The sequence below is a fragment of the Streptomyces sp. CNT360 genome, from assembly GCF_000424785.1.
The window spans coordinates 400,426-458,096 of the sequence record NZ_AUKO01000001.1 but is presented as its reverse complement, the minus strand read 5'-3'; the positions used below and the strand labels follow the sequence as shown (position 1 = coordinate 458,096).

The 57,671-nt window shown below is 73.4% G+C and carries 46 protein-coding genes and 1 pseudogene (1 of these 47 running past the window's edge); 24 read left to right on the top strand and 23 right to left on the bottom strand.

Annotation, left to right across the window (positions count from 1 at the left end):
• Positions 1-668: the 3' portion of an SDR family oxidoreductase gene (locus H297_RS0101940; protein ID WP_027735669.1), read on the top strand. The gene continues 268 nt to the left of window position 1, outside the view; 668 of the gene's 936 nt are visible here — the last part of the coding sequence; the start codon falls outside the window, past its left edge; its stop codon occupies positions 666-668.
• A gap of 656 nt (positions 669-1,324) precedes the next feature.
• Here the strand turns inward: H297_RS0101940 and H297_RS0101935 are convergent.
• Both H297_RS0101935 and H297_RS43125 read right to left on the bottom strand, forming a co-directional pair.
• On the bottom strand, positions 1,325-2,152 hold the full coding sequence (locus H297_RS0101935) for a hypothetical protein (protein WP_027735668.1): 828 nt from the start codon (positions 2,150-2,152) through the stop codon (positions 1,325-1,327).
• A 114-nt stretch (positions 2,153-2,266) separates the two neighbouring features.
• Complete coding sequence (locus H297_RS43125; protein WP_051351415.1) at positions 2,267-2,980, bottom strand: hypothetical protein; 714 nt, start codon at positions 2,978-2,980, stop codon at positions 2,267-2,269.
• Positions 2,981-3,503: 523 nt separating this feature from the next.
• On the opposite strand from H297_RS43125, the gene H297_RS43545 reads away from it, so the two are divergent.
• Both H297_RS43545 and H297_RS43540 read left to right on the top strand, forming a co-directional pair.
• Positions 3,504-4,196, top strand: a complete 693-nt coding sequence (locus H297_RS43545; protein ID WP_064744771.1) for a LysR substrate-binding domain-containing protein — start codon at positions 3,504-3,506, stop codon at positions 4,194-4,196.
• A complete protein-coding gene (locus H297_RS43540; protein ID WP_486589371.1) occupies positions 4,109-4,639 on the top strand; it encodes a LysR substrate-binding domain-containing protein in 531 nt (176 codons plus the stop codon). The genes H297_RS43545 and H297_RS43540 overlap by 88 nt, the downstream gene beginning before the upstream one ends.
• Here the strand turns inward: H297_RS43540 and H297_RS0101915 are convergent.
• The 3 genes from H297_RS0101915 to H297_RS0101905 form a co-directional block, all read right to left on the bottom strand.
• The gene (locus H297_RS0101915; RefSeq protein WP_027735666.1) at positions 4,606-5,769 is read right to left on the bottom strand and encodes an acetyl-CoA C-acetyltransferase; all 1,164 of its coding nucleotides are present in this window, start codon (positions 5,767-5,769) and stop codon (positions 4,606-4,608) included. The genes H297_RS43540 and H297_RS0101915 overlap by 34 nt on opposite strands.
• 44 nt (positions 5,770-5,813) lie before the next feature.
• Complete coding sequence (locus H297_RS0101910) at positions 5,814-6,413, bottom strand: TetR-type transcription factor C-terminal domain-containing protein (protein ID WP_027735665.1); 600 nt, start codon at positions 6,411-6,413, stop codon at positions 5,814-5,816.
• A gap of 62 nt (positions 6,414-6,475) precedes the next feature.
• Complete coding sequence (locus H297_RS0101905; protein WP_051351414.1) at positions 6,476-7,276, bottom strand: SDR family oxidoreductase; 801 nt, start codon at positions 7,274-7,276, stop codon at positions 6,476-6,478.
• A 193-nt stretch (positions 7,277-7,469) separates the two neighbouring features.
• On the opposite strand from H297_RS0101905, the gene H297_RS0101900 reads away from it, so the two are divergent.
• From H297_RS0101900 to H297_RS0101890, 3 genes are read left to right on the top strand one after another with little or no spacing between them, the layout of a single operon-like run.
• Positions 7,470-8,375, top strand: a complete 906-nt coding sequence (locus H297_RS0101900; RefSeq protein ID WP_051351413.1) for an enoyl-CoA hydratase — start codon at positions 7,470-7,472, stop codon at positions 8,373-8,375.
• 2 nt (positions 8,376-8,377) lie between these two features.
• Entirely contained in the window at positions 8,378-9,580 is a 1,203-nt protein-coding gene (locus H297_RS0101895) for an acyl-CoA dehydrogenase family protein (RefSeq protein ID WP_027735662.1), read from the top strand.
• Positions 9,581-9,585: 5 nt separating this feature from the next.
• Positions 9,586-10,548 carry an acyl-CoA dehydrogenase family protein gene (locus tag H297_RS0101890; protein WP_027735661.1) on the top strand — a complete coding sequence of 321 codons (963 nt, stop codon included), beginning with the start codon at positions 9,586-9,588 and terminating at the stop codon, positions 10,546-10,548.
• Between the two features lie 426 nt (positions 10,549-10,974).
• Here the strand turns inward: H297_RS0101890 and H297_RS33975 are convergent, their stop codons facing one another.
• Positions 10,975-11,712, bottom strand: coding sequence for an MSCRAMM family adhesin (locus H297_RS33975; RefSeq protein WP_064744770.1), 738 nt, complete (start codon positions 11,710-11,712; stop codon positions 10,975-10,977).
• Positions 11,713-11,921: 209 nt separating this feature from the next.
• On the opposite strand from H297_RS33975, the gene H297_RS0101880 reads away from it, so the two are divergent.
• Positions 11,922-12,467 (top strand): GNAT family N-acetyltransferase, encoded by a 546-nt coding sequence (locus tag H297_RS0101880; protein ID WP_027735660.1) that lies wholly within the window; start codon positions 11,922-11,924, stop codon positions 12,465-12,467.
• Here H297_RS0101880 and H297_RS33970 read toward each other — a convergent pair.
• On the bottom strand, positions 12,464-13,771 hold the full coding sequence (locus H297_RS33970; protein WP_078513663.1) for a histidine kinase: 1,308 nt from the start codon (positions 13,769-13,771) through the stop codon (positions 12,464-12,466). The genes H297_RS0101880 and H297_RS33970 overlap by 4 nt on opposite strands.
• A gap of 178 nt (positions 13,772-13,949) precedes the next feature.
• Between H297_RS33970 and H297_RS0101870 the strand changes: the two genes are divergently transcribed.
• The 11 genes from H297_RS0101870 (at position 13,950) to fxsT (ending at position 29,816) form a co-directional block, all read left to right on the top strand.
• Entirely contained in the window at positions 13,950-14,156 is a 207-nt protein-coding gene (locus H297_RS0101870; RefSeq protein ID WP_027735659.1) for a hypothetical protein, read from the top strand.
• 53 nt (positions 14,157-14,209) lie between these two features.
• The gene (locus H297_RS0101865) at positions 14,210-14,686 is read left to right on the top strand and encodes a pyridoxamine 5'-phosphate oxidase family protein (RefSeq protein WP_486589370.1); all 477 of its coding nucleotides are present in this window, start codon (positions 14,210-14,212) and stop codon (positions 14,684-14,686) included.
• A gap of 82 nt (positions 14,687-14,768) precedes the next feature.
• Positions 14,769-14,954, top strand: a complete 186-nt coding sequence (locus H297_RS0101860; protein WP_027735657.1) for a DUF6104 family protein — start codon at positions 14,769-14,771, stop codon at positions 14,952-14,954.
• Between the two features lie 199 nt (positions 14,955-15,153).
• A complete protein-coding gene (locus H297_RS33965; protein WP_051351411.1) occupies positions 15,154-16,041 on the top strand; it encodes a hypothetical protein in 888 nt (295 codons plus the stop codon).
• Between the two features lies 1 nt (position 16,042).
• Positions 16,043-17,257, top strand: a complete 1,215-nt coding sequence (locus tag H297_RS33960; RefSeq protein ID WP_078513662.1) for a PadR family transcriptional regulator — start codon at positions 16,043-16,045, stop codon at positions 17,255-17,257.
• Positions 17,258-17,363: 106 nt separating this feature from the next.
• On the top strand, positions 17,364-17,900 hold the full coding sequence (locus H297_RS43940) for a CU044_2847 family protein (RefSeq protein WP_064744769.1): 537 nt from the start codon (positions 17,364-17,366) through the stop codon (positions 17,898-17,900).
• A 187-nt stretch (positions 17,901-18,087) separates the two neighbouring features.
• Positions 18,088-20,370, top strand: coding sequence for a S1 family peptidase (locus tag H297_RS0101840; protein ID WP_027735656.1), 2,283 nt, complete (start codon positions 18,088-18,090; stop codon positions 20,368-20,370).
• The gene (locus tag H297_RS0101835) at positions 20,367-21,431 is read left to right on the top strand and encodes an AAA family ATPase (RefSeq protein ID WP_027735655.1); all 1,065 of its coding nucleotides are present in this window, start codon (positions 20,367-20,369) and stop codon (positions 21,429-21,431) included. Before H297_RS0101840 ends, H297_RS0101835 begins: the two co-directional genes overlap by 4 nt.
• Positions 21,432-21,438: 7 nt before the next feature.
• Entirely contained in the window at positions 21,439-24,906 is a 3,468-nt protein-coding gene (locus tag H297_RS0101830; RefSeq protein ID WP_027735654.1) for an SAV_2336 N-terminal domain-related protein, read from the top strand.
• Between the two features lie 512 nt (positions 24,907-25,418).
• The gene (locus H297_RS0101825) at positions 25,419-26,735 is read left to right on the top strand and encodes an aKG-HExxH-type peptide beta-hydroxylase (protein WP_486589369.1); all 1,317 of its coding nucleotides are present in this window, start codon (positions 25,419-25,421) and stop codon (positions 26,733-26,735) included.
• Positions 26,736-26,795: 60 nt separating this feature from the next.
• Entirely contained in the window at positions 26,796-29,816 is a 3,021-nt protein-coding gene (gene fxsT, locus H297_RS0101820; protein WP_027735652.1) for an FxSxx-COOH system tetratricopeptide repeat protein, read from the top strand.
• A gap of 97 nt (positions 29,817-29,913) precedes the next feature.
• Here fxsT and H297_RS0101815 read toward each other — a convergent pair whose 3' ends face one another.
• The 4 genes from H297_RS0101815 to H297_RS0101800 all read right to left on the bottom strand — a co-directional run bounded on the left by H297_RS0101815 (position 29,914) and on the right by H297_RS0101800 (position 36,958).
• Entirely contained in the window at positions 29,914-33,798 is a 3,885-nt protein-coding gene (locus tag H297_RS0101815; protein WP_027735651.1) for a multifunctional oxoglutarate decarboxylase/oxoglutarate dehydrogenase thiamine pyrophosphate-binding subunit/dihydrolipoyllysine-residue succinyltransferase subunit, read from the bottom strand.
• A 225-nt stretch (positions 33,799-34,023) separates the two neighbouring features.
• Positions 34,024-35,157: an ATP-binding protein gene (locus H297_RS33950; RefSeq protein ID WP_051351410.1), complete on the bottom strand. Its 1,134-nt coding sequence runs from the start codon at positions 35,155-35,157 to the stop codon at positions 34,024-34,026.
• 211 nt (positions 35,158-35,368) lie between these two features.
• Positions 35,369-36,163: a response regulator transcription factor gene (locus H297_RS0101805; protein ID WP_027735650.1), complete on the bottom strand. Its 795-nt coding sequence runs from the start codon at positions 36,161-36,163 to the stop codon at positions 35,369-35,371.
• A 69-nt stretch (positions 36,164-36,232) separates the two neighbouring features.
• On the bottom strand, positions 36,233-36,958 hold the full coding sequence (locus H297_RS0101800; RefSeq protein ID WP_051351409.1) for a spermidine synthase: 726 nt from the start codon (positions 36,956-36,958) through the stop codon (positions 36,233-36,235).
• 313 nt (positions 36,959-37,271) lie between these two features.
• On the opposite strand from H297_RS0101800, the gene lon reads away from it, so the two are divergent.
• Positions 37,272-39,734, top strand: coding sequence for an endopeptidase La (gene lon, locus H297_RS0101795; protein WP_027735648.1), 2,463 nt, complete (start codon positions 37,272-37,274; stop codon positions 39,732-39,734).
• Between the two features lie 108 nt (positions 39,735-39,842).
• On the opposite strand, the gene H297_RS0101790 is transcribed toward lon, so the two are convergent.
• Positions 39,843-40,778 (bottom strand): lysozyme, encoded by a 936-nt coding sequence (locus H297_RS0101790; protein ID WP_027735647.1) that lies wholly within the window; start codon positions 40,776-40,778, stop codon positions 39,843-39,845.
• 236 nt (positions 40,779-41,014) lie between these two features.
• Here H297_RS0101790 and H297_RS33945 point away from each other — a divergent pair, with 236 nt between their 5' ends.
• Positions 41,015-41,635: a MarR family winged helix-turn-helix transcriptional regulator gene (locus H297_RS33945; protein WP_486589368.1), complete on the top strand. Its 621-nt coding sequence runs from the start codon at positions 41,015-41,017 to the stop codon at positions 41,633-41,635.
• 207 nt (positions 41,636-41,842) lie between these two features.
• Here H297_RS33945 and H297_RS43935 read toward each other — a convergent pair whose 3' ends face one another.
• Positions 41,843-42,493: a roadblock/LC7 domain-containing protein gene (locus tag H297_RS43935; RefSeq protein WP_051351408.1), complete on the bottom strand. Its 651-nt coding sequence runs from the start codon at positions 42,491-42,493 to the stop codon at positions 41,843-41,845.
• Positions 42,490-46,116 carry a nitrate- and nitrite sensing domain-containing protein gene (locus H297_RS33935; protein WP_158693626.1) on the bottom strand — a complete coding sequence of 1,209 codons (3,627 nt, stop codon included), beginning with the start codon at positions 46,114-46,116 and terminating at the stop codon, positions 42,490-42,492. The genes H297_RS43935 and H297_RS33935 overlap by 4 nt, the downstream gene beginning before the upstream one ends.
• Positions 46,117-46,552: 436 nt before the next feature.
• On the opposite strand from H297_RS33935, the gene H297_RS0101770 reads away from it, so the two are divergent.
• Positions 46,553-47,380, top strand: a complete 828-nt coding sequence (locus tag H297_RS0101770; RefSeq protein WP_027735646.1) for a protein phosphatase 2C domain-containing protein — start codon at positions 46,553-46,555, stop codon at positions 47,378-47,380.
• 55 nt (positions 47,381-47,435) lie between these two features.
• On the opposite strand, the gene H297_RS33930 is transcribed toward H297_RS0101770, so the two are convergent.
• From H297_RS33930 to H297_RS0101740, 6 genes are all read right to left on the bottom strand, one after another.
• Complete coding sequence (locus tag H297_RS33930) at positions 47,436-48,524, bottom strand: C40 family peptidase (protein WP_486589367.1); 1,089 nt, start codon at positions 48,522-48,524, stop codon at positions 47,436-47,438.
• 686 nt (positions 48,525-49,210) lie between these two features.
• Complete coding sequence (locus H297_RS33925; RefSeq protein ID WP_051351406.1) at positions 49,211-50,113, bottom strand: hypothetical protein; 903 nt, start codon at positions 50,111-50,113, stop codon at positions 49,211-49,213.
• Between the two features lie 219 nt (positions 50,114-50,332).
• Entirely contained in the window at positions 50,333-50,608 is a 276-nt protein-coding gene (locus H297_RS0101755; protein WP_027735645.1) for a hypothetical protein, read from the bottom strand.
• 2 nt (positions 50,609-50,610) lie between these two features.
• The gene (gene soxR / locus H297_RS33920) at positions 50,611-51,249 is read right to left on the bottom strand and encodes a redox-sensitive transcriptional activator SoxR (protein ID WP_078513660.1); all 639 of its coding nucleotides are present in this window, start codon (positions 51,247-51,249) and stop codon (positions 50,611-50,613) included.
• Between the two features lie 63 nt (positions 51,250-51,312).
• Positions 51,313-52,050 (bottom strand): TetR/AcrR family transcriptional regulator, encoded by a 738-nt coding sequence (locus tag H297_RS0101745; RefSeq protein WP_027735644.1) that lies wholly within the window; start codon positions 52,048-52,050, stop codon positions 51,313-51,315.
• Positions 52,051-52,250: 200 nt separating this feature from the next.
• The gene (locus tag H297_RS0101740) at positions 52,251-53,198 is read right to left on the bottom strand and encodes an AurF N-oxygenase family protein (protein WP_027735643.1); all 948 of its coding nucleotides are present in this window, start codon (positions 53,196-53,198) and stop codon (positions 52,251-52,253) included.
• Between the two features lie 194 nt (positions 53,199-53,392).
• On the opposite strand from H297_RS0101740, the pseudogene H297_RS33915 reads away from it, so the two are divergent.
• Positions 53,393-54,501, top strand: a pseudogene (locus tag H297_RS33915) (ferritin-like domain-containing protein).
• A 55-nt stretch (positions 54,502-54,556) separates the two neighbouring features.
• Here H297_RS33915 and H297_RS0101730 read toward each other — a convergent pair.
• The gene (locus H297_RS0101730) at positions 54,557-55,078 is read right to left on the bottom strand and encodes a MarR family transcriptional regulator (protein ID WP_199787123.1); all 522 of its coding nucleotides are present in this window, start codon (positions 55,076-55,078) and stop codon (positions 54,557-54,559) included.
• 150 nt (positions 55,079-55,228) lie between these two features.
• On the opposite strand from H297_RS0101730, the gene H297_RS33910 reads away from it, so the two are divergent.
• Positions 55,229-55,696 carry a carboxymuconolactone decarboxylase family protein gene (locus tag H297_RS33910; RefSeq protein WP_486589366.1) on the top strand — a complete coding sequence of 156 codons (468 nt, stop codon included), beginning with the start codon at positions 55,229-55,231 and terminating at the stop codon, positions 55,694-55,696.
• 51 nt (positions 55,697-55,747) lie between these two features.
• On the opposite strand, the gene H297_RS0101720 is transcribed toward H297_RS33910, so the two are convergent.
• A complete protein-coding gene (locus H297_RS0101720) occupies positions 55,748-56,248 on the bottom strand; it encodes a DUF5949 family protein (RefSeq protein WP_027735641.1) in 501 nt (166 codons plus the stop codon).
• Positions 56,249-56,526: 278 nt separating this feature from the next.
• Here H297_RS0101720 and H297_RS0101715 point away from each other — a divergent pair, with 278 nt between their 5' ends.
• The gene (locus tag H297_RS0101715; RefSeq protein WP_027735640.1) at positions 56,527-57,000 is read left to right on the top strand and encodes a hypothetical protein; all 474 of its coding nucleotides are present in this window, start codon (positions 56,527-56,529) and stop codon (positions 56,998-57,000) included.
• Positions 57,001-57,214: 214 nt separating this feature from the next.
• On the opposite strand, the gene H297_RS0101710 is transcribed toward H297_RS0101715, so the two are convergent.
• Positions 57,215-57,625 carry a rodlin gene (locus H297_RS0101710; RefSeq protein WP_027735639.1) on the bottom strand — a complete coding sequence of 137 codons (411 nt, stop codon included), beginning with the start codon at positions 57,623-57,625 and terminating at the stop codon, positions 57,215-57,217.
• Between the last annotated feature and the right edge of the window lie 46 nt (positions 57,626-57,671).

Here is a 57,671-nt window from a genome sequence, read left to right as displayed (position 1 = left end):
TGATCGGTACCGCGCTGGAGGCGTTCGGCCGCCTCGACACCCTCGTCAACAACGCCGGCTTCCTGCGCGACCGGATGCTGGTCAACCTCGCGGAGGACGACTGGGACGCGGTCGTCCGCGTCCACCTCAAGGGCCACTTCCTGACGATGCGGCACGCGGGCGTGCACTGGCGCGCCGAGTCCAAGGCGGGCCGCACGCCCGAGGCGGCCCGCATCGTCAACACCTCTTCAGGCGCCGGTCTGCTGGGCGCCGTCGGACAGGGCAACTACGCGGCGGCCAAGGCGGGCATCGCCGCCCTGACGCAGGTCGCCGCGGCGGAGTTCGGCCGCTACGGCGTCCAGGTCAACGCCATCGCCCCGGCGGCCCGCACCCGCATGACCGAGCACACCTTCGCCCAGGACATGGCCGCGCCCACCGACGGCGGCTTCGACGCGATGGCCCCCGAGAACGTCTCCCCCCTCGTCGTCTACCTCGGCTCGGCCGCCTGCGCCGGGATCACCGGTCGCGTCTTCGAGGCCGAGGGCGGCCGCGTCACCGTCATGGACGGCTGGCGCCGCACCACCCACGCCGACCACCCCACCCGCTGGAACCCCGCCGACCTGGACACCCCCGTCCGCGACCTGCTGGCACGGGCCCCCGCCCCGCAACCGGTGTACGGGGCGCGGTAGCCGCCGGGGCCGGGCCGGGTGACGCCGTTCGGCCCGGGCAGCGCTGCCCCGATCTGATCTGCCCGAGCCCCCCTCGGTTCCGAGTTGGACACCGCCGCGTTCCGGCCGCCCCTCGCCACTCCGCTCCCGGCCGGTGAGACACCTCGCTGACCAGTGGGGTGCCGCGCTCGTACGTGCGCGGCACCGAGGCTGTCGCCCCGCGCGGAGAGTGCCGTGAGTGGCGCGGGTGCGGTGGACGAGGGGGCGGCCGCGCGCCGGCGTCCCTGCGGGCAGGAGGTGGGCAAGGAACCCCTCGCGCACGTGCGGACCGGCCGGGCTGCCGGCGAGGTGGACGCCGCCTGGCGGCAGATCGGACGGAACGCCGCCGAGATGCATGGCGCGCCGTCCGTGGCGCTCGGCTGCCCATGGAGCTGCGGCTCCGCGTCCGCGCGACCAGGTGTTCGGTACCGGACGCGCGGTGCGGGCGCGCGACTCGACGGTGGAGAACGCCGCGGCGACGCCATGCGTCCCGGCCATGTGAAGCAGCGCCTCTGGCGGGACGTGCACACCGGCCGCAGCCACGTCGCCGACGATCCCGAGGGCGCTTCGGCTTTCGCCGTGCGCGGCGCCCTGGGGGCTGTCGGTGCAGGACCCCATGATCCGAGCCCGGCGAGGGATCAGGCCGGTTCGGGCACCCGCCGCACCTGCGCGGTGCCGCTGGTCAGCAGGTCCTCGTGGCGGACGGCGAAGTCCCCGTTGCGCAGCAGCCCGCCGTAGTGCTGCCCGACCACCTGGCCGGGCAGGAAGGCCCGCAGCCGCTCCGGGATGTCCGGGTCGTGCTGCACGGGCTCCCCCCACAGGTGGGGCGCCTCGTCACTGCCGAAGAGCACCCAGTGGTCGACGGGTACCGAGCCCACCATGCCCGGGGGGCGCCCGGTGTGGGCGTCCAGGGCGGGGGCCGTCAGCACCTCGGGGTCCAGCGGCGTGTACCACAGCAGCAGCGGTTCGGCCCGCGCCGCCTCGGCGTTGTCGAAGCAGCACACGGCCATCGCGTGGCCGGGGTAGCGCTCGGCGTAGAAGCGCATCAGGCCGGGGTCGAGCGGGGGCCGCTTGTGCGCGGGCACCCGGCCGAGGGCGTGCGGCAGCGCGGTGGGGTCGGCGGCCGGCAGCACGGTGTGGATGTCGTGCTCGAAGACCTCGACCCGCGCCGCCTCGTCGCCCATCCAGTCCATCACGGCCGGGCCGCCCGCCACCGCGACGGGCCTCGGGCGGACGGCGGCCACCATCCGCTCCAGTACGTCGGTGGTGCGCCCCACATAAAGGAAGTTGTCCTGTGTCACGCCGCGCGCCGGCAGGTGCAGCAGCATCGCGTTGGGCCCCTGGGCGCGGTTGGCGGCGATGTTCTGGTAGCCGAGTACGTGGACGAGCCCGTGCTCGGCGTGGTGGCGGCGCCCCACGTACAAGGTGGTGCCGGAGAACTCGGCCGGGCCCGGGGACACGCACATGTGGTTGCCCGCCTCATGCCACTCGTGGAGTCGCCGTCGGCCCGGCAGCGGGCCGGCGCGCCGGTCGCCTGTGACCGTACCGAAGGACGGGCGGGCCGCGCGCGCCGCCTCCGCTCAGCCCACGGCCTCCTCCGCGAGCCCGAAGGACAGCGTCATCCCGGCGCCGCCGACGCCGTTGACCACGGTCACCCCGGGCTCCGGGTGACGACGAGCTCGGTGCGGCCGTCCCGCAGCGAGGGACAGCAGCCCTCCCACCGCTCCGTCACCGCGGTGGAGGGCAGGGCCGCGAACCCCGACAGGCAGCGCAGCACCGCCTCGTTGGTGGACTCGTCCTGGAAGGGGGTGCGGGTCATGGCGTAGCTGTGGCGGTCCCCGAGGGTCAGCCGCCCGTCCGCGGTCCGGGACAGCAGGACGTGGATGCCCTTGGGCCCGCTCGAACGGCAGCTCGGCATCGAGCCGGGCGGCAGGCTGCCGGGTGGCGGCCGGCCCGTCGAACGCGGCGTAGTGCAGCAGGGTCGGCCCGCCGCACAGCATCGGCCCCAACTGCCGGCCGCCGGGCTGCACTCGGGTACGCATCAGCTGGAGCTTGCAGCGGACCAGCCCGCTGTCGGCGAAGACCTGCGGGTAGAGCGTCGCGAAGTCGTTGCCGCTGCACACGTACACCCGCTCGGCCCGCCACCTGCCCTCGGTGGTGTCGGTGTGCGGCATGTCGATGCCGCACACCGACGTGCCGAACCGCACCTGGACGCCCCACTCCTCGGCCAGGTACCCGGCCCCCGTGGGGATCGCCGCCCGCGGGTCGACGTCGACCTCGGTGGGGCTCCACATCGCAGCAGGATCGTGTAACGGGCGGGCTTCAGCAGGAAGTAGGCGGCGGTCAGGGTGGGCACCCTCGGGTCCCGCAGCGTCTGCCGGTAGAGGGCGAGCCCGCCCCGAGGCGACGGCCCGGCCACCGAGCGCGCGGTCGCCTCCGGCGTGCTGTCCTCCCCGGACGGCCGCGGGTGCGGCGCCTCGCCCGCCTGCGAGCTGTCCTGCCCCCTCGCGGCCCTGCCGTGCGCCGCAGCCGCGCAGGTGGTGTCCGGCGGGGGCAGGCCCACGTCCTCGGTGAGCGCGTTGTACGCCCCGGTCAGCGCGGGGAACGCCGGGCCGCTGTCGCCCCGGGGCCGCGCTGGTGTTCACGGGTAGCACCGGCCGTGAGGCCCTCAGAACCACCGGAAGCGCTGTACCGCCCATAGCCACGAGCGCCCCGGCCCGACCCCTCCCGGCCGGCGCGTTTCCCCGGTACGCTCGCTGCGCCGCCGGGCGTTCGGGGAAGGCTGCGGAACTCGGCCTCCACCGACTGTGGATCTTCATGAAGGCCGTCGAGCACCAGGGCTTCCCGGCGGCGGCGCGCGAGCTGTACATGAGCCGGCCGTCCGTCTCCAACCAGGTACGGCGGCTCGAACAGTCCCCGCACGTCCCGCTGATCGACCGCTCCGGGGTGCGGGCCACCCCCACCGCCGAGGGCGAGGTGCTGGCCGCGTACGGCAAGCGGGTCTTCCTGCTCGCCGATGAGGCCGTCGCCGCGGTACGCCAGGTCAGCGGCCTGGTGACCGGGCGGCTGCTGGTCGGCGGCTCCACCACGGTCGGTACCTGCCTGCTGCCCGCGCTGACGGCCCGGTACCGAGCCGTCCATCCGGGCATCGAGTGCGACATCTACGTCGGCAACAACGAGGCGGTCCAGGAGCGGCTGCTCAGCGGGGAGATCGGCCTCGCGGTGGTCGCCGGGGTGCCGCACGCCGCGCAGTTGGCGGCCCAGCCGGTGCTGGACGAGCGGCTGGTGCTGATCGCCCCGCCCGGCCACCCGCTGACCGCCGGGCGCGCACCGGTCGCCCCCGGACAGCTGTCGCGCCGGCGTCTCCTGCTGCGCGAGCCCGGTTCGCAGACGCGCGAGCTGCAGGAACAGGACCTCGACGAGTGGGGGCTCGCCGAGGCCCCCGCGGGGGCGTGTGGGGCCCGGAGGCGGTCGAACAGTGCGTGGCCGCGGGGCTGGGGCTCGCCCTGATCTCCGAGCACGCGGTGGAGCATGTCGTGCGGGGCGGCAGGCTCGCCGTCGTACCGGTACGTCCGGCGCCCAGTGCGCGCCCCGTCAGCCTGGTCCGCCGCCGGGACCGGCTGCTGTCCCCGGCCGAGCGGGCCTTCGCCGGCCTGCTGCGCGCCCAGCACGACTGGCCGCACGAGGGCCCGCAGCGGGCGGCGGGGGAGCGGCCGCGCAGGAGGCGGCGGGGGAGTGGCCGCACGAGGGCCCGCACCCGAACACGCCCGACGAGGACCACGCGTGGCCGGGCGCGTGGTCAGCGGACCGGCCGCCCGGCGACCGTGGCGACCCGGGGGTCCGGGCGGCGACGGGCCGTCCCCGTCCCGCGTCGCCGCCTGCCGTGCCCCGCGCGGCTGGGGCGTGGCCCCGCGCGGCCTCAGAGACGTTCGATGATGGTGACGTTGGCCTGACCGCCGCCCTCGCACATGGTCTGGAGCCCCCAGCGGCCGCCGGTGCGCTCCAACTCGTGCAGCAAGGTGGTCATCAGTTTGGTGCCGGTGGCACCGAGGGGGTGGCCCAGGGCGATGGCGCCGCCGTTGACGTTGACCTTGTCGGGGTCGCAGCCGGTCTCCCGCAGCCAGGCCAGTACGACGGAGGCGAACGCCTCGTTGATCTCCACCAGATCGATGTCGTCCAGCGTCATCCCGGCCCGCTTGAGGGCGTGTGCGGTGGCCGGGACGGGAGCGGAGAGCATACGGATCGGGTCCTCGCCGCGCGCCGAGAGGTGGTGCACACGGGCGCGCGGGGTGAGGCGGTGGACGCGCAGGGCCTCCTCGGAGGCCAGCAGCACCGCCGAGGAGGCGTCGGAGATCTGCGAGGAGACGGCCGCCGTGAGCCGGCCGCCCTCGGTGAGCGGGTCCAGACCGGCCATCTTCTCCAGGGTGGTGCCGCGCCGCGGGCCCTCGTCCACCGCGTGCGCGCCCAGCGGTGCGATCTCCCGCTCGAAGCGGCCCTCGTCCTGCGCCTGGAGTGCGCGCTGGTGCGAGCGCAGCGCCCAGCGCTCCATCTCCTCGCGGCTGATGTCCCACTGCCGCGCGATGAGTTCGGCGCCGTGGAACTGGTCGACCGGGGCGTCGCCGTAGCGGGCCCGCCAGCCGGTGGAGCCGTGGTAGGGGCCGTCGGTCAGGCCGAGGGGTTCCGCGGCCTGCCGGGAGGCGAAGGCGATGGGGACCTGCGACATGTTCTGCACGCCGCCCGCGACGACCAGGTCGGCGGTGCCGGACATGACGGCCTGGGCGGCGAAGTGCAGGGCCTGCTGGGAGGAACCGCACTGCCGGTCGACGGTGACGCCGGGCACCGACTCGGGCAGGTCCGCGGCCAGCCACGCCGTGCGGGCGATGTCCCCGGCCTGCGGTCCGACGGTGTCCAGACAGCCGAGGACCACGTCCTCGACCGCCTCCGGATCCACCCCGACCCGCTCGACCAGCGCGCGCAGCGCGTGCGCCCCCAGGTCGGCCGGGTGGACGCCGGCCAGCGCGCCGCCGCGCTTGCCGACGGGGGAGCGGACGGCTCCGACCAGGTACGCCTCGCCGCGGGACATCGCGTTCACTCTCCTCGTGTCGGGGGCCACCGCACCTGCCGGCGTCAGGTGGCGATTCCGTCGAGCACCATCGACGTGTACTGCTCGGCGATCTGCGCCGCGCTCCTGCGTCCCTCGGGCCGGAACCAGACGGCGGCCACCCACACGGTGTCGCGCACGAACCGGTAGGCGACGGGCACATCCAGGCCGGGCCGGAAGCTGCCGTCGGCCACCCCGCGCTCCAGCGTGGCGGTCCACAGCTTCTGGAACCGCTCCTGGGACTCGGCCAGGTACCGGAAGCGCTTCTGCGCGGAGAGCCGGCGGGCTTCCTTCTGGTAGATGACGACGGCGGGGCGGTGCCGCTCCATCTGCCGGAACGACTCGGTCACCAGCCCTGCGAACGTCTCGCGCGGTCCTGCTCCGGCCTCCTCGATCCGCTGGTAGCCCGCCCACAGGTCGGTGAGGAAGGCGCTGAGGATCTCGTCGGCCATCGACTCCTTGGAGTCGAAGTGGTAATAGAGGCTGCCGGCGAGCATCCCGGCGCGGTCCGCGATGGTGCGGACGGTCGTGGCGTTGTACCCGAGCTCCGCGAACACCTCGGCCGCGGTCGCCAGCAGTTCGGCCCGGCGCTCGGCGCCCTGGGGGGTCTTCTTCGGCGTCACCATGCCTCCATTGTCCGCCGCGGCGCGTACGGGCTGGTCGCAGCGGTCGCCCGGCAGCGCGCCGGTCAGGGGTGCCGGCTGCTGACCGCGACCGCCTCGCCCGTCATGTACGAGGAGTAGTCGCTCGCCAGGAAGACGATCACGTTGGCGACCTCCCACGGCTCGGCGTACCGGCCGAACGCCTCCTGGGAGGTCAGCTCCGTCAGCAGTCTTGGGGTGGTGACCTTCACCAGGTTGGGGTGCATGGCCAGGGAGGGGGCCACGGCGTTGATCCGTACGCCGTGGTCGGCCGCCTCCAGCGCGGCGCAGCGGGTCAGCGCCATGACCCCGGCCTTGGCGGCGGCGTAGTGGGCCTGGCCGCGCTGGGCGCGCCAGCCGGCCACCGAGGCGTTGTTGACGATGACGCCGCCGCCGGGCTGGTCCCGCATGGCGCGCAGGGCGGCGCGGGTGCAGCGGAAGGTGCCGTTCAAGGTGGTGTCCAGGACGCGGGTCCACTGCTCGTCGGTCATCTCCACCAGCTCGGCGGTGCCGCCCAGGCCCGCGTTGTTGACGAGCACGTCGATGCGGCCGTGCCGTTCGGTGCAGGCCCCCAGCAGGGCGGCCACCTCGTCCTCGTCGGTGACGTCGCAGCGCACCGCGTGCACCCGCTCGGCGCCGAACTCCTCGGCGAGGGCCTCGGCGCTCTCCCCGAGGCGGCGTGCGTGGGTGTCGCCGACGACCACGCCCTCGGCGCCCTCCGCCAGGACCCGGCGGGCCGTCGCCCCGCCGATGCCGCTGCCGGCGGCCGCGGTGACGACGACGGTACGCCCGGCCAGCAGCCCGTGCGGGGGCGGGCAGTCGGGCGGGGTGCTGCCGGCTCGGATCACGCGGTGCCCCTCTCCCGGTGCGCCCGGTCCGGCGGTGTGCGGCGATCCGCGGTCGCGGTGCGTGCGGTCCGCACGGCCGGTTCCGCCTGCGGGGCGGGCGGGCTCGACGTGCTGTCGGGGCCACGCTAATCTACCAAACACTTGTTAGGGAAGCCCTCGCCGAGGAAGTACGAGAGCACCGAGGAGAGCCCCCATGCCCGACGACGCCCCCGGGGACGGCCCCGAGAGCCCCGGCGCGGACGGAGTCGTGACGTACGAGCGCACCGGCGCCGTCGCCCGCGTCACCCTCAACCGCCCCGCGTACCGCAACGCCCAGAACTCCGCGATGACCTACGCCCTCGACGCGGCCCTCCTGCGCGCCGCCGACGACGACGAGGTCGGCGCCGTCGTCCTCGCGGGTGCGGGCAAGCACTTCAGCGCCGGACACGACATCGGCACCCCGGAACGCGACGCCCACCTGACCTTCCCCCGCAAGGCCGGACTGTGGTGGGACCACGTCGGCAAGGAGGGCGCCGACTCCCGCTACGCCCGCGAGTCCGAGGTCTACCTGGGCATGTGCCGCCGCTGGCGGGAGCTGCCCAAGCCCGTCGTCTGCGCCGTCCAGGGGGCCTGCGTCGCGGGCGGGCTGATGCTCGCCTGGGTGTGCGACCTCGTCGTCGCCGCGGAGGACGCCTTCTTCGCCGATCCGGTGGTGCGCATGGGCATCCCCGGCGTCGAGTACTTCGCCCACCCGTGGGTGATGGGGCCGCGGATCGCCAAGGAGTTCCTCTACACGGGGGAGCGGATGAGCGCCCGGCGCGCGTACGAGATCGGCATGGTCAACCGCGTCGTGCCCCGCGCCGACCTCGCCGCCGAGGCGGACGCGCTGGCCGCCCGCATCGCCGAGATGCCGCGCTTCGGACTCGCCCTGACCAAGCGCGCCGTCAACCAGGCCGAGGACCTGATGGGTCTGCACAACGGCCTCGACTCCGCCTTCGGGCTGCACCACGTGGCGCACGCGCACAACGCCGAGACCGGCGCCGACGCGCTCGGCGGCATGAACGCCCGCTCGATGCGCGACGCGGGGCGGCGCGCAGCCGAGAGCCGGGACGGAGCCTGAGCATGGACCTGGACCTCACGCAGGGGCAGCAGGCGTTCCGCGCCGAGGCCCGCGCCTGGCTCGCCGCGCACGTGCCCGCCGAGCCGCTGCCCTGTCTGGAGACCGCGGAGGGGTTCGCCGCCCACCGGGCCTGGGAGCGCGAACTGCACGCGGGCGGCTGGTCGGTGGTCTCCTGGCCCCGCGCCTTCGGGGGCCGCGACGCGAGCCTCACCGAGTGGCTGCTCTTCGAGGAGGAGTACTACGCGGCGGGCGCACCCGCACGCGTCAGCCAGAACGGCATCAGCCTGCTGGCCCCTACCCTCCTCGCGCACGGCACCGAGGAGCAACTGGCCCGCGTCCTGCCCGCGATGGCGTCCGGCGCAACGATCTGGGCGCAGGCCTGGTCCGAACCGGAAGCCGGCTCCGACCTGGCCTCGGTGCGCTCCCGCGCCGAGCGCACCGACCGGGACGGCGGCGGCTGGCTGCTGACCGGCCAGAAGACCTGGTCCTCCCGCGCCGCCTTCGCCGACCGCGCCTTCGGCCTCTTCCGCAGCGACCCGCGGGCCGAACGGCACCGTGGGCTGAGCTACCTGATGTTCCCGTTGGACGCCGAGGGCGTCACCGTACGGCCCATCGGACGGCTGGACGGCAAGCCCGCCTTCGCGGAGATCTTCCTGGACCGGGTGTTCGTGCCCGACGCGGATGTCATCGGCGAGGCCGGGCAGGGCTGGCGCGCCGCCATGGCGACCGCCGGTGACGAACGCGGGATCACCCTGCGGTCACCCGGCCGCTTCACGGCCGCCGCCGACAGGCTGCGGCAGCTGTGGCACGAGCGCGCCGACCCGGGCGACACCGCGCTGGGCGCCCGGGTGGCCGACGCCTGGATCCGCGCCCGCGCCTACCAACTCGCCGGGTACGCGGCGGCATCGGCGGCCGACGAGGCGGCGACCACCGACGCGGCACCGGGTGGCGGGCCCCGGCCCCAGGAGGCCGCGATCCCCTCCTCCGTGAACAAGCTCCACTGGTCCCGACTGGACATCGACCTGCACGAGACCGCTCTCGACCTGCTCGGCCCCGGCACCGCCGAGATCACCGAAGGGCTGCCCGCAGCGGCCTGGCTGGAGGGCTGGATCTTCGCGCTGGCCGGCCCCGTCTACGCGGGCACCGACGAGATCCAGCGCGACATCGTCGCCGAGCGCGTGCTCGGCCTGCCGAGGGGACGCTGAGCACCATGCGCTTTCTGCCCGACCGCGACCAGCTCGCCTACGCCGAGGTGCTCCGCCACCTGCTGGCCGACGCCGCCCCGCTCCAGGCCGCCCGCGCCTGGGCCGCCGGTGACCACGAGCCCGGACGCGCCCTGTGGCGCTCCCTCGCCGGGACCGGGCTGCCCGCTCTCGCCGTCCCCGAGGAGGCGGGCGGCCTGGGCTGGTACCCGGCCGAACTGGCCGCCGCGTTCGTCGAGATCGGCCGCGCGGGCGCGGCCGGCCCGCTGGCCGAGTCCGTCGCCGTGACGGCCGCCCTGGTCTCCACTCCGGAGTGGGACGACGCCCTGCTGACCGGCGAGCACCTGGCGACGGTCACCGACCCCGCCTCCGGGTGGGCGGTGGACGCCCACGCCGCGGACGCCGTCTTCGCTTTCGCGGACGGCAGCCTGCACACCGCCGAGCCCGCAGGTGCCCCGCTGCCCTCCGTCGACCCCGCCCGCCACCTGGTGCGCTGCGCCCCGGGAGCGCGCGCGTCGGCCGACACCGGGCGGCTGCGGGCGCTCGCCACCTTGCTGACGGCCGCCCAGGCGCTGGGCACGGGCCAGGCACTGCTGGCGGGCAGCGTCGAGTACGCGGGGCAGCGGCGGCAGTTCGGACGCGCCATCGGATCCTTCCAGGCCGTCAAGCACCAACTGGCGGACACCGCTGTCCTGCTGGAGTTCGCCCGCCCCCTGTTGCAGGGCGCGGCGCTCGCCGTACGTGGTGACGCGGCGGCCGACCCGCGTGACCTGCCCGCAGCCAGGTCGGCCTGCGCCCGCGCGGCCCACCGGGCGGCCCGCACCGCGCTCCAGGTGCACGGCGCCGTGGGCTACACCGACGAGTACGACCTCACCCTGCTGCTGCGCAAGGCCCACGCGCTGCGCACCCACTGGGGCACCGAGGCCGCCTGCCACAGAGCCGTCCTCGCGACCACCCTGCTGCCCGACTGAGCCGCGACCCTCCCGGCCGACGCGCGCTCCTTGCCCGGCCGGTGCGCGCTGTTGCCGGTCGGGCCGCGCGCCTTCCCGGCTGCCGCCCGTCGTCGCCTGGCCCCTCCGGCCGGGGGCGCCCTGCCGCGCCCATGGGTGCGGACGAGCCCGGCGCCCAGGACTGCGGGCGGGCGCTCCAGGGCTCGCCCCGGAACGGCGGGCCGGGCCTCCTCGGCGGCCTGGGGCGGCCGGACCGTCCGCCCCGGCCGCGCGGAACGACTACAGCGCACCTCGCGTCGCTGGTGTCCCGCACCACGGGCGGGGCGGGGCCGCCCGTGCCCCGGAGGCGTCCGTCACCGAGAGGGCCGCCTCCCGCGCCGGCATCCGGGCGGCCGTCTCGCAGAGCCGAAGCACCACCCAGCGGGCCTGCCACGCGAGGCCGCGCCGTCACTCTGTGTCGGCGTCGTCCTTGCCCTTGTCCTTGCCCGTGCCCTTCTCCTTGCCCGTGCTCGCGTCCTTGTCCTCGCTCTTGTCCTCGCTCGTGCTCGCGTCTTCGCCCTTGCCCGCGCTCCCGCTTCCGGCCTCGTCCTCGGTTTCGTCCTCGTCCTTGGCCTCGTCCTCGAACCAGGAGTCGAGAACGGAGTCGAGGGCGTCGGCCCACTCCTTGGCCTGGCGGCGGGAGTCCGCCTCGACCTCCGCGTCGAAGCGCCGGTGGCCGGTCGTGCAGACGCACACGTTCAGGCGGCGGCCGAACCGGGAGGTGCCGATCTCGACGGAGCCGATCTCGGCCCAGTCGAAGCGGGCCTCCGCGTCGTCCAGGCGGAAGACCACGCCGTGGCCGTTCGCGACGACCGAGGACCGGCGGTCCGACGCCTCGAAGGCGGGACCCTCCGGTGGTTCCTCGGAGCGCTCCTTGTCGTCGTCCGCGGCCTCCTCGTCGTCCGTGTCGGCCTCGGCGCTCTCGGCGTCCACGGCCGTCCGGGCGTCCTCGTCGCGGTCGGCGCCGTCCCGGTCGGGTTCCGTATCCGCGTCCGTGTCCGCCGCCGGTTCCGTCGGCCGCTCGTCGACGGTGTCGTCGTCGGTGTCCGGCTTCGCCGACGCGACGGTGTCGAGGCCGGGGATGTAGGTCGGGTCCGTGCCTGCGCTGAGCACGGCGGGCTCGGCTGCATCAGGTCGTTGCTCCACGGGGCCAGTATGGCTACCGCACCTGTGCGGGGCTCAGCCGCCCCTGCCCACCGCGCCGCGCCCGTCTCGGTGACCGGCCGGGAGAGGGTGCGATGCTCATGCCGCGTGGGCCCCGTACACCCCGTAGGAGCGCCGGAAACGCCGCCGAAACGGGAGCCTCCTACGCTGCGGGCCGCCGTACTCGTCGAGACCGCCCCTGCGAGGTCCGCATGCCCACCGCCGATCCCCGCACCGTGCGGGCGGCCACCGCCGACGACCTCGCCGCCGTCGCCGGTGTCTACGCGTACTACGTGACCGAGACCGTGCTCACCTTCGACGAGGTCCCGCCGACCGCCGCGGAGTGGGAGCGGCGCCTGGACGACTGCACGGCGCGGGGACTGCCGTTCCTCGTCGCCGAGGTGGCAGGCGAGGTCGTCGGCTACGCGTACGCGAGCCCCTGGAAGGCGAAGACCGCCTACCGGCACACGGTCGAGAACACCGTCTACCTCTCCCGCGGGCACACGGGGCAGGGGCTGGGCGGCCTGCTGCTGCGCGAGCTGCTGGCCAGCGCCGCGGCGGGCGGGTTCCGCCGGATGATCGCCGTCATCTCCGACACCGGCGCCGCGGGCGGCGGCGCGTCCGTCGCCCTCCACCGGCGGCACGGCTTCACCCCGGCCGGCCGTCTCACGGCCGTCGGCCACAAGCACGGCCGCTGGATCGACACGGTGCTGCTGCAACGGCCACTGGGCGAGTCACCCGGCCCCACTCCGCGCTAGCGCGTCCCTGCCCCCTCAGCAGCCCCTGCCCGCGCCGAACCCTCCCTCACGGGACCCTTCGTGGGCTCTCCCGCACGGCCGGCGGGCCCCTGCGCGAAGGCGGCCGACCCGTGGGCGGGGACGAGGGCGGGGGCGGTGCCGGGCGCGGGCCAGGGCAGGGTGGCGCGAAGGCGGAACTCGCCACCTTCCCAGCCGTGTTCAAGGGTGCCTCCGGCCAGCGCGGTGCGCTCGGCCAGACCGATGAGGCCCTGTCCCGCGCCGGGAACCTCGGCGGGCGGGCCCTCCGGTACGCCGGGGTTGCGGACCTCGACGGTCACACTCCCTCCGGCGGCGCCCCGCACCGTCACCGCGACCGGTGCGTGCGGGCCCGGCCCGTGTTTGCGGGCGTTGGTCAGCCCCTCCTGGACGATGCGGTAGGCGGTGCGGCCCGCCGCCGCCGGCACCTCGGCGGGCCCGCCCGCCACGTCGAGGTCGAGAGTGATGCGGGCACCGGCCCGCCGGGACTCCTCGACGAGTTGCGCCACGTCGCCGAGCACCGGCTGCGGGCGCCCGGTGTGCTCGGGCGCCCGCAGGACGCCGATGATCTCCCGCAGGTCCTGCAGGGCCTGGTGCGCGCTGTCCCGGACGACCCCCGCGGCCCGCCCCAGCTGCGCCGGATCGCCGCCCGGATTGAATTCGAGCGCTCCCGCGTGGACGCTCAGCAGCGAGAGCCGGTGGGCCAGCACGTCGTGCATCTCGCGGGCGACGTCCTCGCGGGCCTCACGCCGTGCGTCTGCCGCCGCCCGGGTGGCCCGTTCGTGGAGCGAGACGAGGAGCTGACGGCGGGAGCGGACGTACAGGCCCCAGCCGACCGCACCGGCCAGCAGCACGAAGTAGGTGACCGCCGAGTTCGTGTCGGGGTCGTCGACCAGGCCCACGCCCGCGAGGAGGAAGGGCACCGGCGCGAAGCCCAGCGCCGCCACGTACCCCGTCACCCGCGGCGGCCGGTGCACCGCCACGGTGAACAGTGCGACGAGGATCGGCCCCGTGACGAAGTGCGAGAACGGCTCCGCGAGCAGCAGCGCCACGGCCAACTGCACCGGCCACCGGCGCCGCCCGAAGAGCGCCGCGCAGGCGAGTCCGCCCCGCAACTGGTCGAGGAACAGCGCCGTCTGCGAGGTGCCCGGATCGATGGCGACGGCGTCGGTGCTGAGCACCAGGAAGCATCCGGCGAACAGGAACGCGCCGATGTCGGCGGCCCAGTCGCGCGCGCTGCGCCTGCCTGTGCGACGGCTCGTTGCGCCGTTCTCCGTGTGAGGCCCCATACCGCGAATCTACGGGCGGGGAGGGGCAGGCGCCCCGCGTCGGCGTCACATCGCGACTTCGGTAGGACTTCGGTGGGACTTCGGTAGGGCGAGGAGACCCGGCTCGTGCGACTCAGGTCGCCGCGACCGACGCCGATGCCCGATCCCCCGCGGTCTTCGCCCCGGTCAGCCTGACGCCATGAAGAAACTTCTCGGCTTCGCCGCGTTCGTCCTCATCGCCCAGGGAGCGGGCGGAATCGCTCACCAGCTCACCGGCTGGTTCGACAAGTGGGCCCTGGTCGACCGGGTCCCTTTCCTGGACGGCTACCAGGTCTACGTCTGCGTGCTGCTGATCGTTCTGGGGATCGCGGTCGGCGTCGCCTCGGACGCGGTCGAGGACGAGTGACCCGCCCCCTGTGCATGCCGCGCCGCCCGTGGTTGTCCCGTGCCCTGCCGGGCATGGGGCGCTCCATGGACTTCGACGTGGAGCACTTTCTCGCCCGGCCGCTGACGGCGCGGGTCGCCACCCGGGGGAAGACCGGCCCGACGGTGCGGCCCACCTGGTTCCTGTGGGAAGAGGGCGCCTTCTGGATCCTGACCGGACCGTGGGCGCGGCTGCCCGCCCTGGTGCGCGCCGATCCGCGGGTGGCCGTGCTGGTGGACGAGTGCGACCTCGCCACCGGAGAGGTACGGCAGGTCATCGCGCGCGGATCGGCCGAGGTGGTGCCGTTCGACGTGGAGCGGGGGCGCCGGAAACTGGGCCGCTACCTGGGTGAGGACGAGGCCCACTGGGACGAGCGGTTCGTCCGCTACCTGCACGGCGATCCGCAGGAGGACGGCACGGTGTGGGTGCGGCTGCGCCCGGACCGGCTGACGGCCCAGGACCTCAGCTACGTGCCCGCTCCGGAGCCCGCCGGCCCCGGCATACCCTGGTGACCCACGGCCCCGTGCCGCGCCGCCGTCCCGACGCGCCCTGCTGCCGGCCCCGACGTCTGCATACCCGACCTGGAGCGACACCGTGTACTTCACCGACCGTGGCATCGAAGAGCTGGAGAAGCGGCGCGGCGAGGAAGAGGTGAGCTTCGCGTGGCTGTCGGAGCAGCTGCGCACCTTCGTCGACCTCAACCCGGACTTCGAAGTGCCGGTGGAGCGGCTGGCGACCTGGCTCGCGCGGTTGGACGACGAGGACGAGGACGAGGACTGAGCGGCTCCACCGCGCGCGTCCCACCCAGGGGGCTTGCGCCTGTCGCGATACACGACATATCGTCTCCCGGAGACGCGATATGTCGTTGTCGTGTGTGCGCGTCCGGGTCGGGAGGCGTGCGGCGCCGCCCGTGTGCGGCCCCCGCCGCGCCACCCGCGGACCGCGCACGCCCGCCGCGCCTGAGCCAGGGAGGCCCGCTGTGCCCGCAACCGACGACCGCTCGTGGCAGATCACCGAGCCGCGGCGCATCGATTTCGACGACCCGGTGACCGAGCTGGACGTGCGCGTGGTGAACGGCGCGGTCAACGTCGTCGGCACCGACGAGGCCACCACCCGCCTGGAGATCAGCACGGTCGAGGGGCCGCCTCTCCTCGTGCGGCGCGAGGGCGGCCGGCTCGTCGTCGCCTACGAGGATCTGCCGCCGTGGCGCGGCTTCCTGGGGTGGCTGGACCGCAAGGGCAAGGGCCGCCGCCGTGAGGTCGAGGTGTCCGTGCGGGTGCCCGCCCTCGTCTCCCTGGAGATCGGCGTGGTGGGGGCCGCCGCGGTCGTCTCCGGCATCCGGGGCCGTACACGGGTGGCGGGTGTCTCCGGAGCCACGACGCTCGTCGGACTGAGCGGGCCGGTGACGGCCGAGACGGTCTCGGGGAACGTCGAGACCCAGCGGCTGGCGGGGCCGCTCCGCTTCTCCACGGTCTCGGGCGACCTCACGTGCGTCGACGGCTGCGGCGGCGAGGTCAAGGCCGACTCGGTCAGCGGCGCGATGGTGCTCGACCTGGCCTCCTCCCGGTCCGGCGGGCCCGCCGACATCCGGCTCAACAGCGTCTCGGGTGAACTGGCCGTCCGGCTGCCCGAGGACGCGGACCTGACGGTCGAGGCCCACACCGCGGGCGGCACCCTCTCCAGCGCCTTCGACGAGCTGACGGCCGACAGGTGGGGGACCCCCAGGGTCACCGGCACGCTGGGCGGCGGCCGCGGCACCCTGCGGGCTGGCACCGTCTCCGGCGGCCTCGCCCTCCTCGGCCGCCCGGCCGTACACCGCGAGGACCCCGGCGCCTTTGCCCGTCCCACTCCCGCGAAGGATCTGTGACATGCCCCCTGTCTTCGCGCACGGCCGACTGCGCCTGTATCTGCTGATGCTCCTTGAGGAGTCCCCCCGCCACGGCTACGAGGTCATCCGGCTGCTGGAAGAGCGCTTCCAAGGGCTGTACGCCCCTTCCGCCGGCACCGTCTACCCGCGGCTGGCCAAGCTGGAGGCCGAGGGGCTCGTCAGCCACACCACCGAGGGCGGCCGCAAGGTGTACGCCATCACCGAGGCGGGCCGCGCCGAGCTGGCCGACCGGCAGGCCGAACTCGCCGAGCTGGAGATCGAGATCCGCGACTCCCTCGCCGCGCTCGCCGCGGACATCCGCGAGGACGTCAGCGGCACCGCCGGCGACCTGCGCCGCGAAGTGCGCGAGCAGGCGCGGTCCGCGCGCGGCCGCGCCAAGAGCGGCCGCGCCAAGAGCGGCCGCGGCCGGGCGGGCACCGCCACCGCCTCCGGCCCGTCCCCCGAGTGGGGGGAGGGCTGGGGCGAGGGCTGGGAGGGCGTCTGGCACGACAAGGAGGCCTGGCGGCACGCCAAGGAGGAGATGCGCCGGGCCAAGGACGAGTGGAAGGAACAGGCCCGCAAGGCCAAGGAGGAGGCCCAGCGGGCCAAGCGGCAGGCCAGGAAGGAGCGCGAGGCCCACACCGAGGCGCTGGCCGAGGTGCAGCGCCTCGCCCGCCAGGTGCAGGACCAGGTGCAGACCCGGGTGCATGCGGGCGACTGGTCCGGCGCCGTGCGCGACGGCATGTCCGAACTGGCCCGCGGAATGGGCTTGTTGGGCCGCCTGGCCGAGCAGGCCCCGCCGAGCACGCCCTGGTCGCCGTACGTGCACCCGCACCCGGCAGGCACGGACCCGGACGCCGAGACGGACGCGCCCCTCGCCGACTCCACCGGCGACCCCGCCCGCGATCTGGAACGCCTCCTCGACCGCTTCCGGGACGACGTGCGCGACGCCGCCCGCGACCACGGCGTGACCGAGGACCAGCTCCGCGAGGTGCGCCGCCACCTGTCCACCGCCACCGCTCACATCGGCGTCCTGCTGCGCACACCGCAGGCCGGGACGGACACCCCCGAGGCCCGGGCCCGACAGGGCGCAGGAGGGACGAAGAGTGCCGGGGGCGAGGAGCAGGCCGAGGGCCAGGAGCGGGCCGAGCGCCCGCAGAACGCGGGAGACGCGGAGGAGCCGGGAGGAGGGCCGCCGCCGGACACCGACGGCTGAGGGCCGGAGCCGCTCAGGCGAGGAACACGCTCGCGTGCGGTGGTGCCGGGTGGTCGAATGGGGCCCGGTCGACGGCGGTTGGCCCGGACGCGGAGGAGGGGCGCTCATGAGGCGGGAGATCCGGGAGATCACGCTGCCCGGCGGTGAGACGGTGCTGGCCCAGGTGCGGGTCGTCGACGAGGAGGACGCCCCGCCGGGTGCGGACGCCTTCCCGTACGACGACGTCGGCACCCGCGACCAGCTCATCGCGCGGGCCCAGCAGCTCAACGAGGTGATCAGCGGCGTCGGGTCCGCCGTGCTCGCAGCGGCCCGGCGGGCCGGTCCGGACGAGGTCAGTGCGACGTTCGGTGTCGAACTGGCCGTCAAGTCCGGCCGGGCCCTGGCCGCCGTCCTCGCCGACGGCGAAGCCAAGGCATCGATCTCCGTCACCCTGACCTGGCGCAAGGCGGAAGCGGTCCACCCCATCGACGGCACCGCGGACGACGCCCGTACCGCCGCAGGCGACGGCGGTTCCGGGGACGGTGCCGGTACCCCGGACGACCCCGGCACCGGGAGCGGTGCCGCCGACGGCCCGCAGCGGTCCGCCCCACCCCTCCCGAGGCCCGGCCATACCCCCAACACCCCTGCTCCGCAGGGTGGCTGAGCCCGGGACGGCACAGGGGCGCCTCTCCCGCCTGTCGGGCCCGGGGACTAGCCTGCTGTCTCAACGACCTCACAGAGGGAAGCGACAGGTGAACGGGGCGTAGAGGGGGGAGCGCTGTGACCGGAGTGCGAGCCGCGCGATGCGGGAGACCACGATTCGGCGTGCTGCTGTGCGCGCCCCGTGCCGCGTGAACGCCCCCGCGGGCCTCGCCGACTCCGTTCGCGCCTCCGTCGTGCGCATCGGGGCACCGCCCGACGGGTACGACGGAAGCAGTGGCGGCACCGGTGGCCGCCGTAGCGACGGAGCGAGCGGGAGCGTCCGGGTCGGCGAGGCCCTCCGGACGTTCTGGGGGAGCGGTTTCTTCGTCGCGCCCGGATGGGTCCTCACCTGCGCCCATGTCGTCGGCAAGGGCGCCGCGAACGTGTGGAGGGGGGAGCGCGCCATCGGCATCACGATCGGCGACGACGTGCAGAGCACGGTGCTCCTCGGCGAGCTCGCGTTCGCGCTGCCGCTGCCCGACGACCCCGACGCACCGCCCTCCCCGTGGCCGCTCCCGGACCTGGCGCTGGTGCGGGTGCCGGGCGCCGAGGACGCGGACTGCCTGTGGCTGAGCGACCGTTCGGTGCTCACCCCGGCCTCCATCGGGCTGTACGGGTGGGCTCCGGGACCGGTGCGGGGCGAGCAGCTGTTCTTCACCGGGATGGGCAGGGCAACCGGCGTCGTCGGCCGCCCGCTGATGCTCAGCGGCGACGAGCTGACCGAGGGCTGTTCCGGCGGCCCGGTCCTGGACCAGCGGCGCGGCGCCGTGCTGGGGATCGGCAAGGGCGCGGGCCGCCGGCCGGGCACCGGACTGGCCACGCCCGTCACCGCACTGCGCAAACTGTGCGACGCGGGCCCGCGCGGAGCCCGGGTGCTGCACGAGGTGCTGGCCGCACACGACCGCCACCACCTGCGGCGCTACCACGGGTTCGGCCACAGCTGGTATCGCCAGCACGCGCGGCTGGGCCCCTCGGGCGGCGAGGCGGCGTACGGGTTCACGGTGGACCGCAGGGCGGAGCTGTACGCGCTGTTCGCCGAGGTGGACCCGCCCGCGGGCGCCGGACAGGTGCTGCAACTTGCCAACGAGGCCCGGAACATGGTGCTGCGTCTGCCCTACACCCTGCGCGACCACGACCCGCGCTCCTGGCGGGAGGGGGCCGGCCTGCTGTACGAACCCCGCGACGGCGGGGCCGAGCAGGAGGAGCCCTCCCCGGACCTCGCGCTGGAGGCGGTGGTGCTGTACGCCGCCAAGGTGGCCGCAGCCCTCACCCGTTCGGGTGCGGCCGCCGCGCCCCGCTCGGCCCGTGCGGTGGCGGAGCTGCGCTCCTGGGTGGAGCGCACGGCGCGCACCCTGCTCAACGACGTGATCCGCTCCCGGATCCCCTCCGTCCTGGACGGGCACCGTCCGGCTTCGGCGGCGCGCGCCAACGTACTGGTCGAGATAGAACCGGACATCTACGGCTCCGGGCGGCACGCCTGGCGGGTGGCGCTGGTGCGCTCGGCCGACAAGGACGAACTGCTGGCCGCGGACGACGGCGAGGACCGCGCGGCCGAGGAGGCGGAGCGCGAGGAGATCACCGTCGAACAGAGCCGTGCGGAGGCACCGCGCTCCCGGCTGGAGGAGTCGGTGCGTGCGGCGCTGTCCCAGGCCCTCGACCAGTGCGACGTGGACGAACACCTGGCGGCGGTGGAGTTCCTGCTGCCCCGCGCCCTGTTCGACGAGCCGGTGGACGCCTGGCGGGCCCGGCCGCACGACCCGGACGACCCGTTCAACCCGCACGCGCTGCCGCTGGGTCAGCGCAGGCTGGTCGTGGTGCGCGACAGGTCCCGCCGGGACCACGGCTTCACCCCGGAGGCCCGCACCCGGGCCGCGGCGGTCCTGGAAGGCCCCATGGAGGCCGTACCGCTGCGGCGGGAGGTCCCCGTCCCGGGACACGACGCGCCGGCACCCGAGGGCGGGCAGGCCACCTACGGGCGGCTGCTGGCGGCGCCGCCCGGGGCGGTGCCGGTGTACTGCGCGGGGACCGGCAGCGGTCCGGGCGCCCGCGCGATGGCGGCCGCCCTCGGCGCCGGCCACACGGTGGCGCTGTGGCGGCACTCCTACAGCGACGAACACGACCACGACGACTGTGCCCGGTTCCAGGAACAGGCCGATGCGCTGCTGCGGCGGGTGCACACCGCACGGCAGTTGCCCCGGCAGATCAGGGCGCTGCGCAACCGCAACGCCGACCTGGCGGAGGAACCATCCCCGGGGAGCAGCGCGTGTGGTGAGTCAACTGGCGCGAACAGTGCGTCAATTGACCACTCGGCGGCCTGGGCACGGCATATCGTCCTGCTCTACGATCCGCCCCACAGGACCGCAGGGGACGAACCGTTGCGCGAACCACCGCTCATGCCCGGGCAGCAGACAGCGTTGAGGAGCACACCGTGAGCGATTGGCGCATCTACCGGGGCGCGGGCGTGCCGCACGAGGGCGTGCGGGAGCTGCCGGAGCCTCCCCCTTGGCGCGACTTCACCGGGGCCGGCACCGGGCCCGACAGCCCGGGCGGGGCGGACGGTGACGAAGCGGAGGGCGCCGACACCGCCCGGCGGCTGGGCGCGCGGCGGCGTCTGGTGGAGAGCCTGCACCCGCGGCCGGAGGAGGTGGAGGCGGTCAACGCGGCGCTGTATCTGCGCCGGCCCCTCCTGGTCACCGGGAACCCGGGCACGGGAAAGTCCACCCTCGCGCACGCCGTCGCCCACGAGCTGGGCCTGGGCCGGGTGCTGCGCTGGCCGGTCGTCAGCCGTACGACACTGCAGGACGGGCTGTACCACTACGACGCCATCGGCCGCCTGCAGGACGTCCAGCTGGACCGGGCGGTGGCCGGGGAGGGCGGCGCTCCGCCCCCGCGTCCCCCGATCGGGTCGTATCTGCGGCTCGGCCCGCTCGGTACGGCGCTGCTGCCCGCGAAGCCCGCCGCTCCCAACGGGCTCCCGCTGCCGCGGGTGCTGCTCGTCGACGAGCTGGACAAGAGCGACATAGACCTGCCCAGCGACCTGCTGAACGTGCTGGAGGACGGCGAGTTCACCATCCCGGAGCTGGAGCGCATCGCCGACCGCGAGCCGGTCACCGAGGTGCTCACCGCGGACGGCGACAAGGTCCCCATCGAGGGCGGCCGGGTACGGTGCACGGCGTTCCCGTTCATCGTGCTCACCTCCAACGGGGAGCGCGACTTCCCCGCCGCGCTGCTGCGCCGCTGCATCCAGCTCGACCTCAAGCCGCCGGGCGACAAGCAGCTCGCCGCGATGGTCTCCGCGCACCTGGGGGAGGAGGCGCTGGAGGAGGGCGCCGAACTGGTCCAGCGGTTCCTGCGCCGCGAACCGGGGCAGGTCATCGCCACCGACCAGCTTCTCAACGCCCTGTTCCTGACACAGCGCACCTCCGGCGTGGAGCGGGTCACCCGCGACCGGCTCGCCGAGATGCTGCTGCGCCCCCTCGACCGCCCGAGGTGAGGTGTCCATGAGCCCGGCGCCGTCCGAGCCGCCGCGGCCCGAGGGCCGTCGGCGCAGCTCGGCGACCCCGTCGCCCGCCCCCTCCGCCGCGCGGGGAGAGGCCGCGCAGGGGGTGACGGAGCTGGTGGCGCGGCTGCGGTCCGCCGGCTGGGAACCCTCCTCCGAGCAGGTGGCCGAGGCCCTGTGGCTGGCCCGGTTCACCGGTCGGGAGGCAGAGGACCCGGTGCGCGCCGAGCCCACCGGCCGGCTCACCCCGCCCGACGGGCTGCCCGGGCCGGAGCCCCTCCCGCCGCTGACGGACGCCGACGCGGAGGAGCGCCCGGAACCCGCGTCGACGGCCGCCACGGAACGCACCGCGCCCGTCTCCCTGTTCGCACCGCGCCGGCACGGTGGCGCGCCCCCCGCCGGATTCCCGGTCCGCGCGCCGGTGGCCGGCGCGCTCTCGGGACTGCTGGAGCTCCAGCGGGCACTGCGCCCGCTGCACCGCTACCGCCCGCCGCTGCCCCCGGCCACCGGGGCGCTGGACGAGGCGGCCACCGCCGACCTGAGCGCCCGCTCCGCGACCGTGCTGCCCGTCTTCGGTACCGCGGCGCGCCGCTACAGCGAGATCCAGCTCATCATGGACGCCTCCCCCACCGCGTCCGTGTGGCAGCCGACGCTGGAGCGGCTGCGCCAGACGTTCGAACAGCTCGGGGCGTTCCGGGACGTGCAGGTGCGCTACCTGCACCGCGCCCGGGACGGTGCCCCCCTCATCGGTACCGGCCCGGCCGACGGCACCACCCGGCTGCGCCCCGCCGACCAGTACCGCGACACCACCGGCCGCCGGCTGACCCTGGTGGTCAGCGACTGCGTGGGAGCGCTGTGGCAGGACGGCCGCGCCCAGCAGCTGTTGCACCGCTGGTCGGGCCGCTCTCCGCTGGCCGTCGTCCAGCCGCTGCCGCCCCGGCTGTGGCCGCGCACCGCGCTGCCCGCCGTGCCCGGCACCCTGCTGCGCGAACGGGGCTCGGGCGGGCGCGTCACCTTCGAACCGGAGACCTACGGCCCGTTGCCGCCCGCGGACGCGGTGGCGGTGCCCGTGCTCCTGCCCACCCCCGACGCGCTGGGCAACTGGGCGCGGCTGCTGGGCACCGACGGCGAGCGCGCCGTGCCGGGGGCCGCGGCCTGGGTGCTGCCCCGGCACCCGGCGATGCCGCCGCCCCGTACGGCCCCGGGCAGCGTTCCGCCGCGCACGTTGATGCGGGAGTTCCGCAACACCGCGTCGCCGGGTGCGCTGGACCTGGCCCAGCACCTGTCGGTGGTGCCGCTGGTGCTGCCGGTCATCCACCTGGTCCAGGAGGCGATGCTGCCCGACACCGGGCCGATGGAGCTGGCCGAGGTGCTGCTGTCCGGGTTGCTGACCCGGCTGCCGGACGCAGAGGGCGGGAACGGGGAGGGTGACCCGACGGCGTCGTACGGCCCGCGGTACGTGTTCGCGCCCGGCGTGCGCGAGCTGCTGCTCCAGTCGCTGGACCGCAGCGCCGCCGTACTCACCCTCAAGCACCTGTCCGAGTACGTGACGCACCGGTTCGGCAAGGGCACCCGCAACTTCGCCGCCATGGCCGTCGCCCAGCTCACCGGGCAGGACGACGCGGGCCCTCCCGTCGCCGCCCCGGCGCCCCTGGAGGGCGAGGAGGACGACGACCTGTTCGCCACCATCTCGGCCGAGGTCGTCCGCTTCTACCTGCCCGAACGGACCGCGGACGACCAGGTGGCCGAGACCGAGCGGCTGCTGGCCCAGTGGTACGCGCAGCGCGACATCCAACTGCTGCACCGGGCGCGCTCGGTGGGGGAGGCCGCCCGCGCCGCCGACCGGGACAGCCCCCGCGCGCGGCTGGCTCTCGGCCGCGTCCTGCACGCCCTGGCCGGTACAACCGCCGTACGGCGCAGCCCGCAGGGCGCCGAGCCGGTGCTGCGGGACGCCGCCGAACTGCTGACGGACAGCAGGCCGGCCACGCTGCTGGAGCGGGCCGGTGTCGAGCACGACCTGTGGCAGACGCGCGGCGGGGTGCGCCACCTGCTGCGTGCCGAGCGGCTGCTGCGCTCACTGGCGGACCACCTCACGGGGGACACGGCGGACCCGGCACTGCCACCGGACGCCGAGCTGAGCCGTAAACTCCGGCTGGGCCGGGTGCTGCTGGCGCTGGCCCAGGCCGCACCCGAACACCGCCACAGGGCGGCCCTTGAGGCCGTCAGTGAACTCCGCGAAGCGAGCGACATGCTGGCAGACCGCGCGCCCGGGTCCTCCGATCCCTCCAGCGCCCCCACCCACCCTGCGGACCCCGCCGACCCCGACACCCCCACCGGGCCCCGGTCGCCCCACGACCCCCGCCGTTCCCAGGGCTCCTCCGGCCCCCTGGCGTCCTCCCGCCCCGGGCCCGCCACTGCCTCCACCGACTCCACCGACTCCGCGGCCGACGACCGCCCCGGACCGCCCCGGCAGGCACCGGACCCGGCGACGGAAGCAGCAGGCCGTGTCCCGTCCGCGGCGTCGGCACCGTCCGCAGCCGGCCGGGCGGCGTCCGGGGCCGCGCCCGCCGTACCGAAGGCCGAACAGCAGGCGTCGGCCGGTGCCCGGCAGGGCGCTGCGGGCGGCCCTCGTGCCACCGCCACGCGCGCCCGCGACGAGGCCGCGGCCCAGCGCTGCGGCGCCCTGCTCGACCTCGTCTCCGCGCTGCGGCTGAGCGGCGCCCCGCCCCGCGAACGCCTCGACGTGCTGGCGCAGGCCGGCTCCGTGGCGGGGGAGCGGACCGGGCTGAAGCTGCGCTGCGCCAGGGAACGCGCCCGGGTGCTGCGCGAGACCCACGACTGGGAGGCGGCCGCGGAGGCCTACACCGAGGCGGAGAAGCTCACCTCCCGCGACAGTCTCCAGCGCGGCGAACTGCTCACCGAGTGGGGCGAGATGCTGCTGAGCGACGCGGGTGACCTCGCGCGCGCCGAGGGCATCCTGCGCGAGGCGCTCACCCGCGCCCCCACCGGCAGCGCCGTCGTCGCCCGCGCGGCGCTGTTCCTGGGCCGCGTCCTGCTGGTGCGCTACGACCGCGAAGGCTTCCGGCCCGACCTGTACGAGGGCTGCCATCTGCTGGAACAGGCGGCCCGGCAGGCAGCCGACGCCGAGAGCAGGGCGCAGGCCTGGCTGCGGCTGGGCCGGGCGCGTGCCCTCTTCCCGGCGGGCTCCCCGCAGTCCCAGCAGGCGGGTGCGGAGCTGACCAGCGCGCTGGAGGAGGTGGCGGGCGCCCACGAACGCGGCTCCCTCACCGTGGCCAGGGCGCTGCACGCGCGCGGCGACTTCCACCGTTCGCAGGGCCGCCGCACCGACGCGCTGGGCGACTACCGTGCGGCGGCCGCCGAGTGGCAGTTGCTGGCCAACCACCTGGCCGACGTCCCCTGGGACGAGGTGCGCGACACCAGGGACCGGGTCGCGGAACTGGAGCCGTGAGGGGAGGCGCGGCGCCGAGCGGAGGGCCGGGAGCGGCCGGATGCGGACACCGCGTACGGGGACCGTGTTTCCGGATACCTGCCCCGGGAAAGAGAAATCATCCGTGGTGACCGCCCCTTGGGGTGGTGTTCAAGGGGAGGAGAAGAGCGTGCCGAAGCGGACCGATGGCGCGTCCCGCGGCCCGGGCCGTCAGACCGAAGCGGCACCGCCGCCCCTGCCCGATCTGACGGGCGTGTCCTTGCGCACCCTTCGGACCAGCGACGATCCCACCGTGGCGGCCGCGGTGGAGAACGCGCTGCGCGCTCCCGGAGAGCTGGCACGGGTGTGGCGGTCGGACGGGACGCAGGGCGGAAACGTTCTCCCGGTGGCCGGTGCCCGCCCTCCCGCGCCCGGTGGCGTCCCGGCGCACGGCGCCCGGACGTCCGGTGAACAGGTCGTGTTCCGGTCAACATGCGGCCCCCGCGGCGCTACCGGTGGGGCGGGCGGCCCGGGCGGGGACAGCACGGGCCGCCATGCGCCCCTTTGACATACCGGGGACACGACTGCGGAGCCTGGGGGAGACCAGACCGGAACCGGGCGGGGCGGCCGCGCTGACCGACTGGCTGCACAGCACGCGCCTCGTCCTGCTCAAGACCTTGCTGACCCGTGCCGACCGCAGCCACCTGCCCGCCGGACGCGCCCACGCCCTGCACGGCCACTGGGCCCTGCTGGAGGACGCCGAGCACCACGACCCCGGTGCGGTGCGCGGCGCGCTCGGCTACCCGGCCGTCGGCAACTGGCTGGCGTACGCCCTCGACGCCGCCCCCGGACGCGGCTTCGCCCGGGCGCTGGCCGGTCTGGGCCCCCTCGCCGCCACCGTCGCCACGGCCGCAGGCCGCGACCTCGACCTCGACCTGGCGACGCTCGGCGGGCGCCTCACCCTGCCCGGACTCGGCGCGTGTGCGACCACGGCACCCCGGGTGCGGCTGACGGCGGCCGGCGACCGGCTCGTCGTCACACCACAGGGCGCGGAACCGGTCGTCCTCTCCCGCGCCGCCGTGCTGGACCGTGCCCGGCAGTCCGCGGCGGTGAACTGGCGCCCGCTGCACACGCTGCCGGGCGGGCGGGCCGTCCTCGACGACCAGGACCCGCATCTGTTCCACCGGGCCGACCGCGAGAGGCTCGCCGGGCTGCGTCCCGCCACCCTCACCGAGCCGGGCGAGGCGGCACGGTGGCAGCACCTGTGGCAGCGGGCGCTGCGCCTGCTGCGGGAGGCCGACCCCGAGCGGGCCGCGGAGGTCACGGCACTCGTCCGCGCGGTGGTGCCCGTCCTGTGGAAACCGGACGTGAGCGCCAGCGCCACACAACTGGCCTCCCCCTGGGCGGTCCTGACGACCCGCCCGCGCACCCCCGAGGAGATGGCGGAGGTCCTCGTCCACGAGGTGCAGCACAGCAAGCTCGCCGTGCTGGGCGGCGCCGCTCACCTGCACCACCAGGGCGCGGAGGCGGTCTACCGCATCGGCTGGCGCAGCGACCCCCGCCCGCTGGGCGCCGTCGTGCAGGGCACCTACGCGCATCTGGCGCTCGCCGACCTGTGGGCCCGGCTGGCCCGGCGCGCCACGGCCACCCCCGCCGAACGCGCCGCGGCGCTCCGCCGCTCGGCCCACTACGGGGAGCAGGTCGACTACGCTCTTTTCCTCCTTCTGGGCTCTGGCCAACTGACCGCACAGGGCACAGAGTTCGTGGAGGGGATGCGCCGTCGGCACGTGCGGCTGGGCGCACCCGGCGGCCGGGGCGGCGGAGGCGCCCGGGAGGCCGCCGACACGCTCACAAACGGTCACTTTGGGTAATCTCGCCGTACAGGTCGCCCCCACGGCGACGACGGCTGCTGGACGAGGGAGAACGCAGGCATGGTCGCTCAGCGGGAGCCGGCTTCGGGCAGCGCGCCCACCGGCGAGTCCGAGCACTTCGTGGTGGTCTTTCCCGGCTACCACCGCGCCTGGGGCTACTGGATCGCGCACCGCCTGGAGAGTCACGGGCACCGCACCACGCTCCAGCGCTGGGATCCGGACCGCGAACAGCCGCTCGAAGAGGCGCTGGGCGACCTCACGCTGGCCAGCGGGCGCGTCCTGCTGGTGATCAGCGACGTCTTCCTCCAGCTCGGTCCGCGCACCGAGACCGACTGGAACGCCGTGCTGCGCGACTACGTCGCCGACAACGCCGACCGGTTCGCCGCCGTGAACCTCACCAACCGCGAACTCCTGCCGGCCACCGCCGTGCTGGAGCCCGTCAACCTGTGGGGTGTCGGCGAGGAGGAGGCCGAGCGCCGGCTGCTCAACCGGCTCGGGCTGCGGCCGCGCCGGGTGCCGGTGCCGCAGCCCGGCTACAGCAGCCGCTACCCCAACGACCCGCCCGAGGTGTGGGGAGAGATCCCGCGCCGCAACGCCCGCTTCACGGGCCGCGACGTGATCCTCAACGAGCTCCAGGAACGGCTGATGGACGCCGAGCACGGCGCCGCCGTGTGCAGCCTCGTCGGCACGGCCGGCATCGGCAAGACGCAGATCGCCGCCGAGTACGCGCACCGCTTCGCGCCCGACTACGACGTGGTGTGGTGGGTCAACTGCGACCAGCGCAACACCCAGCGCGACACCTTCGGCCAGCTCGCCGTCGAACTCGGCCTCGACCGCTCCGGCGAGGTGGGCGAGCGGGTGCGGGCCGTGCGGGACGCGCTGCGCAGGAACGAGCCCTCCGGCCGATGGCTGCTGATCTTCGACGGCTGGGAGGAGCCCGAGGACGCCGCCACGTATCTGCCCCAGGGCGGCAGCGGCCACGTGCTGATCACCTCCCGCAACAAGAGCTGGCGCGCCGGCACCGACATCAAGCAGATCGCCGCCTTCCGCCGCGCCGAGTCCACCGGCTACCTGATGCGCCGCGCCCCGCACATCACCGTCGAACAGGCCGACCAGGTGGCCGGCGAGTTCCAGGACCTGCCCCTTCAGCTGGCGCAGGCCGCCGCCTGGCTGGGCGAGGAGGGCATGGAGGTCCCCGAGTACCTGCGGATGGTGCGCGGGGTGGGTCTGACCAGGATGGAGTCGGGCACCATGCCCGACGACTACCCGTACTCGTCGCTGACCTCCTGGTCGATGCTGCTGAACAAGCTGCGCAAGTCCGAGCCGCGCGCCGTCGACCTGCTCTCGCTGTGCGCAGTCTTCGCCCCCGGCCGCATCCCGCTCGGGCTGGCCCGCGGCATCCCCGCGGCGGAGCTGCCCGACAGCCTCCGCTGGATCGCCACGGACCGCTCCGGCTGGGCGCGGGCCCTCGACGCGCTGGCCAACTACTCGGTGCTCACCCGCGAGGCCCGCACCTCCGCGGCGGGCGACAGCGAACAGGGCGACTCGGTCCACATCCACCAGGTCGTCCACAGCGTCATCAGCGAGCTGACCCAGGGCCGCACCAGCGACGACGTCCGCGAGGCGGTGCACCGCCTGCTGGTCGAGGCCGACCCGGGCACCCCCAGCGACAGCCGCCAGTGGGGCCGCTACACCGAGCTGCTGCCGCACCTGCTGGCCTCCGGCGCACCGGCCAGCAGGGAGCGCCGTGTCCAGGAGATGCTGCTCAACAGTCTGCGCTACTGCTACGCCTCCGGCGAGTACTCGCTCGGCGCCGAGCTGGCAGCCAGCATCCGCACCGACTGGGAGACGTTCCTGGACGCGGAGGCCCTGCCGCTGCTCACCCTCACCACCTTGCAGGGCAACCTGCTGCGCCGGGGCGGCCGCTTCCGCGAGGCGCAGGTCCTGGACACCGACCGGCTGGAGCGGCTGCGCGCCACCCCGCACGCGGACGGCCCGTACCAGGAGGCCGTCATGGAGGCGACCAGCTGCCTGGCCGCCGACCTGCGTCTGCTGGGCCAGTACGACGAGGCTCTCGCCCTCCAGGAGCAGGTCGTCGAGGTGTCCCGCGAGCTGTACGGGCCCGAGGAGTTCACCAGCCTGCTGGCACAGCACAACCTCGCCGTCGGGCTGCGCCTGCTGGGGCGGTACGCGGACGCCTACGAGGTCGACCTGGACACCCTGCGCAAGCGCGAACAGGTGCTCCGCGCCCGGCACCCCAACACCCTCTCCTCGGGCAACGCGAGCGCCCGCGACCTGCGCCTGATGGGCCGCTACCAGGAAGCGCTCGCCCGCCAGGAACTCGGCATGCGGCTGCATCTGCAGGTGCTGGGCGCCCAGCACCCGCAGACCCTCGGGGCGCGGCACAACCTGATGCTGTGCCAGCGCCGCGCGGGCACCCCGCGGCAGGACATCGCCACCGCGATGGCGGTCCTGCTCGAACAGCAGGAGCAGGTGCACAGCCGCTCCCACTACACGACGCTGTCCCTGATGACCGACTACGGCAACTTCCTGCGCGAGCACGGCGATCTGGAGCTGGCCGGTGAGCTGCTGACGGAGGCGGAGGACGGTTTCCGCCGGCTGCTGGGGCCCGCGCACCCGGTGTCCACGGCCATGCAGTCCAACGCGGGGCTCGTGCTGGCGGCCGAGGGCGAACGCGACGGTGCCCTGAACATGTTCGAGCAGGCGCTGGCGGGCATCGCCTCGTTGCTGGGCCCCGACCATCCGGTCACCCTGGGCTGCGCCCTCAACACCAGCGGGGGCCGCAGCCTGAGCGAGGCGCTGGAGGACGCCGGGGAGCTCAGCGGCGACACGCTGGAGCGCTCCCGGCGGGTGCTGGGCGAGGACCATCCCCTCACGCTCTCCTGCATGGTGGCGCACGCTGCCGACCTGCGCTCCCTGCGGCGACGGGAGGAGGCCCGGAGGATGGAGAGCGACGCCCTCGAACGCCTGACCAGGTCGCTGGGCGCCCAGCACCAGCAGACCCTCGCCGCCCGCCAGCGCACCCGCCCGTACTGGGACTACGAGCCGTACCTGGGCTGACCCGCCGCCCGTCGGGAGGGACAGGCACCCGCACGGGCGAGGGCCCCGCAGCGTTTCCGCTGCGGGGCCCTCGGTGCGAGCGTCCAAACGCCTCGCCTCAGATGTCGAAGACCTCCTTGACGAGCTGGGCCTGCTCCTCCGAATGCCGCTTGCCCGAGCCCACGGCGGGCGAGGACGAGGACGGCCGGGAGACGCGGCGCAGCCGGTCCGCGTTCGGGACGGGCTCCGAACCGATGATCAGGTCCAGGTGGTCGACCAGGTTGAGCGCGATGAACGGCCATGCGCCCTGGTTGGCCGGCTCCTCCTGGGCCCACACGTACTTCTCGGCGTTGGTGAAGCGCGCCATCTCGGTCTGGATCTCCTGGCCGGGCAGCGGGTAGAGCCGCTCCAGCCGGATGATGGCGGTGTCCGTGAGACCCCGCTTGGTCCGCTCGGCGTCCAGGTCGTAGTAGACCTTGCCGGAGCAGAAGATGACCTTGCGGACGTTCGCCGGGTCCACCGTGCCGTTGTCGACGAGGGTGTCGCCGATGACCGGGCGGAAGCCGCCGTTGGTGAACTCCTCCGCTCTGGAGGCCGCCGCCTTCATCCGCAGCATCGACTTCGGGGTGAAGACGACCAGCGGCTTGTGGTGCGGGTTGTGCACCTGCCAGCGCAGCAGGTGGAAGTAGTTCGACGGCAGCGTCGGCATCGCGACGGTCATGCTGTTCTGCGCGCACAGCTGCAGGAACCGCTCGATGCGGGCCGAGGAGTGGTCCGGGCCCTGGCCCTCGTAGCCGTGCGGCAGCAGCAGGGTGACGCCGGAGGTCTGGTTCCACTTCTGCTCGGCCGAGGAGATGAACTCGTCGATGACCGTCTGGGCGCCGTTCATGAAGTCACCGAACTGCGCCTCCCACATCACCAGCGCGTCCGGGCGGGCCAGCGAGTAGCCGTACTCGAAGCCCATCGCCGCGTACTCGCTCAGCAGCGAGTCGTAGACGTTGTAGCGGGCCTGGTCCTCCGCGAGGTACAGCAGCGGGGTGTAGTCCTCGCCGCTGTTCTGGTCCAGCAGCACCGCGTGCCGCTGGCCGAAGGTGCCGCGGCGGGAGTCCTGGCCGGACAGCCGCACCGGCGTGCCCTCCATCAGCAGCGAGCCGATGGCCAGGGTCTCGCCCATCGCCCAGTCGATCGTGTCGTCCTCGACCATCTGGGCGCGGCGCTGGAGCTGCGGCAGCAGCCGCGGGTGCACCGTGATCCGCTCGGGCACGTTGACCTGCGACTCGGCGATCCGCTTGACGACCTCCTGGGAGATCGCGGTGTCCAGCCCGACGGGGAACTCCGCCTGCGGCGCCGGGACCTCGGCGGCCATCGGCTGCGCCGTCGCGTCGCGGACCTCGGTGAAGACCTTCTCCAACTGGCCCTGGAAGTCCTGGAGTGCCTGCTCGGCCTCCTCCAGGCTGATGTCGCCGCGCCCGATCAGCGACTCGGTGTACAGCTTGCGCACCGAGCGCTTCTTGTCGATCAGGTGGTACATCAGCGGCTGGGTGAACGAGGGGTTGTCCGTCTCGTTGTGCCCGCGCCGCCGGTAGCAGATCAGGTCGATGACGACGTCCTTGTTGAACGCCTGCCGGTACTCGAAGGCCAGCTTGCCCGCGCGGACCACGGCCTCCGGGTCGTCGCCGTTGACGTGCAGGACCGGGGCCTCGATCATGCGGGCCACGTCCGTGGAGTACATCGACGAGCGCGCCGACTCGGGCGGCGCGGTGTACCCGACCTGGTTGTTGATCACGATGTGGATCGTGCCGCCGGTGCGGTAGCCGCGCAGCTGCGACATGTTCAGCGTCTCGGCCACCACGCCCTGACCCGCGAAGGCCGCGTCGCCGTGCAGCGCGATGGGCAGCACCGTGAAGTCCGTGCCGCCCTTGCCGATGATGTCCTGCTTGGCGCGCGCCACACCCTCCACGACCGGGTCGACGGCCTCCAGGTGCGAGGGGTTGGCGGTCAGCGTGACCTTGATCTGCTCGCCGTCCAGGCCGGTGAAGGTGCCCTCCGCGCCCAGGTGGTACTTCACGTCGCCGGAGCCGTGCATCGACTTCGGGTCGAGGTTGCCCTCGAACTCCCGGAAGATCTGCGCGTACGGCTTGCCCACGATGTTCGCCAGCACGTTCAGCCGGCCGCGGTGGGCCATGCCGATGACGGTCTCGTCCAGCCGCGACTCGGCGGCGGCGTCGATGACCGCGTCCAGCAGCGGGATGACGGACTCGCCGCCCTCCAGCGAGAACCGCTTCTGGCCCACGTACTTGGTCTGCAGGAACGTCTCGAACGCCTCGGCCGCGTTCAGCCGGCGCAGGATCCGCAGCTGCTCGTCGCGCTCCGGCTTGGAGTGCTGCCGCTCGATGCGGTCCTGGATCCACTTGCGCTGCCTGGGGTCCTGGATGTGCATGTACTCGATGCCGGTGGTGCGGCAGTACGAGTCACGCAGCACGCCCAGGATGTCGCGCAGCTTCATCATGGACTTGCCGGCGAAGCCGCCGACCGCGAACTCCCGCTCCAGGTCCCACAGGGTCAGACCGTGCTCGGTGATGTCCAGGTCAGGGTGCTTGCGCTGCTTGTACTCCAGCGGGTCGGTGTCGGCCATGATGTGACCGCGCACCCGGTAGGAGTGGATCAGGTCGAAGACCCGGGCCGCCTTGGTGACGTCGTCGTCGTGCGAGGCGTCGATGTCCTGCATCCAGCGCACCGGCTCGTACGGGATGCGCAGCGCGCGGAAGATCTCGTCGTAGAAGTCGTCCGCGCCCAGCAGGAGCTGCGAGACCTTGCGCAGGAACTCGCCGGAGGCCGCACCCTGGATGACCCGGTGGTCGTAGGTGCTGGTGAGCGTCATCACCTTCGAGACGCCCAGCCGGTTGAGGGTGTCCTGCGAGGTGCCCTGGAACTCCGCCGGGTACTCCATCGCGCCGACGCCCATGATCAGGCCCTGGCCCGGCATCAGGCGGGGGACCGAGTGGACGGTGCCGATGCCACCCGGGTTGGTCAGCGAGCAGGTGACGCCGGAGAAGTCCTCCATCGTCAGCTTGTTGTTCCGGGCCCGGCGGACGATGTCCTCGTAGGCCTGCCAGAACTCGAAGAAGGTCAGGGTCTCGGCCTTCTTGATGCCCGCCACCACCAGCTGGCGGTCGCCGTTCGGCTTCACCAGGTCGATGGCCAGACCCAGGTTCACGTGGTCCGGCTTGACCAGGGTGGGCTTGCCGTCCTTCTCGGTGAACGCGTGGTTCATCGAGGGCATCGCCTTGAGCGCCTGCACCATGGCGTAGCCGATCAGGTGCGTGAAGGAGACCTTGCCGCCGCGGGCGCGCTTGAGGTGGTTGTTGATGACGATGCGGTTGTCGAACAGCAGCTTCACCGGGACCGCGCGCACGGACGTGGCCGTCGGCAGCTCCAGCGAGGCGTTCATGTTCTTGGCGACGGCCGCGGACGGGCCGCGCAGCGCGACGTACTCGGGGCCCTCGGCGGCCTGCCCGGCCTCCTCGGCCTTGCCCTTGCCGCCGCCCGCCGGCTGCTTCGCCGCGGGCTTCGCGGCCGGCTTCGGCGCCGCCTGGGCGGGCGCGGCCGGGGCCTGCGCCGGCTGCTGGGCCTGCGGCTGCGCCGGGGCGCTCGTCTGCGCGGGCGTACCCGCGGACGCGGCGGCCGGCTGCGCTGCGGCCTGCGGTGCCGCCGCGGACTGCGCCGGGCTCTGGGCCGGCGCGGCCTTCGCGGGGGCCGGGGAGGCGTCCCGTGGGGTACCCGCGCCGTCCGGCGCGGCGGCCCCGTCGGAGGACTCCGGCTGATAGTCAGCGAAGAAGTCCCACCAGGCTCGGTCTACCGAGTTCGGGTCCTGGAGGTACTGCTGGTAGATCTCGTCGACGAGCCACTCGTTCGGGCCGAACGCCGGACCAGGGTCCTTGCCCTGTCCGTCCTTCCGTTCCGTAGAGGTGCTCGATGAGCTGTTGGGGGACTGTGACGACACGGCGGCAACCGCCCTCTTCCGCTTCCTTAGGTGGTGGACAGCGGAAATAAAGGCTACGCCTCTCCCGGCGGGAGGTGGAGCCCGGGCGGCCCCTTGGTCACGTACGTCACACTGCGGAGCCGGTTTCGCGACAGTATTTGGCGGGAATCACTCACGGATTTGCCGCCCGAGGGGAACCGGAAGCCCCCGGCAGCGCGTCCCCGCCCCCTCGTCTGCGAGCCTACGTCAAGCCTGCTTTCCCTTCGCCCCCGGAAGAGTGAGCTGAATTCGGCAACCCCGGGGCGACTCGGCCACCCGGATCGACCCGCCGTGCAGTTCCACGGCCCAGCGCGCGATCGCCAGCCCCAGGCCGGTGCCGCCCCCCGGGCTCACCCCCTGGCTGCCCTTGCGCGACTCGGTGCTGTGCGTGCCGTTGAACCGGTCGAAGACCCGCTGCCGCTCCGCCTCGGGTATGCCCGGCCCCTCGTCCAGGACCTCCACCTCCACATCCCCCTCGCCTCCGCCGCCCGCTGCCTCGCCGGGCCTGGCACGGACGGTCACCCGGCCGTGCTGCGGGCTGTGCTTGACGGCGTTGTCGATCAGATTGGCCACCACCTGATGCAGCCGTTCGGGGTCGGCGTAGGCCGTCAGCTCGGGAGGCGAGACGTCCAGATGCAGGTGGACGTCCTTGCGGGAGTGTCCGGAGCCCTTGCTCATGTTGGCCTCCTTCAGCACGCCCGCCAGGTACGGCCACACCTCGAAGCGCCGCGAGTGCAAAGGGACGACCCCGCTGTCCAGCCGCGAGAGGTCCAGCAGGTGGTCCACCAGGCGGCCCAGGCGTTCGGTCTGCGACAGGGCGGTCCGCATCGTCTCCGGATCGGCGTCCGAGACCCCGTCGACCACGTTCTCCAGCACCGCGCGCAGCGCCGCGATCGGCGTGCGCAGCTCGTGCGAGACGTTGGCGACCAGCTCCTTGCGGTGCTGGTCGACCGCTTCCAGGTCGGCCGCCATCCGGTTGAAGTTCTCGGCCAGTTCTCCGAACTCGTCCCGCCGTCCGCCGCGCACCCGGCGGGAGTAGTCACCGCCCGCCATCGCCTTGGCCGCGTCCGTCATCTCGTCCAGCGGTGCCGTCAGCGACTGCGCGACGAACTGCGTGATCAGCAGCGAGGCGACGATCGAGATGATGGTGATCACCCGCAGCTCGGTCGCCGACTGCACGGCGAAGAGCGCCAGCAGTGTGGTGATCACCACGGACACGATCACCAGGGCGCCGAGGGCCGCCTTCACCGAGCGGTACGGGTCCAGGGGCCGCAGCCCCTCCCAGAGCTGCTCCCACCAGCGGGCCCCGAGCCGGGCGGCGAACCGCTTGCCCCGGCTCACCGAGCGGGCCCAGTACCGGGCGGTCCGCGACGGCCGGGGCGGCCCCGGCGGACCGGCGAGCGGGGGGCCCGGGTCCGGTGACGCCGCGGGACGGTCCGCAGCCGGGGAGCGCGCGGAAAGCGATCCCGACGCGGGCGTCCCGGAAGGGCCGGAAGGACCGGAGGATGAACTGGACACCGAAGCGGACACCTCGACCCGTTCCCGCCGCCCGTCAGCAGCTCTCCGTCGCGGCACCGGTCACCGGTGCGGGCGCGCCGTCCGGGCCGGGGGTCTCCAGCGCGTACCCCACCCCGTGCACGGTGCGGATGCGCTCCGCGCCGATCTTGCGGCGCAACGCCTTGATGTGGCTGTCCACGGTGCGGGTGCCGGAGGCGTCGGCCCAGTCCCACACCTCGGCCAGAAGCTGCTCGCGGGAGAGCACCGCGCGGGGGGAGTGCGCCAGGCAGACCAGCAGATCGAACTCCGTCGGCGTCAGGTGCACGTCCTCGCCGCTCACGCGGACCCGCCGCTGGGCGTGGTCGATCTCCAGTTCGCCGAGCCTGAGTATGCCGTTGCGCGGCGTGGTCGCGGCCTGCGTGGCCCGCTCGACCCGGCGCAGCAGCACGTGCACCCGGGCGGCGACCTCGCGCATGGAGAACGGCTTGGTCATGTAGTCGTCCGCGCCCACGCCGAGGCCGACCAGCATGTCCGTCTCGTCGTCCCGTGCGGTCAGCATCAGCACCGGAACCGGCCGCTGGGCCTGCACCCGGCGGCAGACCTCCAGGCCGTCGAAGCCGGGCAGCATCACGTCCAGCACCAGCAGGTCCGGCTGCCACGCCTCGGCGGTGTCCACGGCCGCCGGGCCGTCACCGGCCGTCTGCACCTGGAAGCCCTCCGCGCGCAGCCGCCGGGCGATGGCGTCCACGATCGTGGGGTCGTCCTCGACGACGAGGATGCGTCGCTGAGCGCCGGGGGTGGTCGCGGCGACGGCTCCGCCAGCTGTCTGAGTGGTGTTCTTCTGGTCCATACGACCCCGCCCCTGTGGCTCTTCCGGCTTTCTTGGAACAGCAGCGTAAGGGCCCTGCGCGCGGCTCGGCTACGCCGGTCGGGCTGCGAAGTGGACCACGTCGGGGACGCCTCGGACGACCGGGATCTCATCCGTCCGAACACGGCAGAACCCCGCATTCCGCAGTGATCGTTCGAATGCGGACGACGGCTGGGCCGACCACACGGCGAGGATGCCGCCTGCCGTGAGTGCCTCGCGGCAGGCGGCCAGACCGGCGGGGGAGTAGAGGGAGGAGTTGTCCTCGGTCACGGTCCAGTCGGGTCCGTTGTCGATGTCCAGGCACAGCGCGTCGAAGCGCTGCCCGTCCGCCGCCACCGCGCGCAGGTGGTCCACCAGGTCCGCCTGCACCAGTTCGGTACGGGGATCGGCCAGGGCCGTACCGGAGAGCGCGGACAGTGGCCCGCTGCGGTGCCAGTCGAGGACGGCTTCCTCGCGTTCGACCACGGTGATGCGGGCCCAGCGCGGCTCTGCGGCGGCCTCCGCGAGCGAGAAGCCCACCCCCAGGCCGCCGATCAGCAGCCGCGGGTCCGCCCGGTCGCCGAGTTCCTCCAGTGCGGCCCGTACCAGCAGTCGCTCGGAGCGGCCGTCGGAGGTGTCCATCAGGAAGCACCCGTTGGCGATGATCTCGTAGTGCGCCCCGCGCCGACGCAGGACGACCTCCCCGTACGGGCCGTCCCGCCGCTCCAGCGTGACGGGGGCGTCGGACGGCCCGGGAGGCGGAACGGCGGGGCTCGACAGGGAGGCAGGCTTCGGCATGGGGGCAGGGTAGGCCGGAAACCCGCACCTTGGGGCCGGTGGGCCGGGGGGCCGGTGGGCCGGTGGGCCGACTGGGGGGCGGGTCGGAGAGAGGGGAGTCACGCGTTGCTCCGGGTCTTCGAGTGCGGGAAGACCGGGACGCCACCCGCGGTTGACTACGTCGCGGCCCGTTGCTCTGCAGCCGGGCCGGTGAGCGTACCGACGGAGTCCCTGATCGCTCAGAGCGAACGGGGGAGCGCCGGAGGAGGGGAACAACGGCGGCCTCAAAAGCATTGAGTGGGTATTACTCAACTTGCTTGCCGAGGGAGAGATCATGACTGCTGAGTCCCACCCCGAGGAGTCCGCGCCGCTCACCCTGCCCGTGCTGCCCATCGACGCCGAGGACGGCGTGGTGCTGCCGGGGATGGTGGTCCCCCTGGACCTCTCCGACGGTGACGTGCGGGCGGCCGTGGACGCCGCGAAGGCGGCGGCGCCCCAGGGCGAGAAGCCACGGGTGCTGCTGGTCCCGCGCGTGGACGGCAACTACACGGGCATCGGCGTGGAGAGCCGCGTCGAGCAGACCGGCCGCCTCGCTGACGGGGACCCCGGCGCCCTCGTCCGTGGTCTGCGCAGAATCCGCGTCGGCACCGGGACGAGCGGCCCCGGCGCCGCCCTGTGGGTCGAGGGCACCCCGGTGGCCGAGCAGACGCCCGGCTCGGAATCCGCCTCGGACAGGCCCGGCGGACAGGTGTCCGAGCCGGGCCGTGTGGCGGAGCGGATGAAGGAGTACAAGGCCCTCATCACCGACTGGCTGCGCAAGCGCGGCGCCTGGCAGGTCGTGGACCGGGTGCAGCAGATCGACGACGCGGGCCAGCTCGCCGACAACGCCGGCTACTCCCCGTTCCTGACCACCGAGCAGAAGCTGAAGCTGCTGGAGACCACCGACCCCGCCGAGCGCCTCGACCTGGCCACCGCCGCCCTCCGCGACCACCTCGCCGAGCAGGACGTGGCCGAGTCCATCGCCAAGGACGTCCAGGAAGGCGTCGACAAGCAGCAGCGCGAGTTCCTGCTGCGCCGCCAGCTCGACGCCGTCCGCAAGGAGCTGGCCGAGCTCAACGGCGACCCGGAGGACGAGAGCGAGGACTACCGCGCCCGCGTCGAGGCCGCCGACCTGCCGGACGAGGTGCGCAAGGCCGCTCTCAAGGAGGTCGACAAGCTGGAGCGTTCCAGCGACCAGTCGCCCGAGGGAAGCTGGATCCGCACCTGGCTGGACACGGTGCTGGAGATCCCGTGGAACGTCCGTACCGAGGACGCCTACGACATCACCGGCGCCCAGGCCGTTCTCGACGCCGACCACGCCGGGCTCCAGGACGTCAAGGAACGCATCACCGAGTACCTCGCCGTGCGCAAGCGGCGCGCCGACCGCGGTCTCGGCGTGATCGGCGGGCGGCGCGGGGGAGCGGTGCTGGCGCTGACCGGTCCGCCCGGAGTCGGCAAGACGTCGCTGGGCGAATCGGTGGCCCGCGCGATGGGCCGCGAGTTCGTCCGCGTCGCTCTCGGCGGCGTGCACGACGAGGCGGAGATCCGCGGTCACCGGCGCACCTACGTCGGCGCTCAGCCCGGCCGCATCGTCCGGGCCGTCAAGGAAGCCGGTTCGATGAACCCCGTCGTGCTGCTGGACGAGGTCGACAAGGTCGGCTCCGACTTCCGCGGGGACCCGACGGCGGCCCTCCTGGAGGTGCTGGACCCCGCCCAGAACCACACCTTCCGCGACCACTACCTGGAGGTCGAGCTGGACCTGTCCGACGTGGTCTTCCTGGCGACCGCCAACGTCCTGGAAGCCGTCCCGCAGCCTCTGCTGGACCGTATGGAGGTCGTCGAGCTCGACGGCTACACGGAGGACGAGAAGGTCACCATCGCCCGTGACCACCTGCTGCCCCGGCAGCGGGAACGCGCGGGGCTGGCCGAGGGCGAGGTGCTCTTCGACGAGGCCGCGCTGCGCAAGCTCGCCGCCGAGTACACCCGCGAGGCGGGCGTCCGCTCCCTGGAGCGCGCCGTCCAGCGCGTCCTCCGCAAGGTCGCCGCCCAGCACCAGCTCGGCGAGGTGGAGCTGCCCTGCACCGTGGGTGTGGACGAACTGCGTGCGCTGATCGGCCGCCCCCGGCACACCCCCGAGGCCGCGCAGGACCCGGCAGAGCGCCGCACCGCCGTCCCGGGTGTGGCCACCGGGCTGGCCGTCACGGGCGCGGGTGGTGACGTGCTCTTCGTCGAGGCGTCGCTGGCCGACCCCGAGACGGGTGCCTCCGGGCTGACCCTGACCGGCCAGCTCGGCGACGTGATGAAGGAGTCCGCCCACATCTCCCTCTCCTACCTGCGCTCGCGCGGCGCGGAGCTGGAGCTGCCGGTCGGCGACCTCAAGGAGCGCGGCATCCACCTGCACGTGCCCGCGGGCGCCGTGCCCAAGGACGGACCGAGCGCCGGCGTCACCATGACGACGGCCCTGGCCTCGCTGCTCAGCGGACGCCAGGTGCGGCCGGAGGTGGCGATGACCGGCGAGGTCTCGCTGACAGGGCGGGTGCTGCCCATCGGCGGCGTCAAGCAGAAGCTCCTGGCGGCGCACCGCGCCGGGGTGACCACTGTGATCATCCCCAAGCGGAACGAGCCCGACCTCGACGACGTGCCCGAGGAGGTGCTGGACGGTCTCGACGTCCACCCCGTCTCGGACGTCCGCCAGGTCCTGGAGCTGGCCCTGACGCCCGCCCGAACTCCCGCCCGGGAGACGCCGGTCGCGGCGTGACGGACGCGTCCGGCGACAGAAGTGGCCCCCGCCTCGGCGGGGGCCACTTCGTCTGCTGCCTGTCACCGGCTACCTGCCGTCCGGTGTCCGGCCACCTGCTGCCGGGGCTCAGCCGCCGTTGGCGAGCACCTTCAACCGGTCCATCGACCCGTTGAAGTAGTTGTGGTCGCCCACGGTCGGGCCGGTGGAGGTGTACTGCCAGAAGGTGTAGAAGCCCCAGCCGGCCGGGAGGGTGCCCGCCGAGGAGGCGTAGCGGGCGATCCACAGCGGGTTCGAGTTCCCGAAGGCGCTGCTGTTGCCCGTGCACTGGGTCCACCAGCTGGTGGTCGTGTAGATGACCGCGTCACGTCCGGTCTTGGCCTTGTAGGTACTGGTGAAGTCCTTGATCCAGTTCACCATCGCGCTCTGGCTCAGGCCGTAGCAGGTCGAGCCGTAGGGGTTGTACTCGATGTCGAGCACGCCCGGCAGCGTCTTGCCGTCCTTGCTCCAGCCGCCGCCGTTGCCCGCGAAGTAGTTCGCCTGCGTCGCGCCGCTGGAGGAGTTCGGCGTCGCGAAGTGGTAGGCGCCCCGGATCATGCCGGCGTTGTAGGACCCGTTGTACTGCTGGGTGAAGTAGGGGTTCTTGTAGTTGGTGGACTCCGTCGCCTTGACGTAGGCGAAGCGGACCCCGCTGTTCCACAGCGTCGACCAGGCGACATTGCCCTGGTGGCTGCTCACGTCCACGCCGTGGACCGTCGCCGCCAGACCCGCGCGGGCCTTGTCCGGCGGGGCGCCGTCGGTCGTGTCCTTCTCGTGCATCCGGACACCCGCGCCCATCCAGGCCTTACCGCGCTCGGTGGGCGCCTTGGGGTTGTCGCGCAGACCGGGGGTGTCCGCGGCGGACTCGGTGGAGGTGGCCGACTTCGCGCTGCTGTCCCCGCTGCCGGCTGTCGCCGACGCTGCGCCCGGTAGCGCCAGGACGAGCGCGAGAAGGGAGACGAACATCCCGACGACAGCCGCCATTCCGCGTCTGTGACGGGTCGTACCGGATCTGAAGCTGGGCATCGCTGCCTCCGGAGCCTCGGTGGTGGGGTCTGGTACGTGCGTAGTATTTACCGACGTGGGGGGTTTTGCGCTGCGACGCGCGGATGACCATGGTTCCCACTGGTGTGGGCATGTCATATTGAAGGTACGCGCGTAGACCGACAAGGTGGAAGATGCCCTACCGTCCGCCGTTGGTCTAATCCTGCGAAATACTGGCGGAGCTGGGACTATCGCGCTCGCTGGAGACAATTTTCTTCATGGAAAACGCCGGAGACACCGAAAGCGCCGCTGCCATCCGGAAGGCCGCGGCTTCCCGCCGGGCCGCCACGGCTGCCGCCGCCTCGGCCGCCTCGGCCGCTTCGGTCACCGAAGCGGACCCCGCGAAGGGCCGTCCGGGGGGCCACGCCGGGGCGCACGGTCAGGCGGACCCTGCCGAGCCGTTCGGGCCCGAATGTCTCGACGTCGAACGCGAGTTGGCCGTCTTCCTGCGGCGGGCCCGCGCCTCCTCGGGAGAGATGGCACGCCAGGTGCACCCGGATTTGGAACCCGCCGCCTACGGCCTCCTCGTCCGTCTTGAGGACGCCGGTGCACAGCGGGCGACGGAGCTGGCCGGCTACTTCGGCGTCGGCAAGGCGACGATAAGCCGGCAACTGCACGCCTTGGAGCAGCTCGGCCTCGTCGACCGGCAGCCCGACCCCGGCGACCGCCGGGCCTCCCTGGTCCAGCTCACCGACGAGGGCCGCGACCGCTTCACCCGCGTACGTGACGCCCGACGGCTCTCCTACGCCCGCAAGCTCGCCGCCTGGGACCGCGTCGAGATCGCCGAGCTCGCCCGCCTCCTGCACCGTCTCAATGCGCTGGCCGACCAGGAGGAGTGACGGCGTCACCCCTTGGCGCCCGGCCGGTGTCTGAAGGACGGCCCGGGGCCCGCGGGGCCCTGTAGGGCGCGTCGGTGGCCTACGGCAGTGGCCCGGCGGTGCTGCGGAGACGTGGCCGGGTCGGCAGCGGCCGGAACGGCCGACCGGTCGCCGGCCGAAACCGTTGAGCGGTCAGCGGCAGGAACGGCTGGGGGACGGCTGCCCTTCTCACCCACTCACGGTCCCGCCCGGCCGGGCGAGGCCGTCGTGCAGCTCACTCCGCAGCTCAGGCGTCAGCAGATGCCCCGCGCGGCCGACGAAGAGCCCCATCCGGTAGCCGACCGCTCCCAGATCGGCGTCGGCCTCCGCGTGCACCCCCAGCAGCGAGCCGTCCCCGATGGTCATGACCAGTAGCGCCCCCTCGTCCATGGCCACCATCGTCTGCTTCACGGCGCCCGCATCCGTCAGCCTCGCCGCAGCGGTCGTCAGCGAGGCCACTCCGGAGACGATGGTCGCCAGGTCCCCGCTGCTCCCGCGACGGCCACGCTGCCGGCCCGCCTCGCCGCGCCGCCGCCGCATCGGGGGTACCCGCGCCTCGCCGGGCGAGGCGGGGCCACCTGGAACAGACCGCTCCGCTGTCCCCGCCGGTCCTTCTTCCGGCTCCCTCTGCCCGCCGTGCTCTCCCTGTCCCTGGTCCCGCCGCCCCAGCTGTCCGTGCTCGGCGCCCAGCGCGGGGTCCGAGGCGAGCAACAGCAGGCCGTCGGACGAGACGACCGCGACGGACCGGATGCCCGGCACCTCCGCGGCCAGACCGTCCAGCAGCAGCCGCAGATCGCGGGCCTTCGCACTGCCGGGCGCACGCGTGGTGGGCGTACTCACTTGCGGGCCTCCTCGGCGGCCTCTCCGTCCGCTGCGGACTCGGAGCCCGCGGGCGGGGCGGTGTGCTCCGCGGTACCGCTGTCCTCCGCGGCCACCTGCGCCGCGGCCTCACGCAGGCCCTGCCGGGCGCCCCGCTGGAACCCGTTCAGCCTGCGCGCCAGTTGCTCCGGGTCGACGCTTCCCGAACGAGGCGGCTGCGCCGCCCCCGTTCCCGCTGCCTTCGCACCACGGACGCGCTTGGGCAGTCCGGTGTGCGTGACACCCTGGCCACCGGCCTCCGCTGTGACGGCACCCGCCGCAGTGCCGCCCCTCGCCTCCGCTGTGACGGCACCGGCCTCTGCCGTGTCGGCGCCTGTCTCTGCCGGATCGCTGCCCGGGTGCGCTGTGTCGGCACCTGCCTGGGCCGGAACGCCGCCAGCCTTCGCCGTGTCGGCACTCGTTTCCGCGGGACCGCGGTGCGCCTCCGCCGCGTCGGCACCGGGCTCCGCCGGATCGCCGCCCGGGTGCGCTGTGTCGGCACTTGCTTCCGCCGGATCACCGCCGGGGTCGGCCGTGCCGCCGTCCGTTTCCGCCGGAACGCCGCCCGCCTTCGCCGAGTCGGCACTCGTTTCCGCGGCACCGCGGTGCGCCTCCGCCGCGTCGGCACCGGGCTCCGCCGGATCGCCGCCCGGGTGCGCTGTGTCGGCACTTGCTTCCGCCGGATCACCGCCGGGGTCGGCCGTGCCGCCGTCCGTTTCCGCCGGAACGCCGCCAGCCTTCGCCGAGTCGGCATCCGTTTCCGCCGGACGGCGGCTTGCCTCTGCCGAACCGTCGCCTGCATCCGCCGGACCGACGTCTGCTTCTGACGTGTCACCCGTATCCACCGGGCCCGCAGTTTCGTGCAGCGTTTCCACTTCAGCCGGGGCTGTGGCTTCGGCCCGGTTCTTCGCCGTGCCTCGCGCTGTCGCCGGGTCCCCAGCGCGGTTCGGGCCTTCCTCCTCGGGCGCGGCCGGGTCGGCGTCGCAAGGGGGGCGGAAACCAGTGGCCTGCGACTGCCCGGGCACCTGACCGGATGCGTCGGAGAACTCGGACGCGGCCGGGGCGGACTCGCGCTCCGGGGCAGGCCCGGGCAGCTGTACGTCTGCCGACCCTCCGGGCGCGACAGGGGCCCCGAGAGCAGATCCGCCCTCTTCCAGGGGCGCCGTGGTCGTGTGCTCCTCGACAGAACCGGCGTCGGCCCGGAACGGCGCCTGGTCCGCCGCCCTGGCGTGCTGCCCTTCTTTCTCGGTCAGACGCTCTCCGACCCCGCCCCTCTCGTCACCGGAACCGGAACCGTCACCCTCACCGGTCTCGCCTGCTTGCCCGGCCGCACCGGCGCCGGAGGCCCGCCACGTACCGGCAGTGTGGGCCCCGTCGGCTGTGCCACTCCCGCCGAGCAGCAGGCCACTCGGCACCTGCACCTCCGCCGCCGTGCCGCCCTCTTCCCGGACGCGCAGCCGCACAGCCACATCGTGCCGCGCCGCCAACCGGGCGACGATCTCCAGCCCCAAGCCCCAGGCGACGGGTGCCTCCGCCGACTGAGCGGGGCCCGGCTCCACTTCTCCCGTGGACGGCCGCGCGCTTCCCCCCGCGGTCAGCCGCGCGTTCAGCTCGGCCAGTGCCTCCTCACCGACGCCGGTGCCCTCGTCCTCCACGGACACCATGGCCACGCCGTCCGCCAGCACCCTGGCGGTCAACCGCACCGGCGATCCGGCGGGGGAGAAGACGGCCGCGTTGTCCAGGAGTTCGGCCACCAGGTGGCTCAGATCGTCCGCCGCACGACCGGCGACCCCCAGCTCCTGCGGCACCGGGCCGAGCGCGACACGCTCGTACTGCGCTATCTCGCTGACAGCCGCCCGCAGAACGTCCAGCAACGGCGCCGGAGCCTGCCCGGCGTCCGAGCCCTGCTCGCTCGCCGGGGTGCTCGGGAGGCGCTCGGGCCGCGCATGGGCGCCGGTGTCCGCGAGCAGCAACAAGTTCTCGTTGTGCCGCCGCATGCGGGTGGCCAGGTGGTCCAGCTTGAACAGCGTGTCCAGCCGGTCCGGGTCGGCCTCGTTCTCCTCCAGGCCCTCGATGATGCCCAGCTGCCGCTCGACCAGCGTGAGGGAGCGCGTGGCCAGGTCCGCGAACGCGTCCTGCCCGGCCGCGCCCGCACCGGCCGGAGCGGTCGCCGCCTCGTTCCGGACGAAGGGCGCAGGGGAGAAGCCCTCCGCGCTCGGGATCACACCGGTCGATCGCCCCCGGAGCTCCTCCAGCTCGGCCCGGAGCGCTGTGTAGTCCTCAGCCAGCAGTTGGTGCTGCTCGGTGAGCTGCGCCTTCTCGACCGCGAGTTGGTCCTGCTCCCGCTCGGCACACGAGGACCGGCGTCGCAGCTCGGCGGCGGAGGACCGCAGCGCGTTGAGGGAGCGCACGACGTCCGCGAACTCGTCGTTCCGCCCCCGGAAGGTGATCGGCTCCTCGCCCGCCGGATCCTCGGCGATCCGCCGCGATCCGCGCTTGAGTACCGACAGGGGGCGCGTGAGGGAGCGGGCGGTGGCCACGCTGAGCGCGACGGCGAGCAGCAGGCAGACGCCGACGAGTCCGGCCCGCAACTGCAACGCCGTCACGTCGTCGTCGCGCAGGGTCTCCAGCCGCTTCACCTCGGCCGCTGCGAACGCGGACTGCACCCCGCGCATATGGGCGAGGCGGGCCGAGACCGCGCTGTCGAAGCGTTCCGCGTCCACCCTGCGAGCGGCGGCGGTCAGGTACGGCCGCGCGGTCAGGCTGTCCAGATAGTGCTCGGCGCTGGACACGTCCGGACCGGTCACGGTCGTGCTGTACCTGTCCCAGGCCTTGCCGCTCGCGTTCTCCTGGAAGTCCGCCAGGGCGGCCTTCTCCCGCACGCGGGCCTGCTCGGCCTCCGTCACCAGGGGGCGCTGGGTGCCCTGGCCCGCCAGCGCGGCCTCCAGCAGCCCACGGGTGGCCGATGCCTGGTCCACGGCGCGCGCGAGGTCGGGCAGCGCTGCCGCGGTACGGTCCTGGGCGCGCGCGGGCAGAGCGACGGCGACGTCGTGGGTGAGCTGACGGAGCGTCCGGATGATGCGGGAGTAGTCCTCGTACGACTCCTGCGGCCCGGCTTTGCCCGTCATGGCCTGCCGCCTGACGGTGGGCAGCTTCGTGAGGACCTCGGCGACACCCGCGGGGGAGCCGGAGGCCGCCGCGGAGCCGGCCGGTGCGGCTGACGCGGCCGAGCGAAGCTCCCTCGACTGCCGGTCCACCCGGCCCCGCTGGGCCTTGCTGACGCCCGTGCCGTCGCCTCGTGCCCCCCGGGCGGCGGACAACTGCTCGACCATGCCGTCGCGCTCGTCCTCCAGGGAGTGCGAGAGCGCGATGGCCTGCTGGTCGAGCCGGGCGAGGTCCACCAGGTCCTGTGCGTCGGTGGCGTCACGCGAGCCGGCGACCAGGGTCGGTGCACCGGCCCCGACGACAGCGAGGGCACCGACCGCGACCGACATCAGCAACCGGTTGCGCACCCGGGACCTGCGGCGCGGAGCGGCCACCATGCCCTCCGGGTCCGAGGGGGCGGCGGCCCCGTCACCGGCTGCCGCAGCTTGAGGACCGTCCACCGTCCGACGCTGCTTCTTCCGCACCCGCACTCGCAATCTCGTCCCGCCTCTCCCGGAAGGCCCGGGATGCCCCGACTCGACGACCGACCATTGCAGTGCGCTCTTGAGGCGGGTGAGAATCCCCTGCTGGGCCACCCGAAGGAGTGAACATCACTCCTCGGCGGCGGAACAACTCGGCCCGGACCGGGCGTGGTCGGCCTTCCAGACTGTGGTTGGAAATCCTTCCGGGCTCCTGGCAGGATGCCGGACCAACTTTTTCGGAGGGGCAATTCCGGTCATCCTCGCGCGGAATGCCCTCGCGGTTGCCGGAGTCACCTACGCGGGCCACGCGGCCCGCTCCGCCCCGCGGATTCCCGGCGTGCCCGTGCGCGGGGAGCGGCCGCGAGGGCTGCCGCCCCCGGACGCCCCGAGAGCGTCGTTCCGGCACACTGCTGTCATGCGTATCGACATGGTCACCGAACCCGGTGACCCTCGACGTCCCAACGAGGACTACGCGTCGGCTGCCCTTCCCGCGGCCGGAGCGGGGGGCGTCCTGGTGGTCCTCGACGGAGTCACCCCGCCGGAGGCCGACGACGGGTGCCGTCACGGGGTGCCGTGGTTCGTAGCCCGCCTGGGTGGCGCCCTTCTCGAACTGTCGGGCGCCCGGCGCGACCTGACCCTCAGTGAGTGCCTCGCCGTCGCAGTCACTCGCACAGCGGACACACACCGCGAAACGTGTGATCTTTCTCACCCCCGTACACCTCAGGCGACGGTCGTCGCCGCCCGCTGGGACGAAGAGCAGGTGGAGCACCTGGTGCTCTCCGATTCCGCCCTTCTCGTGGAGGCCGCAGACGGCACTGTCCACCCCCGCCTCGACCGCCGTCTGACCGAACTCCCGCCCCTCGTGCGGACCCTGCGTGACCGAGCGCGGCGCAGCGGTGCGGAAGAGGACCGTGTCGCTTACGTGCGCGCGGTCGAAGGGCTGCGCAACGCTCCCGACGGCACCGGCTTCTACACTGCGGCCGCCGATCCCGCAGTGGCCGGCCGCGCCGTGGCGGGCACGCAACCCCGCGAGGACGTTCGCGCGCTCCTCGCTCTCACGGACGGGGCGACCCGCTGGACGGAGACCTTCCACCTGGGCGACTGGGCGGGGCTGTGCGCCCTCGTCCGCAAGGAGGGCCCCCGCGCTCTGGTCGCTCATGTCCGCACCGCCGAGGCCGAGGCGCCCCCCTCGCGGGGCAAGCGGCACGACGACGCCACCGTGCTGTTCGCGGAGCTGGACTGAGGACGGGCCACGGACCCTGGCGCCCTTCCGCCCGGCTGCCGGCCGCGCACGCCGGTCATGCCCTGCCCCTGTCCGGACGTACCGCGCCGAGCGGTGGGTCCGCAGCGAGTGGCGTCACCTTCACCTTGCTGCCCGGCCGGGGGGCCTGCACCACGCGCCCGGCCCCCGCGTACACCCCCACGTGGGTCGCTCCGCGGAAATAGATGACCAGGTCGCCGGGGCGCAGCTCGTCCAGTGGTACCCGGGGCAACCGCCGCCACTGCTCCTGGCTGGTGCGGGGGATCGTCCGGCCCGCATGGCGCCATGCCTGAGAGGTGAGCCCCGAGCAGTCGAAGGCTTTCGGTCCCTCGGCACCCCACACGTACGGTTTCCCCACCTGATCCATCGCCCAGGAGAGTGCTTTCCGTCCCTGCGCTGACGCCTGTCGCACGGCGCCGCTGGGGTCGAGTGCTCCGGAGGAGACCAGTTTCCGCTGTGCCGCGTCCGCGCGGTCCTGCTCCAGCGCGTGCAGCTTCTCCCGTTGGTCTCCGGTCATTGAGGAGAGCAGCCCCTCCACCCTCCGGAGCCGTGCCTGCACTTCGTCCCGCTGCTTCTTCTTCCGCTTGGTCAGCGCGTTCTGACGCTTCACCGCGGCGCGGGCCCGCTCGGCGGCCCGGGCGTGCCGCTGCCTGCCGTCGGCCAGCTTGCGGACCGTCGCGGCCTGGGCGCCCGCGGCGCGTCGCAACTGGTGCCCGTGCGAGAGCACCCGCTCCGGGTCCCGGCTCAGCAGCATCTGGACGGCGGGCGGCAGCCCGAGGGTGCCCCGCCGGTACTGCTGCCGCGCAAGCAGACCGGCGCGGACCCGTTCCTTTCCCAGCGCCGCACGGGCCCGGGAGAGACGCGACTGGGCCTTGCGCGAGGAAGCCCGCTGCTTCTTGAGCTTCTCCGCTGTCGTGTTGTACGCCTCCGAGGCCTCCTCGGTACGCCGGTACAGCGTGCCCAGCTCGCCCAGCAGCATCCCCACCGACTTCCGGCCCGTGCCGGGCGGCCCGGGTTCCGGCCCCGGATCGGGCGCAGTGGGCGAGCCGGGCAGCAACGTGCTCGCGCCCTGCGCCGCGCCGGAAGCAGGCGAAACCACCAGCCCCAGCGCGAGGGATACCGCCACCAATGTCGCGACAGCCCACGCCCGGAAGCCCCGCCCGGCGGCTTCCTCCGGGCGGCGCCGCGCCCACGTCGCCCGCGTCCTCCGCATTCTCGCCAACAACACCGCGCACCTCGTTTCCGAGCGGCGTTTCCCCGTTTCCGGCCGCTCCGCCGCGATCGTGGCACGGGCAGGGGCTTGTGCTCAGTGCACGCTGAGCGGGAGGGCCCACGTCTCTCACCCGATCGATATCTCGTGGTGCTTCCGAGGGCCGCTCGACTCGTCGGCTCGGGCGGGATCGGCGACGGTGCCGGGGCGATGACGGTGGACGCCGGGCGGCCCCGGCAACTCACGCCTCACGGCGCACCGCCCCCAGGGCCGGGAGAAGTCCAGGCAGCGGCCCAGCGGGGACCGTACGGCGGGCGAACGCTCCCGGAACACACCCCTGAGACATGGCCGAGCGGCGGCGGCGACCGCGGGGCCACGGCACCGGAATTGGCGAAAAGCGCGCTCCCTACCTCCGTCGCAGCGGAACGTCCAGCAGCAGGCCCGCAGCCCGCTTCACTCGCACGGGTGACGGAAAACGGGAGACGGAAAGGCAGGAGGCAACGGGAGGGCCCGCGGTCCCGCCCACTCCCGACGGGTGCCCCGGGATCCGGACCGGACGGGGGCGAAGGTCCCGAGACGGGGTCCGACCCGGGGGTCCTGGCTCACCGGCCCCAAGCCCGTCGGCCCACCAGCTTCCTGGCCTCGTCCGCACGCTTGCCGATCTCGTGCGCGTACGGCTCCGGCAGCCCTTCACGGGCGCGGAGGCCGGCCGCGCCCGTGGGGTCCAGGGCGCGGGCCAGAGAGTCCGGTTGGGGACGGGCCTCGGGGGTCTTGTGGAGGCAGGCCAGCAGGGGCCCGTGGAGGGCGTCGGGCACCCCTGCCAGGTCGGGGTCCTCGCGGGCCGAGGGCAGCGGGTTGCCGGCGAACGGGTGCCGCGCGCTCGCGGCCAGGGCCAGTACCGTCCCCAGCGCGAAGACGTCCTCGGCCCGTCGCGACAGCGGGCCGAAGTCGCTCCCGCCCCCGAAGCCGGGTCCGCCACCGGCCCCGGGCTGCCGTCCCAGTACGAGGCCGTGGTCGACCACGCACGGCCCGTCGAGGGTGAGCAGGACCTTCGAGGCCCGCAGGTTCCCGTGGGCGCTCCCCGCCGAGTGCACGGCCGTCAAGGCGCGGGCGAGGGCACCGCCGAGAGCGCGGACGGACTTCTCCGGCAGGGGCCCGTACGCGGTCACGAGTGCGGACAGCGGGAGCCCCGGTACGCCGCGGAAGGCGATCCAGGGGCGTTCGCTGTCCAACTCGCAGCCGAGCGCCTCGGCGACGAACGGGGTGCCGACCAACTCCGCGACCTGTGCGGTCTCCTGCCGCAGCCGCGCCCGCAGCTGTCGGTCGCGCAGAAGTTCGGGCCGGACCGCGCGGACCGCAGCCGCCCGTCTGCGGCCTCCGCGCCGCGCGGTGCCCCGGCCCAGGTAGACGGTGCCCGTACGGCCGTCGCCCAGGACTCCGTACAGGTGGAACGGCCCCAGTCGCTGGGGACAGTTCTCCGGCAGCGGCGCGATTCCGTCGATCACGTTCAGCAGATAACCCCGCCGCCCTGCGCCTGTCCAGGTTGCACGGTGACAGAGCAGGTGGCGGAAACACGACTGAACCGACTGAGCCAGCCCGCCGCCGCGGCACCGACAGGCGTGGCGGCGGGCGCCGTCCGACGACATCCGTGCGCTGCCCTCTCGCCCTCGGCGGGCCCTGCGGTGCCGCTCGCTGGTGCAGCCTTCCCCGTACGGCCGCCGTCGTCAGCGGGTGCGGGCGCGCCGCCACGGCAGGCGCGCGAGTGGCCCCCGGCTAGGCGGGTCCTGAGGCGCGTAGACGTACGCCCATCCACGCGGCAGCCCGAGCCGGTTCACCGAGGCGGGCTCCAGCCGGTAGACGTGAACCGTCCCGGGAGCACCGTCGTGGCCGGGAACCGGCACCTCGTAGGTCCGCGGGGGCCTGCCGGTCGGGCCGAGCGGCACGGCGAGCGTGCGGCCGTCCAGCGGCCCGCCGCGGAAGGTCGTCTCCTCGCTGCGCACTCTCAGACCGCCTCGCCGTCCACTGCCGGCACCGGCACACAGGGGGCATCGGTGCCCCCGCAGCCGACGCTTCCCTCGGCCCTGGCACGGGAATCCCGCCCGTCCCCGCACCCGGTGCTCCCGCCGTCACCACTGCGCTCGGCCCCGCAGAGGTTGCTGTCTGCCCTCGCAGGGTCGGGGCCGCAGGGCTGTGCGAGCTGGCGGGCTCCCGGCCCCTGCTCGCCGAGTTGGTCGTAGGGGTTGACCAGTGCGCAGGAGGTCAGCGACAGGCACCCGCAGCCGATGCAGTCCGTCAAGTGGTCGCGGAGCTGCTCCATGAGAGCGATGCGCTGGTTGAGGTCCTCGCGCCAGCACTCGGAGACGGCCGCCCAGTCGTCGCGGGTCGGCGTGCGCCCTTCGGGGAGCAGCGCGAGGGCTTCCCGGATGGTGGCGAGCGGGATACCGAGGCGCTGCGAGGCCCGGATGAATGCGACTCGGCGGAGCGTGTCGCGGCTGTAGCGGCGCTGGTTGCCGGAGGTGCGGCGGCTGTGGATCAGGCCCTCGCGCTCGTAGAAGCGGAGCGCGGAAGTGGCCACACCGGCGCGCTCGGCCAGCTCCCCGACGGTGGCTTCCTTGGCCTTCCAGGACAGGTGAGTCGCCATGCCGACCAACCTATCCGGCCTTCAACGATTCTTTAAGTCTTCCGAGGCCCCGAAGCGACGCCCTCACGGGTCCAGCAGGTGCCCCGCCTCGGCGACCACCGGGAGCGCCCTCGCCACCAGGTGTGCCGCGTGTCCCGATGCCTCCTCCATGGCGAGGGCGCGGCGGGTCACCGTGGCGGTTGCCGTGTCGGAGGCGGCGGTGGCCGTCAGCACGGCGACGAAGTTGTCCACCAGCCAGTCGCGCAGCTCGGCGAGCGGCACCTGCTTGCCCTCGTCGAGCCAGATCAGGGAGGCGGCCTCCACGGCGGCGATCCAGGTGCGTACGGCCATCCGCAGCCGGGCCGCCCCGGGTCCCGGCTCGGCTCCCAGGTGGGTGAGGATCTGTTCGGCCGCGTCCCTGCGCACCTCGTCCACGATCGCGGAGGTGCGGGAGGTCTCCACCATGCTGCCGCCCTGCAGCAGCGCCATGAAGCCCGCGTCGTGCTCGTCGACGAACGCCAGATACCGGTCGAGCGCCCGGGACAGCCGGGTGGTGAGCGGACCGGCCTGCGGCTCCGCGAAGCACCGTTCGAGCTGGTCTGCCGCGCTGCGCAGTGCCGCTTCGTAGAGCTGCTGTTTACCGCCGGGGAAGTACCGGTACACGAGCGGACGCGAGACGCCGGCCGACACTGCGACGTCGTCCAGGGAGACCTCTTCCGGCGGTCGGTGTGCGAACAGGCCGAGCGCGTGGGAGAGCAGTTGGCTGCGCCGCTCGTTCACGCTGAGCCTGCGATACGCCGGGGCGGTGCCACTGCTGCTCATGCAGTGCAGCGTAACCGCCCCGGCACGCTCGGATGTTCCCTGCCTCCCCGCCGCTTCCTCACGAGGGCTTCACGAGGGCTGCGGCCCGGGACGTGGCAACACGTCGTCCCCGTCGTGGCCCCGCGTCCCGGTGACCGTGTCACGCCTTCCGGCTTCGAGTTCTCCGCATCCGGCAACCCGCAACCGGCAACCGCGCGGTCTCACTTCGCCAGCAGGCCGGAGCTGACCCACAGTTTGCGGCCGACGCCGCGCATGACACCGATCTCGTCCAGGAAGTCCGTCAGCCGCTTGGCGCCGGTCTGCATGACCTCCCGGCGGTGACCGCTGGCCTTCACCTGAGCGACGGCTTCCCGCTTGTCCAGGCCGACGTTCTCGTAGACCTGAGGATTGACGAAGGAGATGGAGAAGACGCGGGCCGCCTCGCCGGAGCTGAGTCGCGTCAGCTCCGCCTCCCAGCGCGGGCAGCTCACCATCTGGCGGCGCAGCTCCTCGCGTGCGTAACGCACATGGCGGGCCTCTTCGATGACGTGGATGCGGGTGACGCCGCGCACCAGCGGCTGGACGCGCTCGTCGGGGAAGGTCAGCCGCTGCATCCAGTCGAGGATCTCCTCACCCAGCAGCGTGCAGGTGAACGAACCGGGGGTCGTGGAGACCGTCTTCAGTACCCGCGCGAGATTGTGGTGCAACCGGGAGACGGGGTAGGCGGGCGCTCCACCCTGCTTGATCATCCGCGCGAACATCATGGAGTGGCGGCACTCGTCCGCGATCTCCGTCAGGGCGTAGCGCACGTGGTTGCTGGTGAGGGGCTTGTCGTAGATGTGCCGCACCAGAAGCTGCATCAGGATCACCTCGAACCAGATGCCCAACGAGGCGAGCGAGGCCGCCTCGTGCCGGGCCAGGTCGAAGCGCTGTTCCTCGGACATGCGCCGCCACAGGGGCGTGTCGTAGAGCGAGACGAGCTCCGGCGGCCAGAACCACTTGCCGTCCTCGAACGGCGCGTCCCAGTCGAGTTCGGTGTCCGGGTCGAAGGAGTGCTTCCTGGAGGACTCGAGGAGGCGTTCGGCGACCTGCTCGCGGTCCTTGAGCAGGCCGAGGGCGTCCCTGAGCACCTCACGCTCCCTCTCGGCGATGTCAGGCGCTGTCGTCATGCTGGGGCACCTCTTCGTCGGTTGCCGGTCCCCACCGGGTTACCGGCGGTCACGTCTGTTGCCGCCTCTTATGAGACTGCCTGTCAGTAAGGACGTCAATCCCTGTGCGGCACTCGTCGACCACCCGGTAACAAGCGTGTGAGCCTGCGAACACCCCGTGCATGCCGGGCAGTCCGTGACCGAAGGAGATGTCCGTGTCCACACGCGATCTCTATGTGCACGCAACCGACGCCCCTCTCTGGCAGGTTCCCGCCTCCGGCAACGCCCGTTTCACCTGGGAGTACGACGACGGCCGCGACCGTCTCCTCGCCCTGTACCAGAAGGGCAAGGACAAGCAGTGGGACGGGCAGCGTCGTATCGACTGGGACCTGGAGGTCGACCCGTACGACCCGCTCGGCACTCCCGACGAGGCGATGACCCTGTACGGCATGCCCTACTGGAACAAGATGAACGAGGCCGAGCGTGGTGAGCTGCGCCGGCACCATGCCTCCTGGCAGTTCAGTCAGTTCCTGCACGGCGAACAGGGCGCCATGGTCTGTGCGGCGCGGATCGTCGAGTCGGCGCCCGACATGGATGCGAAGTTCTCCTCCGCCACGCAGACCATGGACGAGGCCCGGCACGCCGAGATCTACGGGCGGTTCCTGCACGAGAAAGTCGGGATGCTCTACCCGGTCAACGACAACCTCCAGGCCCTCCTCGGGGACACCCTGCGCGACTCCCGCTGGGACATGCCGTACCTGGGCATGCAGGCACTCATCGAGGGCTTGGCGCTCGCCGCCTTCGGCATGATCCGCGACACCACGGACAAGCCGCTGCCCCAGCAGATCCTCGCCTACGTCATGCAGGACGAGGCCCGCCATGTCGCCTTCGGCCGGATGGCGCTGCGCGACTACTACAAGCAGCTCTCCGACGCCGAGCTGCGCGAGCGCGAGGAATTCGTCATCGAGGGCTGCTACCTGATGCGCGACCGCCTCAAAGGGGCCGAGGTGCTGGAGAACTTCGGCATCCCGCGCGCCGAGGCCGACGCGTTCAGCGAGCAGTCCGAATACCTTCAGCTCTTCCGCAAGCTCCTCTTCAGCCGCATCGTTCCCTGTGTCCGAGACATCGGACTGTGGGGTGAGCGCCTTCAGCGCGCCTACTCGACATGGGTGTCTTCGAGATGGGCAACCAGAACCTCGATCTGCTCATGGCACAGGACGAGGAGATCGCCGAGAAGCTGGACGCCGAGCGCTTCGCCGCACAGGAGGCCGAACGCACCACGGAGGTGGCCGAAGCCATCGAGGAGGGCAACTCTCTTCCCTAGCCGGCCGGGGGGAGGGACCCTCCGGCGGCAGGTGCTCCCCGCCCCATGGGCTGCCTCAGTCCCCGAACCACCCGGCCGCGTCCAGCCGGAACGCCGCCGGGCCGACCACGCTCTCCAGCGCGTCCTCCAGCTCCTCCAGTCGGCGCGGTCCCAACCGGTCAGCCCACTGGCCCCGCAACTCCTGGAAGACGGCGGCCGAGAGGGTCAGCGCGTCCTGTCCGCGCGGAGTGAGCCGCACCAGCTTCCGCCGTGCGTCCGCCTGGTCCGAGGTCCGCTTCACGAAGCCCAGCGCCGCGAGCCGGTCGACCGTCTTCCCTGCTGCCTGTTTGGAGACCCCGAGCCGCCGGCCCAGTTCGCTCGCGCTCACTCCCTCCCGCCCGACTGCCTGCAGCGCAAATCCGTGCGCCGGACGGAGCTCGCCGTACCCGTGATCGGCGAGCTCCGCGTGCAACTGGTCGATGAGTGAACGGAAACCGGCGAACAGCAGCAGAGGCAGTTCGAACCCCCAGCGCTCCTGCGGAGCCGGAGACCCCTCGACAGAATCGACAACCTGGTTTACCTTTTTTTCGACAACCACATTGACCACTCTACGGAGGATGCCGCCGTGCCCGAAAAGGCCACTCCTGTGTTCGCAGACCTCACCCGTGAGACCGCCCCCGCCCCCGCGCGGCCCCTCCTGGACGCTGTCCGAAGACAGCTGGGCTTCGTGCCGGCCGCGGTGGCGCGCATGGCTGCCTCTCCGCGGGCCCTGGAGACCTTCTTGAAGGCGAGCGCCGTGTTCGAGACGAGTACCCTCGACCCGCTGGCGCGGGAGACCGTCGTTCTCACCGTCGCCGCCCGGAACGCCTGCGGCGTGTGTATCGCACTGCACACCCGCAAGCTGCACGCCCTGGGGGCGGACGAGGAGCTGGTGCAGCTGCTGCGGGAGGAGCTTCCGCTGCCTGACGGGCGCCTCGAAGCCGTCCGTGCCTTCACGGTGAACCTGCTCGACCGCGCGGGCGAGGCGGACCCGGAGGTGCTCGACGCCTTCCTCGGGTACGGCTACACGTCCGAGCAGGCCCTCGAAGTCGTCCTCGGGGTCGGCGTCTACACGCTCTCCACCCTGGCCAACCGGCTCACGGCTGCCCCCGTCGATGCCGCACTGCACTGCGACTTCCGCCCCGTCACGAGCGCTCCGAGCGGCCCGCCCAAGTGACGTCCTCAAGGAAGCCGGTGCGCTGAGAGTCTTCCGGGCAGCCCTCCGCGGTCAGCGGCTGAGCCCGCGCACAGGCAGCAGGCAGTGCGCCGCCGACGCCATCATCTCCTCGCTCACGAACTCCCGCAGCGCCTGCTCGCCGATAGCGGTGCCCGAGGCCGCCTGGGGCCACGGCGTGGTGGCCATCATCAGATAGACCTGCCCACGCTCGCGTGCGGCTGCGACCCACTCGGGCGGCGCCGGGTATTGAACCGTCAGCTTCGGCATCGTCAGCGCCGCTTGTCCCCCCTCGACGATCAACGTCAGGGGAAACCGGCGGCCCGCTGTGGCGACGTCCACCGCCTCCGTCCCCACCGGCAGCCCGACCTCCTCCGCGAGCGTGTGCATCGCCGCGGCCGTCCCTGCCGGGCCGTCTGCGCCGTCGCCGAGCGAGTAGACGAGCAGGAACGCCATGTCCTGGCCGTCTCCGTACGGGCCGGCCCAGCCGAGGACGGTGAGGGTGCCAAGGCTGCGCTGCCGGAAGCCGCCCTGGGCGGTCTGCGGGGAAGTCATGGACCGGCACACTAGTGGCGCGAGGGGCCGCTCACCGTCCCGGAATCACCCTCACTGACCACCTTCGGACCGCGAACACGCCACCGTGTGCACTCTCGTTCATGCGTACGTCGCCCCTGTGCTGACCCGCCGTGCACCGGCGCGCCCTCCTCCTCGGTGGGTGCCGGTCGGCACCGGTGCGGGGTTGGAGTCCCAAGACGCTGCTCGACTACCGTATGCGGTTACACGGTTACGTACTGTCTCTCGTGTTTCGAGCCATACCTACTCGGTGGTGACACATGCTCAACTCTGGAAAAGCCCGTCACAAAGCTCCCGGCCGACGCACCCGCGTGCTCGTACGCGCCGGGCTGCTCGCCACGGCCGTCGGCGTGGCCCTCGGAGCGGGAGGGCCGGCTGCGACGGCGGCGGACGGCGGCACGGCGCAGGGGAACGGCGGCAAGGCGACACAGAAGGGCGGGGATGCCGCGGCCGAGGCTCTCAGCGGCGGTCTGGCGGCTCCGGTACGGGAGACGACACGCGGCGCCGGTGTGGCACTCGGCAGGACGCTCGACACCGTCAAGGACCTTCAGATCAACCCGCTGGCCAACACCGGGACCGACCCGCTGGACAACAGCGTCGGCACCCAGGTGGCCGACTTCAAGCCGGTGAGCACCGCTGCGCTGACCGGTCCTCTCGCCCGCGGCGCCTCGCTGGGAGAGCTCCCCCTGGTCGGTCCGGTGGCCAACACGGTGACCGACGCCCTGCCCGGCTGACACCCGGGCAGGGCAGAACCAGGAGAACGGAAAACGGGGGAGCGGGGGCACGGGGGAGGCGTACACGGCAGAACCGGAAACATCGGAACACGGAAGAAGCCACCGGCCGGCTGCCGGTGGCTTCTTCCGTGTGCGTCTGCTTCGGCTGGGGAAGCCTCGCTCGCCGACGTCAGGCGCGTGCCTGTCCGCTACGGCGAGCTCGCGGTCCTCGGCCTCAGTTGTTGTGCTCGCCGTTCCCGGACAGGACCGGGATGTCGTCCAGGATGTGCGACAGCGAGTCGTCACCCTTGGCCTGCGAGGAGTTGTCCGAGCACTGCTGGTTCTGCGGGTTGTGCAGGACGTTGATGTCCTGGACGGCCACGTTCACCAGGCCGACGACGGAGCCGACGTTGACCTTGGCCGGCAGGCCGACGCAGGGCTTGTTCAGCGTGCCCTGAACGGCCTGGAACTGCGGGCTGCCGTTGCCCTTGGTGGCGGCGTTGCCGAAGCTCTGGTCGGCACCGTTCCCGTTGACCGAGGTGGTGCCGGTGTCGTTGCCGGTCGCGAACGCCTGCGGGGCGGCGAGCGCGGAGACGCCGACGAGCGAGACAGCCACCGTGGCGGTGGACAGAGCCTTCTTGATCATGGGTTTTACCGTTCCTCTTCGAAGAGTGCGGAAGTCTGGGACGCCG

Excerpts from the sequence above, each read along its gene's own strand:
- H297_RS0101935 (WP_027735668.1), bottom strand. The coding sequence starts at position 2,152 with ATGTGCGTGTCCCCGGGCCCGGCCGAGTTCTCCGGCACCACCTTGTAC.
- H297_RS43125 (WP_051351415.1), bottom strand. The coding sequence starts at position 2,980 with ATGTGGAGCCCCACCGAGGTCGACGTCGACCCGCGGGCGGCGATCCCC.
- H297_RS43545 (WP_064744771.1), top strand. The coding sequence starts at position 3,504 with ATGAAGGCCGTCGAGCACCAGGGCTTCCCGGCGGCGGCGCGCGAGCTG.
- H297_RS0101915 (WP_027735666.1), bottom strand. The coding sequence starts at position 5,769 with ATGTCCCGCGGCGAGGCGTACCTGGTCGGAGCCGTCCGCTCCCCCGTC.
- H297_RS0101910 (WP_027735665.1), bottom strand. The coding sequence starts at position 6,413 with ATGGTGACGCCGAAGAAGACCCCCCAGGGCGCCGAGCGCCGGGCCGAA.
- H297_RS0101900 (WP_051351413.1), top strand. The coding sequence starts at position 7,470 with ATGCCCGACGACGCCCCCGGGGACGGCCCCGAGAGCCCCGGCGCGGAC.
- H297_RS0101895 (WP_027735662.1), top strand. The coding sequence starts at position 8,378 with ATGGACCTGGACCTCACGCAGGGGCAGCAGGCGTTCCGCGCCGAGGCC.
- H297_RS0101890 (WP_027735661.1), top strand. The coding sequence starts at position 9,586 with ATGCGCTTTCTGCCCGACCGCGACCAGCTCGCCTACGCCGAGGTGCTC.
- H297_RS0101880 (WP_027735660.1), top strand. The coding sequence starts at position 11,922 with ATGCCCACCGCCGATCCCCGCACCGTGCGGGCGGCCACCGCCGACGAC.
- H297_RS33970 (WP_078513663.1), bottom strand. The coding sequence starts at position 13,771 with ATGGGGCCTCACACGGAGAACGGCGCAACGAGCCGTCGCACAGGCAGG.
- H297_RS0101870 (WP_027735659.1), top strand. The coding sequence starts at position 13,950 with ATGAAGAAACTTCTCGGCTTCGCCGCGTTCGTCCTCATCGCCCAGGGA.
- H297_RS0101865 (WP_486589370.1), top strand. The coding sequence starts at position 14,210 with ATGGGGCGCTCCATGGACTTCGACGTGGAGCACTTTCTCGCCCGGCCG.
- H297_RS33960 (WP_078513662.1), top strand. The coding sequence starts at position 16,043 with ATGCCCCCTGTCTTCGCGCACGGCCGACTGCGCCTGTATCTGCTGATG.
- H297_RS43940 (WP_064744769.1), top strand. The coding sequence starts at position 17,364 with ATGAGGCGGGAGATCCGGGAGATCACGCTGCCCGGCGGTGAGACGGTG.
- H297_RS0101830 (WP_027735654.1), top strand. The coding sequence starts at position 21,439 with ATGAGCCCGGCGCCGTCCGAGCCGCCGCGGCCCGAGGGCCGTCGGCGC.
- H297_RS0101825 (WP_486589369.1), top strand. The coding sequence starts at position 25,419 with ATGCGCCCCTTTGACATACCGGGGACACGACTGCGGAGCCTGGGGGAG.
- fxsT (WP_027735652.1), top strand. The coding sequence starts at position 26,796 with ATGGTCGCTCAGCGGGAGCCGGCTTCGGGCAGCGCGCCCACCGGCGAG.
- H297_RS0101805 (WP_027735650.1), bottom strand. The coding sequence starts at position 36,163 with ATGGACCAGAAGAACACCACTCAGACAGCTGGCGGAGCCGTCGCCGCG.
- H297_RS0101800 (WP_051351409.1), bottom strand. The coding sequence starts at position 36,958 with ATGCCGAAGCCTGCCTCCCTGTCGAGCCCCGCCGTTCCGCCTCCCGGG.
- lon (WP_027735648.1), top strand. The coding sequence starts at position 37,272 with ATGACTGCTGAGTCCCACCCCGAGGAGTCCGCGCCGCTCACCCTGCCC.
- H297_RS0101790 (WP_027735647.1), bottom strand. The coding sequence starts at position 40,778 with ATGCCCAGCTTCAGATCCGGTACGACCCGTCACAGACGCGGAATGGCG.
- H297_RS33945 (WP_486589368.1), top strand. The coding sequence starts at position 41,015 with ATGGAAAACGCCGGAGACACCGAAAGCGCCGCTGCCATCCGGAAGGCC.
- H297_RS0101770 (WP_027735646.1), top strand. The coding sequence starts at position 46,553 with ATGCGTATCGACATGGTCACCGAACCCGGTGACCCTCGACGTCCCAAC.
- soxR (WP_078513660.1), bottom strand. The coding sequence starts at position 51,249 with ATGGCGACTCACCTGTCCTGGAAGGCCAAGGAAGCCACCGTCGGGGAG.
- H297_RS0101745 (WP_027735644.1), bottom strand. The coding sequence starts at position 52,050 with ATGAGCAGCAGTGGCACCGCCCCGGCGTATCGCAGGCTCAGCGTGAAC.
- H297_RS0101740 (WP_027735643.1), bottom strand. The coding sequence starts at position 53,198 with ATGACGACAGCGCCTGACATCGCCGAGAGGGAGCGTGAGGTGCTCAGG.
- H297_RS33910 (WP_486589366.1), top strand. The coding sequence starts at position 55,229 with ATGGCTGCCTCTCCGCGGGCCCTGGAGACCTTCTTGAAGGCGAGCGCC.
- H297_RS0101720 (WP_027735641.1), bottom strand. The coding sequence starts at position 56,248 with ATGACTTCCCCGCAGACCGCCCAGGGCGGCTTCCGGCAGCGCAGCCTT.
- H297_RS0101715 (WP_027735640.1), top strand. The coding sequence starts at position 56,527 with ATGCTCAACTCTGGAAAAGCCCGTCACAAAGCTCCCGGCCGACGCACC.
- H297_RS0101710 (WP_027735639.1), bottom strand. The coding sequence starts at position 57,625 with ATGATCAAGAAGGCTCTGTCCACCGCCACGGTGGCTGTCTCGCTCGTC.